We start from the raw sequence: 47,357 nt of genomic DNA on the forward strand, positions 1-47,357 counted from the left end.
CGCACCACTTCCTGCTCCATGGCAGCGGGGGTCTTCGAGGGACTGCTGGCAGGGCGCCGCGATTGATCGGATAGCGCGTTCTCGCCGCGCCTGAGCCACTTGTAGCCGGTCTGCCGGCTGATGTTAAAGCGCTGGCACAGTTCGGTCATCGTCAGCGTGTCCTGACTGGCCAGATGAACAAATTCCTGTCGGAGGCTCATGGTGTCTCTTGCGTTCCAGGGCATGGTCGGGACCGGGCGTTTTAATACCCGGAAGTGTCAACCATGTCCCCGCACACCTGTCAGCTATGTCTCCGGTCTATACACGGCGGCAAAGAAAGTAAGTGCCGCCCCGCACAGGGGCAACACTAATAAACCAATATCAATTCAAGGAAAGGCCAAAAAACCAGGGCAAGGAGAGGCCAAAGAAGCAAACACCGCCCGACGCAGGCGGCAAAACTAATAAACCACTAACGCAATTAATGCAGAAAACAAATAAGCCAAAAAAATCCAAAACCCCAATAAAACCAAAAAAACAAAAATAGGAAGAAAACAAAAAAAACCTTCAAACCCCAAGCCCCGCAGGGCCCAATCACATTCCTCCACACAACGCCAAAAAAATCCAACTCAAAAGCCATCAGCATGAAATGCAAAAAAACAGCACATTTCCACACTTAACAACAACATCAAAAAAACCAAACCCAACCCGCACTACCAATAAAAACGATTTCAGCTATAGTCGCCATTTTCCAGTCGCCAGCCGGGCAAAAAAGAGCACCAATAAGCCCGCCACCAGGAGTTAAAAAAATGAACGCCCGCGAACCCGCATTTATCCCGGTTTCCCGTAGCGCACGCCTGCGCCAGATGCTCGTCAGCAACGAACTCGAATTCATGATGGAGGCCCACAACGGTCTCTCCGCCCGTATCGTCCGCGAAGCCGGTTTCAAGGCGATCTGGGGTTCGGGCCTCGCGATTTCCGCCCAATTCGGCGTGCGCGACAATAACGAAGCGAGCTGGACGCAAGTCGTCGATAACCTCGAATTCATGGCCGATGCCAGCGATCTGCCCATCCTTCTCGATGGCGATACCGGCTACGGTAATTTCAACAATGTGCGCCGCCTCGTGCGCAAACTCGAACAACGCGGCATTGCCGGCGTCTGTATCGAAGACAAGCAATTCCCGAAAACGAATAGCTTCATCAACGGCGAAGCCCAGCCGCTCGCCGATATGGACGAGTTCTGCGGCAAGATCAAAGCCGGTAAAGACTCGCAGTCGGATGAAAACTTCTCGATCGTCGCGCGCGTCGAAGCACTGATCGCCGGCTGGGGCATGGACGAAGCGCTGCGTCGCGCGGAAGCCTATCGGCAAGCCGGTGCCGATGCGATCCTGATTCACAGCAAGCTCTCGCGTCCCGACGAAATCCTCGAGTTCGCGCGCGAATGGGCCGGCCGCGGTCCGCTCGTCATCGTGCCGACCAAGTACTACAGCACGCCCACCGAAGTGTTCCGCGAAGCCGGCATCAGCACGGTCATCTGGGCGAATCATCTGATCCGCGCCGCGACCTCGGCCATGCAGGCGGTCGCCAAGGAAATTCACTCGAGCGAAACGCTCGTCAACGTCGAAGACAGCATCGCTGCCGTCAACGAAATCTTTCGCCTGCAAGACGCTGACGAATACTCGGAAGCGGAAGACCGTTATCTGTCGAGCGGCCGCGCGGCCGGTTCTGCCGTCGTGCTCGCGGCAAGCCGCGGCAAAGGGCTCGAAGCCGTCACCGAAGATCGTCCGAAAGTCATGCTGCCGATCGCGGGCAAGCCGCTCCTGCGCTGGCTCGTCGATGCATTCAAGAAGCAGAGCGTCAATGACATCACCGTGGTCGGCGGTTATCGCGCCGATGCGATCGATACGGCCGGTATCAAGCTGGTCGTCAATGAACGTCACGCGCAAACCGGCGAACTGGCGTCGCTCGCCTGCGCAGCCGACAAACTCGCGGGCGACACGGTCATCTCGTACGGCGATCTGCTGTTCCGTAGCTACATCCTGCGCGATCTGGTCGAGAGCGAAGCCGCGTTCAGCGTGGTGGTCGATTCGTCGCTGACCGATGCGGAAAACGCCAGCGTGCGCGACTTCGCATGGTGCTCGGCGGGCGACGACCGCGGTCTGTTCGGCAGCAAGGTCACATTGCGCCACGTGTCGAGTGGGCAGGACGCAACCTCCGCCATCGCTTCGCAAACACCGCACGGCCGCTGGGTCGGTCTCCTGAATGTACGCGGCGAGGGTCGTGAGCGTCTGCAAACGGTGCTCGGCAAACTGCAGGCGCGCCCGGATTTCGATTCGCTGGATATGCCCGCGCTGCTCAATGCGCTGATCGAAGCAGGTGAAGCGATCGAAGTGCAATACGTGCACGGTCACTGGCGCGGTGTGAACGACCTCGAAGACTTCCGTCGCGCCGGCGATTTCGCGCACGCGCAAGCGCCGTTCGCGGCAACGGCCGGCGGCAAGACGAACGAAGCCAGCGGAGCCGCGCAATGATCGAAGCGGCACAGTTTGTCGAGGCGGCGCGCGAGCGTGGCTTCGACTGGTACGCAGGCGTGCCGTGCTCGTATCTGACGCCGTTCATCAACTACGTGTTGCAGGATGAATCGCTGCATTACGTCTCGGCAGCCAATGAAGGTGATGCGGTTGCGTTGATCGCCGGCGTCACGCTTGGTGCGCAGAACGGCCGGCGCGGCATCACCATGATGCAGAACTCCGGCCTCGGCAACGCGGTGAGCCCGTTGACCTCGCTCACGTGGACCTTCCGTCTGCCGCAATTGCTGATCGTGACGTGGCGCGGCCAACCCGGCGTCGCGGACGAACCGCAGCACGCGCTGATGGGGCCCGTCACGCCCGCGATGCTCGATACGATGGAGATTCCGTGGGAGACCTTCCCGACCGAGGCCGATGCGATCGGCCCGGCGCTGGATCGCGCCATTGCCCACATGGATGAAACCGGCCGTCCGTATGCGCTCGTCATGCAAAAGGGCAGCGTGGCGCCGTACGAGTTGAAAGAGGGCGCCGCCGGCGCTCGCCGCGTGCCGGCCGCGCCGCGTTCACAGTTCAGAAACGTCGCGGCGAATGAACTGGCTTCGCGTCACGACGCGCTGCAGAAAGTCATCGCGCACACGCCGCTCGACTCGACGGTGGTGCTCGCGTCGACCGGTTTTTGCGGGCGCGAACTCTATGCCATCGACGACCGTCCGAACCAGTTGTACATGGTCGGTTCGATGGGTTGCGTGACGCCGTTCGCCTTGGGTCTGGCACTCGCACGTCCGGATCTGCACGTGGTCGCGCTCGACGGCGACGGCGCCGCGCTGATGCGCATGGGCGCATTCGCGACGCTCGGCGCGTACGGCCCGTCGAACCTCACGCACGTGCTGCTCGATAACGGCGCACACGACTCGACCGGTGGCCAGGCAACGGTGTCCTCGCAGGTGTCGTTCGCGGGCGTCGCCGCGGCGTGCGGTTACGCATCCGCGGTTGAAAGCGATGACGTCGATGTGATCGACACGCTGTTCGAAACAGCGCCGTCACCCCATGGCCCGCGCTTTGCGCGACTGGCGATTCGCCGCGGCACGCCCGATGGCCTGCCGCGTCCCACTATCACCCCGCCCGATGTGAAGACGCGCCTGATGCGCCACATCGGCGCCGCTTAAGGAGTCCGCTCATGCTGCTGCTCAATCCCGGCCCGGTGACGCTCACCGAACGCGTCCGCAATAGCCTGTTGCAAACCGATCTGTGCCACCGTGAAAGCGAGTTTTTCGACTTGCAGGAAGAGGCGCGCACACGTCTGGTCGAGCTGTACGGTCTCGACGCAAGCGAATGGCAAGCGGTCTTGATGACCGGTTCCGGCACGGCTGCTGTCGAAAGCATGACCGCCGCACTGGTGCCGCAAAACGGCAAGCTGCTGGTCGTGGAAAACGGCGTGTACGGCGAGCGTATTTCGCAGATCGCCACGCAGTATGGCATCGCGCATGAGTCGCTGAAGCACGACTGGATGCAGGCGCCGGATCTCGCGAAGATCGCCGAACGCCTCGACGCTGACAAAGCGTTCACGCACGTCGCGGTGATTCATCACGAAACAACCACGGGCCGTTTGAACGATCTGCAGGCGCTCGGCGCGCTGTGCCGCGAACGCGGTTTGCGTTTGCTGGTGGATGGCGTGAGCAGCTTCGGCGCGGAAGCGATCGATTTTGCCGACGCCAGTCTCGATGCCGTGGCGGCGACCGCGAACAAATGTCTGCATGGCGTGCCGGGCGCGTCGTTCGTGCTGGTGCGGCGCGCGGCGCTGGAGCAGGCGGCGAGCCGCACGTATTACCTCGACCTTGGGCGCCTCGCGCGCTTGCAGGATCAGCGCAACACGCCGTTTACGCCGTCGGTCCATGCGTACTACGCGCTGGTCGAAGCGCTGCGCGAACTCGCCGACGAAGGCGGCTGGCGTGCGCGTCACGCGCGTTACGCGGCACTCGCGGAGCAGGCGCGCGCGGGCCTGGCTGAGCGGGGTATCGGCAGTGTGTTGCCGCCGGAGCAGTCGTCGGTGGTGCTGCGCGCGTATCGCTTGCCGAACGGCGTGTCGTATCCGCAACTGCACGACGCGCTGAAGGCACGTGGTTTCGTCATCTATGCGGGCCAGGGCGGCCTGTCGGCCGAGCTGTTCCGTATCTCGACGATGGGCAACATTCACGCCGCCGACATCGACCGTCTCCTGCAAGGCTTTTCCGAACTGACGCGTTAAGGCGCGCGCTCACTTACTCGCTTACTCACGCCTTTACCCGCGGCTTTTACCCACGCGTGCGGTAACAAACCTCGCGATAAACCATCGCTGTCGTCACACCGGATCCTTGTCCGGCGGTCCATCGGGCCGCTGCGGCTCCTCGGTGTGATGACCCGGCGACGGCGGCACGAGCGGATCGGCTTCCGGGTCACGATTCGGATCGGCGTTCGGATCGGGAATCGGGCTGGTATGCATGTCGTAGCTCATTGCATTACCTCTTTGTGTCTAAGCTCTTTGTGTCAGGAAGAGGGCGGATAAGCGGGCCAGAAAAGCACCGAACCGGCAAGCGGGCCTGAAAAATGGCTCGAGGCGCACGGGCGCTATGCCCGTCCGAATGCGCGCAAACGCCGGCCGTTTCCTTCTAGCGTAGGCGATCCAGCACGCCGCGCCCGCTACTTTTTCCTGCGGCGGCCCGCGCTCAATTGCCAGTAGCGTTCGGCGGCGAACACGTCGTCGTAGTTGCCCGCGCCGAAAGCGCGCAGCTGGCTTTCGTAAGCGTTGACCGCTTCGCGTTTGAGCTGGATGCGGCGCGGCAAATCGATCGTGTGGCTCGCGTTCGGATAGGCGGGTGTGGCGACGATGCCGCGTTGCGCGAGGTCGGCAAGGCGTGCCTGCACGACACCCGGTGTGCGGCGGTGAATCGCGTCCTCATAGGCGAACCATGTGAGGTGCGACAGGCGCGGCAGGATTTCGCAACAGGCTTCGAATACGAGCACGTGATCCTCGTGACTCAGGCCGAGCGGCATGAGCAGCGTATTCGCGGTGGTGCGATAGATCGTCTCTTCGAGCGCCGCCGCCAATCGGGCGATCGACGGCGAGTCCATGTATTGGCCGTCGCAAAACGGCATGCGTAGCGGAATCGCGTCGAGCACCTCGAGCGCAAGGTTGTCTTCGCGTGTGCGGGCGTGGATGGCCTGATGGGCACTCGTGAAGCCGGACTTTTCATCCCATTCGGTATGCATTTCCTGCTGGGGTGGTGCCGCGAACACCGTGCAGACGGCGGCGTCGGGATGGGCGGCGAGTAATGCGCCGCAACTGAAGACGGCGTCGTCGAAATGGGGCGAGACGATGAAAAGGCGCGGGTTGGTTTCGCTCATGGAATGTGTGGAGATTGCCAGACGTGCGGGGCCGCATTCGAAGCTTTGATATTGCGCAAGACAAACTTGCCGGATCGGCGGCGTCACATCAGCTTAGGCGGAATTGGCGCGGCGTGTGTAACCGTCGTGATCGCTGCAAACCGCGTGCCTGGCCGGGCCGATTCTGCCGTGGCTTCCAGCGCGGTTTCCCGTAGAAGCTCACCCTTGTGTCTCCGGCCTGTCCCGAATCTGCTCACCTTAAGCGGGCGCGCTGCCGTCCGCCAGCGCCGCTGCGCGGCTGAACGCCGCCGCGATGGTCGCCACGATGTCGCCGCGCAAGGTGGCGTCGGCCATTCCTAATGCATACGACGGATGCCAGGTCGGCACGATCAGACGCCCCTCGTGGGCGATGGTTTGGCCGAGGTATTCGGACAGGTTGACGTGCGCGCCGGTCAGCGTTTGCAATGCCGTCGCGCCGAGTGCGACGACGACGCGCGGCGCGACCCGCGCGAGTTCTTTTTCCAGCCAGTACTGGCAAGCCTCGAGTTCGCGCCACACGGGTGTGCGATGGATGCGCTGCTGGTCGAGCGTTTCCCATTTGTAATGCTTGACGGCGTACGTCAGATACAGCGCCTCGCGTTTCAGTCCGGCGTGCGCCAGCACGGTGTCCAGCAGTTGGCCGGCCGGGCCGGTGAAGGGCTCGCCGTGCTGGTTCTCGTCCTCGCCCGGTTGTTCGCCGATCACCATGATCGCGGCAGGCGCGGGCCCGACGCCCGCAACCGCCTGTTTCGCGTTGCGCCACAACGCGCAGCGCCGGCAGGTGGCGAGCGGGCCAGTGGGTTCCCGCAAGGGGGGCGTTACGGCCGAATACTCGACCGGTGGCATGGACGGCACGGTGACAGCCGCGCTTTGCGCGCCGAGACGGCTGCGCTCGCGCGCGAGGCGTGCGGGCAGCGGTGGGCCTGCGGGCGGCATTTTCCAGTAGCGCAGCGGCACCGGCGACGGCTGCGCATTGAAGGCGCTGCTGTAGTACGCGAGCCAGAGCGCTTCCGTGGGCGCGCTGGTGATGGCTTCGCCGGTCATGGCGTTGGCCGCTAGGGCTGGCGCGGCTTGCTCGCATTCCGTCATGAGCGGCCGGTCGATGCGCAGCAGCATGCCGTTCCAGAATACCGCGCCGTGCGGCGTGGCCAGCATCCACGTGGAATCGCCCATGCGCTCGGCGAACCGCCCGGCGACGTGCTCCAGCAAGTCGTGATTCGGTTCGTACCAGCCGACGAATTCGGGCGGTTCCATCGACGGATCGCGCCGTCTGAACAAGGTGAGTATCAGCAGATCCTCGGTTTCGCGCTCGATGCTGCGGATGCGTTGATCCAGCAGCGCGCCGTCGGGGTCGTCGAGATCGAGGACGTTGCGCTCGCCGCGCGTCCAGCGCCACAGGACGCGGTACAGCAGCGCCCAGCGGTCCGGCGCGCGGAAGCACGCCGCCGTTTTCAGCCAGGCGAGCAGTTCGCGGGGAATCGCGGGCGTGGCGGGGACTGCGGCAGGGCCGGCGATTTCTGTGCCGGAGCTGCCCGGAATGGCGAAGGCGGACTCAGTGGTTAGCGCGCCTTGCGCTCCGGCTTCACCTGCGGACTCAAACCACTCGACCTGCGATGGCTCGACACTTTGCCGCAGCAGCGCCCGCGCGGCGCGCCGCCATACGGCGAAAGACGGTTCGATTGGAATGCGTTTCATGCTGACGCGCCGTGGATGCGCGCATCGTGATGCGTGTATCTATGCGGCAAAAATACTGTATGGATATACAGTATGCGCTAGAACGCCGGCCTGGATCAAGTCAGCCGGATCGGGCCTACGCAACCGGCGCGTGCCATTGCAGCTGGGGCAGAGACAGGGGGGCAAAAAGAGGGACCAGAGACAGGCCAGCAATCAGACAGCCATTTCCGTTAAATGGCCCGTCACCAGGGAACGACCCGTCCGAGATAGTCAAGGTAATGCAGTCCGGCGCGCCCTTCATAAGCCTCGATCGTATTGACCAGGTTCGGAATGCTTTCTTCAATGGTCAGGCGCGCCGTGGGACCACCCATATCCGTCTGGACCCAGCCAGGCGCCATCAGCAGAAGGCTGCGCGGATACTCGGCGCTGCGCGCCGCGAAGGTACGCATGAACATGTTCAGTGCGGCCTTGCTGCCCCGGTAGACTTCGTAGTTCGCATTGGTGGCGTTCGTGATACTGCCTTGCCCCGAAGACATGACTCCGATCGTTCCAGCCGGCGGGACAAGGTCTTGAAACGCATCGATGACTCTCATCGGACTCAGCGAGTTCGTTACCATCACCCGCACAAATTCCTCGGTCGAGACGTCCGGGAGCGTTTCGCCATCGTCGTTCTTGACGCCGGCGTTCACAAAGAGCACATCGATACGCCGATCCGTGAGGCGGGCGCGTAGAGCCGCGATCTGCTCCGGAATCGTGATATCGACGGTTTCTACTTCGAGCGCGCCAGTGAAGGTTTGCGCGAGCTGCCGAAGCTTGCCGGTCGAGCCTGTTCGCCCGGTAGCGATGACCTGGTAGCCGCGCTTCAAGTACTCTTCGACCATCGCGAATCCAAGGCCGCGGGAGGCGCCGACAAGGAGAACGGTTTTCTGTGAGCGTACGTTTTGCATGGATATTCCCGGTAAGCGAAGCCGCACTCGAACCTGAATCCAAGGCGCGCGATCTTCTTGAGTAAATCGGTCAGGCCAATATAGCGATACGCACGGAATGGCGGAAGCCGCGCTGAATGCAACTAATATCTGCATCAGACGCCTCATCTCATCTCTGCCTCACCTCTGCCGACTACGATAAAAAATGTCTGAACCGGACCTGAATCTCCTTTTCGCGCTCGCTGCGTTGCTTGCCGAGAAAAACGTGACGCGCGCTGCCCGGTCGTTGCATTTGAGTGCGTCGGCAATGAGCCGCACGCTGACCCGCCTGCGTGCCGCGACCGGCGATCCATTGCTGGTGCGGGCCGGCCGCCAGATGGTGCTGACGCCGTATGCCGAGGAGATTCGTGAGCGAACACAGAATATCGTTCAGGAGGCGCGTTCCTTGCTGCGGCCGTCGCCTGCGGCACCCGATTTTTCAACCTTGCGCAGAACCCTCACGATTCGTGTGAATGAGGCGTTCGTCGAAGCCTTCGGCGCACCCTTGATTGCTGAAGTGACTGCACTGGCGCCGTTTGTGCGTTTGCACTTTTCGTCCAAGCAGGAAAAGAGCGCGGAATATCTGCGCAATGGCTCCGCCGATCTGGAGATTGGCGTTCTGGAGGACATGGGGCCTGAAATACGCGTCCAGGCATTGTTTCGCGACCGCTTTCTCGGTGTGGTCAGAAAGGGGCATCCCCTCGACCTGAAACAGAGCGTGACGATCGGGCAATACGCAGCGTTTGGCCACGTTGTCGCTCCGCACGGCCGCCAGGTCATCGACGCGCTTGACGCTGCGATTGCCCTGCTGGGTCTGGAGCGAACGACCGTAGCCGTTGTGCCAAGTTTTCCGGCCGCGCTGGCAGTGGCGCGGGCGTCAGATCTTGTCGCGCTCCTGCCGGAATCTTTTGTGAACACTCAGCCCGGTGCGGCCGCCGGCGTCTACGCGTTTGAACTTCCTGTGGCGACTGAGGGTTTTACGGTTTCCCAGATGTGGCATCCCCGTTCGGAGAACGACCCGGTTCATCGCTGGCTTCGGCAGCTCGTTCTCAGAATGTGCCGTCAGCAGGTGTCAGCAGGATTGTGACTAGCCTGGACGTTCGGTCGTGACCATTCATTCAATTCGCGGCCGGTTTGTCCGTGGCGCTGTCGCGTTCGAGCTAAACGTTGCGCAGATCTTCCGGCGTATCGACGTCCCGCAGAATCCCGGGATCGTCGAAATCCAGCCGCATCACCTGCTGAGAGGTCAACAGCGCGCGTGCGCCGGTGTCGCCGTCGAGCGCCATCAGGGCGTCCCGATGCTCGATGCCGAAGCCGACCGGGTGGCCACGTTGTCCCTGATAGAACGGCGCGACGATCGAAGCGCCGCCGTCGAGCGCGCGTGCCACCGCTTCGATCGTCGGGGTGGCGATGCGCGGCATATCGGCGAGCGCGACGATCCAGCCCTCGGCGTCGTCGCTGGCTTCGATGCCGGCGGCAAGGCTTGCGCCCATGCCGCGTTTGGCGCCCGGCGCGAACACCACGTCGCAGCCGGCGTCGTTCAGGAGGCGCGCGAGCGCATCCGAACCCGGCCGCACCACGGCCAGCACGCGCGCGACGACCCGCAGCAGCCGGTGCGCGGCTTCGTGCGCGACGGGCGTGCCGTCGGGCATCTGCGCGAGGAGTTTATTGTGCAGGCCGTCCGGGTCGAAGCGGGAGCCGAAGCCGGCGGCGAGCAACACGCCAGTAGCGAGCGAGGCGTAGGCCATGGACGGGCACCGATAGAAAGGATGTGCCCGATTGTGCGATGCAACGCATCGGCAGGCAAGCGCCAATGTATGGGCCGCTATGCGCGCATCGTCCCCATCACCTTGTCGAGTGTCACCGGCAGATCGCGCACGCGCACGCCGGTCGCGTGATACACGGCGTTCGCGATGGCCGCCGGTACGCCGGTAATGCCGATCTCGCCGATGCCGCGCACGCCGAGCGAATTGACGTACGGGTCGGGCCGGTCGATGAACGTGATGTCGAGCGAACCGATGTCGGCATTCACCGGCACGTGGTACTCGGCGAGATTCGCGTTGGTGAAGCGCCCATAGCGCGTATCGAGCAAGGTGTCTTCCTGGAGGGCCGCGCCCACGCCCCATACGATGCCGCCCAGCATCTGGCTGCGCGCGGTTTTCTGGTTCAGCACGCGCCCCACGTCGTACACGCCGACCACGCGCGCCACGCGAATCGTGCCGAGCTCCGCATCGACATGGACTTCGGCGAACACGGCGCCAAACGAATGTAGCGAGTACTTCTGTCTCTCATCGCCGGGTTTGACCGTGGCGGTGGCTTCGATCGGTTTGCCGCCCGAGCGCGCGATGATCGCCGCCGCCGGATCGCGTTTCGCCGGCTGCGAGCGGCTCACGACCCAGCCGTTTTCCACCGTGATGTCGTCGAGCGCGATGCCGTGCACCGGCGAGGCCTCGTCGGCGAGCGCCAGGGCGATCAACTGGCTGCGTGCCTCGTTGGCGGCCTCGCGTACCGCGGGCGAAACGCTCGCCGCCGATTGCGAACCGCCCGACCCCGGCGCTTTCGGCAGAGACGAATCGCCGAGCGCGAAGTGGATGTTCTCCGGCGCGAAACCGAGAGCGTCGGCGGCCACCTGGGTCATCACCGTGTAGGTGCCGGTGCCCAGGTCCTGGGTGCCGGAGGCGACCATGGCGCTGCCGTCCGGCAGAATCCGCGCGATCGCCGCGGCCTGGCTGCGATTGGCCGGATAGGTGGCGGTGGCCATGCCCATGCCGATCAGCGTGTTGCCGTCGCGCATCGAACGCGGTGCGCCGGTGCGCCGCGACCAGCCGAATTTTTCGGCACCGATCTGATAGCACTCGCGCAAGGACTTGCCGGACCACGGCTTGTTTTCCTGCGGATCGGCTTCGGCGTAATTCTTCAGGCGCAGTGCAAGCGGGTCCATCTTCAACGCCACCGCGAGTTCGTCCATCGCCGATTCGAGCGCGAACGAACCGGTCGTCTCGCCGGGCGCGCGCATGAAGGTCGGCGTGCCGAGATTCATCGGCACGATCCGGTGGGTCGTGATCTGGTTGGGCACCGCGTACAGCATGCGCGTGACCATGCAGCAGGTCTCGGTCCAGTCCTCGAACATCGAGGTGTTCGAGGTACTGTCGTGGCGCATCGCCGTCAGCGTGCCATCGTGCCGCGCGGCAAGCGTGAAATGCTGCTCGGTACGCGGCCGCGCGCCGACCGACCCGAACATCTGCGGGCGCTCGAGCACGAGACGCACCGGACGCCCGGTCTGTTTCGCCGCCATCGCGCACAACGATACGTGCGACCACGACGATCCCTTGCCACCGAAGCCACCGCCGATAAACGGCGAAATCACGCGCACATCGTCCGCCGGCATGCCGAAGGTTTTGGCGACGGCCTGCGCCGCATTGCTCACGCCTTGCGTCGAATCGTAGAGCGTGAGTTGCGGGCCGTCCCAGCGCGCCATCGTGGCGTGCGGTTCCATCGGGTTGTGATGCTCGATCGGCGTCGTGTAGACAGCCTCGATGTGAACCGCGCCGCTGCGCAACCCGTCCTCGAAGCTGCCGCGTTGCGTGTCGGTGGTGCGGCCTTGCGGTTTGTCGGGCGCATGTCCGTTCGGCTTTGCTTGCGCGAAATCGAGTACCGCGGCGCTGCTCTGATACGTGATGCGCAGTTGACGCGCGGCGTCGGTGGCATGTTCGAGCGTATCGGCGACCACCACCGCGACCGGTTCGTTGTTGTAGTGAACCTGGTTGTCCTGCAGCAACGACAGTCGCCTGCCTGCCGGCGGCGCTAGCGCGGGCTTGCCGCCATTCGGCAGGCGTGGTGCGTTCTGATACGTCATCACCAGCAGCACACCGGGCAACGCTTGCGCGCGGCTCGCGTCGATCGACGCAATCGTGCCGCTGGCAATCGTGCTGGTGACCAGCACCGCATGCGCGAGCCGCGCTTCGGGGAACTCGGCGGCGTAGCGTGCTTCGCCGGTGACTTTCAGCAGACCGTCGATGCGGTCGAGCGGTTGACCGATCAGATTCATGCGACACCTCCGCTGCGGCCCGCGGCCAGATTCACTGCACGCACGATCGCGCGTTGCGCGAGCTGCACCTTGAACGCATTGTCGCGCTGCGGTCTCGCATCGCGTAACGCGGCAGCCGCGGCGTCATGCAATCTCGCCTGCGTGAGCGGCTGGCCGTTGAGCATCTGCTCGGCGGCGCTCGCGCGCCACGGTTTGTGCGCGACGCCGCCTAACGCGATGCGTGCGGTTCGCACGTGGTCGCCGTCCATCTGCAACGCGGCGCCCACCGAGACCAGCGCGAATGCGTAACTGGCCCGGTCACGCACTTTCAGATAGTGCGAGTTCGCGCTGAAGAGCGGCGCTGGCAAATCGACGGCGGTAATCAGCTCGCCAGGCTGCAATGTCGTATCGACATCGGGCCGCTCGCCGGGAAGCCGGTGAAAGTCCGCAAACGCAATCGTCCGCTCGCCGGCGGGGCCGGTGACACGCACGACGGCGTCGAGCGCGGCGAGCGCCACGCTCATATCCGACGGGTTCACGGCGATGCATTGCGGACTCGCACCGAGAATCGCCTGCGTGCGATTGTGGCCTTCGAGCGCCGCGCAACCGCTGCCTGGCAGGCGCTTATTGCACTGCGTGAAGGCGGTGTCGTAAAAGTAGGCGCAACGGGTGCGCTGCATCAGATTGCCGCCCACGGTCGCCATATTGCGCAGTTGCGACGAGGCGCCCGCCAGAAATGCTTGCGACAGCAACGGATATTGTTCGCGCACCAGCGCGTGATTGGCCGCATCGCTATTGCGCACCAGCGCGCCGAGGCGGATGCCGCCATCCGGCAGCGTAGTGACCGTATCGAGCCCGCCGATATGCGTGATATCGATGAGCCGCAGCGGCCGCGCCACGCCGCCCTTCATTAGATCGAGCAGATTGGTGCCGCCGCCGATGAATACCGTCCCTGGCTGCTGCGCCGCGCGCACGGCGCCGGCGACGTCGCCGGCGCGTTCGTAAGAGATCGCATCCATGCTGGTCGCTCCGTCAGGCGTTGCTGTCGTGATGGCCGCTGTCGCTGCCGGCGCTGTTCTGCGCGCCGCCCTCATGCACGGCACGCACCGCCGCGACGATATTGGCGTACGCGCCGCAGCGGCAAATGTTGCCGCTCATGCGTTCGCGGATTTCGTCGTCGGAAAGTTGGGGCGGGCGGGTGCGCACATCAGTGCTCACGGCACTGGCCGTGCCGTTACGGAATTCGTTCAGCAGGGCAGTCGCGGAACACAACTGCCCGGGCGTACAGTAGCCGCACTGGAAGGCATCGTGTTCGATGAAGGCCCGTTGCAACGGGCTCAGCACGCCGTTGCTGGCGAGTCCTTCGACCGTCGTGATGTTTTCTCCTTCATGCATCACGGCGAGCGTCAGGCACGAATTGATGCGACGCCCGTCGGCGATCACCGTGCATGCGCCGCATTGCCCGCGGTCGCAGCCCTTTTTCGTACCCATGAGGCCTGCGTACTCGCGCAGCGCATCGAGCAAGGTCACGCGCGGTTCGAGTTGCAGCGTGTAAGCACGGCCGTTGACGGTCAGCGTGACCGGGCGGGGCGGCACCGGTGCACGCACCTCCGCGGGAGGCGCGGCTGGGGTCTGAGTTTGCGCGCGCAGATGCGGCGCTACGCCGACAGTGGCGGCCGCGGCAGCCGATTGCAGAAAGCGGCGGCGCGAAGGTTGGGGTGGCGTGGTGGCGGCTGCGTCGCCCGAATCCTGAGGTTCGTTCTTTGTGGACATGACGGTCTGCTGGCTCCATTGAAAGGTCAATGCAGGCTGGCGACATGCGGGTAACCGAGTGTCAACTACTCACGTTGCGCTTAACGAACAGGAAAGTAAATATGCGCAGGCGCCTTCTTTCTGGATGCAAAAAGAAAGACTGTTTTGCGTGGGACGAGGAGTCCGCCTGATCAGGCGTCAGCCCAGCGGCGCAGCAGGTTGTGATAAATGCCGGTGAGACTGACCACGGTGGGATCGTTCGAACCTTTTTCCGCGGCGAGACGCTGCACATCGTTGTCGAGTTGAAACAGCATGGCGCGTTCGCCGTCGTCGCGCACCATGCTCTGGATCCAGAAGAACGACGCGATCCGCACGCCGCGCGTCACCGGACTCACGTGATGCAGGCTCGAAGCGGGGTAGAGCACCATGTCGCCGGCCGGCAGCTTTGCGCGATGCACGCCGTAAGTGTCTTCGATGCAGAGTTCGCCGCCGTCGTAGGTCTCAGGCTCGGCAAGAAAGAGCGTAGCCGACAGATCGCTGCGGATGCGAAAGTCAGTGCCGCGCAACTGGCGGATCGCGTTGTCCACATGTGTGCCGAAGCCGTCGCCGCCTGCATAGCGGTTAAACAGCGGCGGAAAGACTTTCAGCGGCAACGCTGCGGAAAAGAACCGCGGGTTACGCCCGAGCGCGTCCTGAATCGCATCGCCCACCGCGCGCGCGGCCGGCGAACCTTCGGGCAATTGCTGGTTGCGCTTGGCTTGCGCCGACTGTTCGCCGGACGTCGCATTGCCGTCGACCCATTGCGCCGCGTCGAGGACTTCGCGGCATTGCGCGACCTGCTGCTTGCTGAGCACGCCTTGCAGATGCAGCATCATGCGCGTGCCTCTTCGTTGATGTCTTTATTGATGTTTTCAGCCAGCGCACGAAACGCGGCCACTGGGGAAGCGGCCAGCCACGCCCGCATTTTCTCGACGAATACCGCTGTCGCCGTTGCCGGCACGCGCCGCAGCCACGCCAGCGCGGCGTCGATTTCGCCGCGTGCAGCCAGCAGCCGCGCATAGTTGAACTGGCCGCGAAAATCGCCGCCCACCGCGGCACGCCGGTAATAGTCGAGCGCGATGCTTGCGTCGGCGTCGACCGCCCAGCCGTCTTCGTAAAAACTGCCGATGTAGTTGAGCGACTTCACGTGACCCATGTCGGCGGCGCGCCGGAACCACTGCAGCGCCTGCGTTCGGTCGCACTCCGTACCATTGCCGAGCGCCAGCGCCGACGCATAGTTGTACATGCCCCAGTCGAGTCCCGCCTGCGCCGCGAGCCGGTACCAGTAGACAGCCACTGGCGCGCACGCGGCCGTTCCCCAGCCGTGTTCGTAGCAGCGGCCCAGCATGTTCATCGCCATCGGATGATCCTGCCGGGCCGCATGCTTGAACCACGTCAACGCTTCTTCGGCATTGCGCTCCACGCCGTGGCCGTCGAGCAGATACTGGCCATACACCGCCTGCGCTTCGACGATGCCGTTGTGCGCGGCTGCCGCCACCCACGCGGCGGCGTGGGCGGGCGGCCCGCGGAGGATTGCGGCGAGCTCGTCGTGCGACACGCTCGCCAGCGCCTTCAGCGTCACCTGTTCCATTGCGCGATGCCTAGTAGTGCGCGTTGAGCGTCAGGAAGGCGGAGCGGCCGGCCGCGATCGACGCATAGTGCGCCGGGTACGCCTGGTCGTAATACGTGCGGTTGAAGATGTTCTGCACGTTCAGCTGCAGATCGACCTTCTTGTTGATCCGGTACGTCGCCATGCCGTCGAAGCGCCAGTACGAAGGCACCGCTCGCAGATTCGCCGTGTCGCCGTACACCTGCGACATGTAGAACGCGCCGCCGCCGATCGTGAACTTCGGCAGTACGTCGTAGTTGGTCCACAGGCTGATGCTGTTCTTCGGCGTGTTCGGGAACTGATGGCCGTTATCCGACGTGGTCTTGCCGTTGTCGCGCAACTGGCTCTTCATGTACGTGTAACCGCCGAACACCTGCCACTTGTTGGTCAACTTGCCGGCCAGGCCGAATTCGAAGCCTTGCACGCGCTTGTTGCCGACCATCGCGTATTCGTTGTTAGGCAGCGTGACGCGTGCATTGGTCGTATCGATCTGGAACAGCGCGCCCGTCAGCGAGAGCTGGTTGTTCAGCACATTCCACTTGGTGCCGAGTTCGATGCTGCGGTTCTTTTCCGGTGCGAGTTGGTCCGCGTTGGCACCGACACCGCCGCGGCCCGGCGTCAGCGATTGCGTTTCGCTGCCCTGGCCGAGCAGAGCGCCGGCCGGCGTTGACGAAGTCGCGATCGACGCATACACACTGCCGTTCGAAGCCGGCTTGAAGACGAGGCCGAACTGGTAGTTGAACAGCGTGTCGTCGCGCGAGGTGCGCTTGCCGCCGTTGGCAACGGTGTTGCGGAAATCGGTCGAATAATCGTCGACGCGCAAGCCCACGTTCGCCTGCCAGCGTTTGGTGAGTTCGATCGTATCGAACGCGTACAGCGATTTGGTGGTGGTGCGCTGCTCACTCGGATCGTTCGTCTGCTTGACCGAACCGGCCCACGGATCGTTCGGATTCGGCGACCACAGGCTCGTGCAGTTATAGCCCGACGCCGCGCCGATACCCTTGGTCTTGCAGATCGCGCCAGTGGCGGTAGCCACGGTGTACGAGTCGTTCACGCTGGTTTCACGCGACAGTTCGAGGCCGGTCGTGACGCTATGCTTCAGGAAGCCGGTCTTGAACTCGCCGAACAGCTCGGTCTGGTTCGCGAGGCTGTAGACGTCGCTGGCACGCGTATTCGCGCGGCGCCACACCATGCCGTTGACGACGTTTCCCTGACTGTCGTCCGGCTGCGTCCAGATGTAGTCCTGAGTGGACTTCGTATAGCGCGTGGTGTTGCGGATCGTCAGGTTGCTGTTGATGTCGTGTTCGATGCGCACCGTGCCGACGTCCGAGGTCGTCTTGCGGAAGTCGCGATCGATCAGGCCGTAAAAGTTGTGACGGTCCACGTTCGCCGGATAGATCGTGTCGACGTTGGCCGGCTTGTTGGTGGTTGTGTAGAAGTACGGAATACCGCTGTCGGGCAGGTCGTCGGTCGAGAGATGGTAGTAGCTCGCCGTGACGCGGGTCGGCGTGCCGAGGCCGTAGGTGAACGACGGCGCGATACCCCAGCGCTCGTTGTTCACCGCGTCGCGGCCGGCCACGTCGTTGTTGTGGCTCATCACGTTCAGGCGGAAGGCCGCATGATCGGCCATTTGCCAGTTGCCGTCCGCGGTGAAGCGGCGGTAGCGGTCGGTGCCGAGACCCGCGCTGCCGTCGACGGAATTGCCCAGATGCGGGGTCTTGGTGATCAGGTTGATGCTGCCGCCCGCGCCGCCGCGGCCACCGTAGGCGCCGTCCGAACCCTTGGTCACTTCGACGCTTTCGATGTTGAACACTTCACGGGTGGTCGCGCCGATGTCGCGCATACCGTCGACGAAGGTGCTGCCCTGCGCGTCGTAGCCGCGAATGAAGGGCCGGTCGCCAAGCGGGTTGCCGCCTTCGCCGGCGCCGAAAGTGATGCCCGGCACCGTGCGCAGCGCTTCGGTCAAGGTCGAGGCGCCCGTGCTCCTGATCAGCTCCTGCGGAATCACGGTCACCGACTTGGGCGTATCCACCAGCGGCGCCGTGAATTTGACCGACGCCGAGTGATCGGTCTTGAAGCCGTCATCCAGTTGACCCTGCACGGCAATTGGTGCGAACTGGTTTTCCTTGTCGGGCGGTGTGGTGCCGGGCGTGCCCTGCGCGAGGGCAGGGCCGGCTGCCAACATGCCGCACAGCGTCGTGCTGATTTTGCCGAGCTTCGGTTCGTCGGACCGCAACTTCATTTTTATCCCCGTTGTTGAGTGCTGATCGCCGGGTAGATCACGCGTTCCTTACCCGGACATGTCATGTTTATTACAAAGTGTTTTCGGCGTGCATTCTATGCAATATGCCTGTAATTGAGAAGCGTTCTCAACATAAAAACTCGGGACGCGGGGGTGAATGCGTGGGCCGCCGGACAGAATTGGCGTATTGATCGGCGAAGATGGGTGGATAAAGCGTGGATTTGGCGACTGCAGAGGGGTGGCTTTACGTCTGTTGCGCAAGCGGCACGTGCGGCGCGCGATACGCCCCTTCCTGTCGAAGGGGACGCATCTGTTCGGCCTGTTATCTATCGTGCAGCCAGTTCGGCCAGTGTTTCCCGCAGCCACACGAGCGCCGGATCGGCCTGGTTGCGCGGATGCCACCCTGCGTACAAAGTAAAGCCGCGGGCGTCGAACGGCAGTGCAAAGATATCGAGCAGGTCGACGTAGCGTGCTGCGAAGCGCGACGGCAGCGTCGAAACGTAGTCGGTTTTGGACAGCAGCTCCGGCACCAGCGCGAAGTGCTGGAGCGACAGCGCGACGCGCCGTTCGCGGCCGAGTTCGTCGAGATGCTCGTCCATGAAGCCGTGAAAACTGCCGCCGCTGGTGGACACCAGCACGTGATCGAGCGCGCAGTAGGTGTCGAGATCGAGTGGGGCGTCGCCGCGCGGGTGGCCCTTGCGCTGCACGAACACAAAATGCTCGTCGTAAAGCTTGCGGGCTTTCATCGACGGCGGAATCATCCGGTCGGAACCGAGCAGCAGGTCGATCTCGCCGTTTTCGAGCCGCGACGCAGCGGTGGGCTGGTCGCCGATCACGAACGCCACGCGCACACCCGGTCCCGCCACTGTGGGCAGGCGCTCCATCAGACGCATGCCGAGTACGGCGGTGGCGTTGTCGTGTGCGGCGATCACGAAGCGCCGCGTGTCGCTCAGCGGGTCGAAGGCAGACTGATGACGCACTACCGCTTCGAGATTTTTCAGCGCGGCATGCAGCGGCGTCATCAACTCCAGCGCCCGCGCCGTGCGCGTCATGCCGCGGCCGGTTTCGGCGGGCAGCAGCAGCGGATCGCCAAAGATCTGCCGCAAGCGCGCGAGTTGCGTGGAGACTGCCGGTTGCGTCAGACGCAGGCGCTCTGCCGCTCGCGTGACATTCGACTCGGCCAGCAGCGCGTCGAGCGAAACCAGCAGGTTCAAATCGATGCCGCGTAGATCAATCATATTGATAGGTCGCATACAAGTAATTGATTTCAAGAATACGTGCCACGCTTCTACAGTTCAAGCACCGAAACGAACTGAAGGAAGCTCAACATGAAAGCCTGGATGCTCGACCAACCCGGCCAGCCGCTGGCCTTGCGCGACGTGACCCAGCCGCAACCGCGCCGTAACGCCGTGCTGGTGCGGATGGAGGCGGTGCCCTTACTCAGTTACACGCGTGAATACGTCGAAGGGACATTGCCCTACGCGTATCCGCCGACACCGTTTTCGCCCGGCACCAATGGGGTTGGCCGGATCGTCGCGGTCGGCGAGGGTGTGGTGGCCTTTCGCGCCGGTCAACGGGTTGCCGTGAATCCCTACTGGATTGCCGACGAAACGGTGCGTGAACCGGCGCAGGCGCTACTGGGACTCACCGCCATCAGCGCCGACAGTGGCGCGTTGCTGGCGGAGTTTCCGCACGGCACGTTGCGCGAAGTGGCCGAATTTCCGGCCTCGACGCTGATCGCCCTGGACGGTCTGGACGGGATCGATGCCGCGCGTCTCGCGGTGCTGGGTAAATTCTCCGTGCCGTTCGGGGGGCTGCGGCGCGGCCGTCTGTCGGCGGGCGAAACGGTGTTGGTTAACGGCGCGGGCGGTTACTTCGGTTCAGCGGCCGTCCTCGTGGCGCTGGCACTGGGCGCGAGCAAGGTCGTGGCACTCGGCCGGCGTCCCGAACCGCTGCAGGCGCTGGTCGAGCAAGGCCGCGGGCGGGTGGTGCCCGTCGTGCTGAGCGGCGACGCCGCGCAGGACACAGCGGCGATTCGTGCCGCAAGCGGTGGCGGCGTGGATCTCGCGTTCGACATGGTCGGCCAGGCTACCGACGCGAACGCGACGCTCGCTGCGTTACGCAGCTTGCGCCGCGGCGGCCGGCTCGTGCTGATGGGCAGCATGCAGGTGGATTTGCCAATTGCGTACCAGGAGATGTTGCTGAACAACTGGGAATTGATCGGCCACTTTATGTACACGCGCGCCGACTATCTCGCGCTGGTTTCGCTGGTGGCGTCCGGACAGATTCCGCTCGAGGCGGTCGAGTTGAAGTCCTATCCGTTCGCCGGGCTCGAAGCGGCTATCGACGCTGCAGGCCGCATGTCGGGCCTGCAATGCACGATCGTGGAAGGGCAGTCTCCACACGCGTGGAGTTGATAAAACAGCGCGCCGGGATCTCAGTCGTGAGTCCGTTCCGGATGACGAAGACGCGAATGATTTCGGCCGTAGATCCCATAGAAGGCCAGCCCGATCACAAGCCAGACCACGAGCCGTAACCACGTGACGAGCGGCAGCCCGACCATGAGCAGCAGGCAAAACAGAATCCCGAGAATCGGGATCACCGGCACGCCCGGCGCGCGGAACGGCCTCGAGGCCCCCGCGTCGCTGCGGCGCAGATAGATCACGGCGCCGCAGACGAGAATGAACGCGAACAGGGTGCCGATGCTGACCATTTCGCCTAACACATCGATCGGCGTGAACGCTGCGACGATCGCGACGATGGTGCCGATCATCATCTGGCTCAGATGAGGCGTTTGCAGACGCGGGTGGACGCGCGCGAACAGGTGTGGCAGCAGGCCGTCCTGTGACATCGTGAAGAAAATGCGGCTCTGGCCATACAGCAGCACGAGTATCACGGTAGTCAAACCGGTTAGTGCGCCGATCTTGATGAGCACGGAAAACCAGGTGACGCCGATCACGTCGACACCTTTCGCGATCGGATCCGGGACGTTGAGTTCTGCGTACGGAACGAGTCCGGTCAGCACGCCGGCGACTGCAATGTAGAGCACCGTGCAGATCACCAGCGAGCCCAGAATACCGATCGGCATGTCGATCTGCGGCTTGCGTGCCTCCTGGGCCGCGGTGGACACGGCATCGAAACCAATGAAAGCGAAGAAGACGACGGCCGATCCGCGGAGAATGCCGCTCGCGCCGAAGTTGCCGAATTGGCCCGTATTCTGCGGAATGAACGGATGCCAGTTGGCCGGATGCACGAAGAAGGCGCCGATGACGATGAAGGCCAGCACCACCGTCAATTTGATCGCCACCATGATGTTGTTGAGCCGCGCCGATTCCTTGGTGCCGAGCACAAGCATGATGGTCAGCGCGGCGATAATGAAGATCGCCGGCAGATTAACGATCCCGGCCACCGTGCTGCCATCGGCGAGCGTCACCGTGGTGCCGGGCGCAGCCGCCAGGGTGGGTGGAATGCTGATCCCGATGTTATGCAACAGGCTCACAATGTAGCCCGACCAGCCGACCGCAACGGTCGCCGCGCCCATCGCATATTCGAGGATCAAATCCCAGCCGATGATCCACGCGAATAGTTCGCCGAGCGTCGCATAGGTGTAGGTATAACTGCTGCCGCAGACCGGCAGCATGGCGGCCAGTTCGGAGTAGCAAAGTCCGACAAAAGCGCAGGCAATCCCGCCGAGCACAAACGAAAGAATGATGCTCGGCCCCGCATAGTGCGCCGCGGCCGTGCCGGTCAGAACGAAGATGCCGGCGCCGATAATCGCGCCGATGCCCATCGCCGTAATGCTGAGTGCGCCGAGCGACTTCGACAGATGATGTTCACCGCCCTCCGCGCTTGCAACAATATCCGCGACGGATTTGCGCGCCGTATAACTTGTGTCTGCCATGATGAGTCGTCCAGTTCGTATGTTGGTGAATCCGAAATCGAATCGATCCGTGACGCACTGCAATAAGCGACTGCTTTTAAGGCGACTGACACTGTTGATATTGCGGTTGAGGAAGCTGCTGACGAATTCAGTCTAGTCTGGATTTAATCGGGTGTGTACTGAAGATCAGTACTGCGCATGTTAAAACGGCCTTGCGGGTGAGCCGCAAGGCCGTCTTTCAATTCAATCGTGGAATCCTGATCAATCGATGCCGTGAAACACCGCGTCGTCCGGGCCGAGATACACGGGCGGGCGCCATGCGGCGTCGCGCATCGAATGCTGGACCAGTTTTTCGACCCCCAGCAGCACCGCGAAAATCGCCATCCGCACCGGAATGCCGTTGTCGGTTTGCCGGAAAATCGCGAGACGCGAATCGTGATTCAGATCCACGCTCAGATCGTTCGCACCCGGCCGGCTGTCGCGCGGCAGCGGGTGCATGATCAGCGTGTCGGCGCCGCATACGCTGTCCATCAATGCCTGATTGATCTGGAAATCGGGCGTGTAGCCTTCGAACGATTCGTCGGTGAAGCGCTCTTTCTGGATGCGTGTGGCGTACACCACGTCGGCGCCGCGCAGGCCGGCGGGAAGGTCGTGAGTTTGCTCGATCACGTGGTCGTTGCGCGAGATCTGCTCGATGATGTAGCTCGGCATTTCGAGCATGGGCGGCGAGATCAGCGTGAATTTGATGCCGCGATACAGCGCCAGCAGCTTGACCAGCGAATGCACCGTGCGGCCGTATTTCAAGTCGCCGACCAGGGCGATATGCGCCCCGTCGACGATCTTGCCGAGCCGCGAGAACTCGCGCTGGATCGTGTACAGATCGAGCAGCGCCTGGCTCGGATGTTCGCCCGGGCCGTCGCCGCCGTTGATCACCGGCACGTTGGTGGCGCGCGCGAATTCGGCGACCGAGCCTTGCTCCGGATGACGAATGACCAGCGCATCCACATAGCCGCTCATCACGCGGCTGGTGTCGTAGATCGACTCGCCCTTGGCCATCGACGAAAACGTGAAACCCGTGGTGTCGCACACCGAGCCGCCGAGCCGGCAGAATGCCGCGCCGAAGCTCACGCGCGTTCGCGTGCTGGCCTCGAAGAACAGATTGCCGAGCACCGCGCCTTCGAGCACGCGGGAGATTTTCCGGCGCCGCGCGATCGGCTGCATGATGTCGGCGACGCGAAACAGCGCCTCGACCGAGTCGCGCGAGAACTGATCGACCGACAGCAGTTGCGGTTTGCCCTCGAACAGCATCTGGCTGGCAAGCGACTGCGAGTCTACGCTTTGCGTATGCTTTTCACCCGGCTCGCCATGCACCACGATTTCCGACACGAAACGTTCCACGATCTCCGGCATGGCGCGCGATTCCTGCGAATCGTCGGGCAGCAGCCAGGTGTCGAGCGCGCGGCGCGATACGCCGATGCGGCTCGCGAACGTGTCGCGGGTCATGTTCATGCGACGCATCGCGTCGCGCAGGAAGGCTTGTTGTGGGACGCTCATGCGGGCACCTGTCGGGAAAGGGGCTGCGTACCGGGTATGTACGCGGTGCGTATATTAGTTTCCCTGTCACAGAAGTCAAGCAATTTTGCGAGCGCTGGGGCAACCCGTTTGCTCAACCCGCCTGATCAACCCGCTTTGCCAACTCCTGCCGGACCCGGTTACACTGCGTGTCATGCATTCCGGCCAAACGCTCCGACTCCGCCCGTCAACCATCGCACGTCTCGCTTTTGCGAGCGTCGTGGCTGCACGCGCGCATGCCGTCGATGTCGCGAGCTTTAGCGCCAAAGCCAAAAAACAGCCGCTCATCTGACCGGAGCCGCTGTTCCGTCAGATGTTGCGACGGAACAGCCGGTCAACGCCCACCTGCGGCATTCCCTGTTTTTCCTCCCTCGCACCGCTGATCGGAATCGATACGGTCGTCATCGAGGTAAAAACATGTCTATTTTTTCGGGTATCTGGGTTCCGCTCATCACGCCATTCGCCGACGGCGAGGTGGATCACACCGCACTGCGCGCGTTAGTGCGCCGTTATGCCGACGCGGGCATTGCCGGACTGGTCGCGCTCGGCACGACCGGCGAGCCGTCCGCGCTCGACGCCGCCGAGCAGGACGCCGTGCTGGCGACGATTCTCGACGAAGCGCAGGCCGTGCGCCGCGGGGATGCGCAAGCGCTGCCGGTGCTGGTCGGTGTGTCGGGCAATCACACGGCGAGCATGGCGGCGCGCATCGGCCAATTGAACGCACTGCCGATAGCCGGCGTGCTGATGTCCGCGCCGTATTACGTCCGGCCTTCGCAGGCGGGTATCGTCGGGCATTTCATGACGCTTGCCGATGCGAGCGACAAGCCTGTCGTGCTGTACGACATTCCCTATCGAACCGGTGTGCGGCTCGAACTCGACACGCTCCTGACGCTCGCCGCGCATCCGCGAATCCAGGCGGTGAAGGATTGCGCCGGTTCGCTCGACACCACGCTCGCGCTGATCCGCGACGGCCGCTTGCAGGTGCTGACCGGCGAGGACATCAATATTTTCAACAGCCTGTGTCTGGGCGGGAGCGGGGCGATCGCGGCCTCGGCGCATCTGCGCCCGGAACGGTTCGTCGCGCTGTATCGTGCCTTGGCAGCGGGCCGGCTCGACGAAGGGCGGCGCATTTTTCACGAGCTCGCGCCGTTGATCCAGGCGCTGTTTGCCGAACCGAACCCGGCGCCGGTGAAGGCGCTGCTGGCCGCGCAAGGTCTGATCCGCGACGGCTTGCGCATGCCGATGATGCGTGCCGGCGACGCGCTGGTCGCGCGGCTCGTGGAACTGGAAAAACTTGATCCGGGAGCGCCGCGCGCGATGACAGTGTGAGCGTGCGCGCGGATGCACCTGCTGAGTTTTGTATTTGAGATGTTGCGTCACAATGCCAGGCGATAATCGGCACCCTTTGTCCACTATCGCCACCGGTATGTTGTCCGGTTGATGCCACATGCAGTTAGTCCTGTCCGCCGATTTCCGGTCCTGCTTCACTACGCTCAGCTCGCCCGGCGTGTCCAACACGCTGAATGTGCCGAATGTGCATTGCACCACCGCTCGCGCGCGGCTTTGCGCGCGCCCGGTGGCGCCGGCCGGGAGCCGCTGATGTCCTCCGTGTTTCGCGCGGGCAGCCGGCTTTCCAGCGGCTCGGTCAGCTTCGTGACGCGCCGCACCGCGCTGACCATTGCGGTTGCCGCGGCGTTCGGCGCGGCAGCGCTGGCGCTCGCCGCCGGCGTCGCGATCGGCATGCATTGGCCGGCGCACGACGGCGGCAGCTCCGGCGTTCAGGCGGCGAATCGTGTCGAGCACGACTATGCAATCGATCAACTCGGCAAGCTGAACGCGTCCGTGGCGCAGATCGAACCGCGCATCGCGCGTCTGACGATGCAGGTCGGCGCGTTGCGCGATTTCGAAGCACGTCTGAACACGCCGCGGTCGGCGCCGCGCGCACCGGCCATGTCAGCGACGCCGGCCAATCCGGCTGCGCCGGGCGCCGCCTCTGAACCCGACCTGTCCGCTACCGATGGCGAAGGCGGCCCGTCTTTACCGCCGCGCCGTTGCACGGATGTCATGCCGCAACCGGCCGGTCATGCCGACGCGGGACGGACCCGGCAACAGCTGGATTGCATCGCCGCGACGCTGTCCGCGCTCGAGCAACAAACCGCCGACCACGCAATCGCCTACGCCGCCTTCCCGGGCCGCATGCCCACCGACGGCGCGCGCTTCGGCTCGCCGTTCGGCAACCGCACCGATCCGTTCACTCACCGTTTGAGTTTTCATCCGGGCCTCGACCTGGTCGCCAAAACCGGTACGCCGATTCTGGCGGCGGCGGGCGGCCGGGTGATCTTCGCGGGCGAGAAGTCGGGCTATGGCAACTGCGTCGAAATCGATCACGGCAACGGCCTTGTGACCCGTTATGGCCACGCGTCGCGCATCGTCGTCCATGTCGGCGATCTGGTGCTGCCGCGTCAGTATGTCGCCGATGTCGGCTCGACTGGCCGCTCCACCGGACCGCACCTGCATTTCGAAGTGCTGGTCAACGGCGCGGCGGTCGACCCGGCTGCCTACCTCGCGCTATTCGCGGCCACGCCCCATGGCTGAGCAGCGTTTTTCCCGCAATGCGGGCAATCTGACCCAGCGGCCTTATACGTTGCAGCCCGCGCGGCCGCTTGCACTTCGCGCGGCCCTGTGGGTTCTGGCGTGCGCGCTCAGCGCGGCAGGCGGCGCGGCGGCCGTTGCGGCATGGCACGCTGAGCGCGCCGGCGTACCGGTTGTTCAATGCACGGCGGCGCCCGTGGATGAAAGCAACGAGCAGCGGGAACTCGCCCGCGCGCGGCTTGCGCTGGCGCAGGAATCGGCGGCGCGCGCCGCGGTGCAGAAAGCCGCGGATGGCGCGGCCGCCGACGTCGCGCGCCTGAACACCGAGCTGCAGTTTCTGCGCGGCCAGAGCAAAGCGAAGCCGCCGGAGCCGCGCCGCTGACTGCCTTCAATGCTTTTGATTGCCGCGGATGCAGCAACCACCCCGCAATCCTGCAAGAACAACGCTGCAACACCAGTCCGGATCGTCGCCCGGATGGCATCACGCGACGAACATTTTCATTTTCACGAGGTATTTATGTTCAGCAAGAAAAAGCACGCGGGCATCCAGCAGACCAAGCTCGCCACACTCATCGCACATGATGTGCGGATCACGGGCGACGTCCTGTTCAGCGACGGTTTGCGCATGGATGGTCACGTAAAGGGCAATGTCAGCGGCGAGACGGGCGCGCAGACGCTGCTGGTATTGAGCGACCGCGGCTCGATCGAGGGCAATGTGCACGGCTATGACGTGGTGGTCAACGGGCGGATCGTCGGCGACGTGATCGCCGATCACTTCGTCGAACTGCAAAGCAATGCGCATGTGACCGGCAACATCTACTACCAGCAGTTGCGGATGGATTGCGGCGCCTCGGTGGACGGCAAGCTGGCCAAACGCGAAGCCGCACAGCCGGTGACGCCGATGCTCGTCGCGGTGGCCGATACCGCAAGCGAGGAGCGCAGGGCCGGCTAGGCAGCAAAGAAGCGGCCAGCCGGTCCGTCTAACCCGCCGCGAGCCGCGTCAAATCGCTCCCGGCAGCGTCTGGCGTTGCGTGGACGTGTCGTGGCCGAGCACATCACTGCGCGGCGAGCGCGAATCGCGCAGCGCGCGCAATTCTCGTGCGCCTGCAAGATGTTCGAGCGCGCCGCGGTCGAGTGTGGCGAGCATGTCGCGTTCGGTGACCAACTGGCGCAAGGCCAGTGCGATCAGGCCGACCATCAGCAGCAGATCACCTGCAAACACGACGGCGTAAAGCGCCGAGGTGGTGCGAGGATTGCCGTAGAGCAGCGTCATGTTGGCCCGGTCGAGCAGGACGAGCAGGAGCGGCACGATGGCATTGAGCGTCGCGATAATGCTGCCCATCGCCACCAGGATACGTGCCGGTCCGAGATGCGGACGGCGCCGGCGGCACACTTCATACAGCGTCGCCGCGCGGCAAGGCACAAAAAACAGAGCCAGCAAGGTGGCGCGCATGCCCAGCGGGGCATCCAGTGCCAGCATGCTCCCGTGCAGCACGCCGAACACGGCAGTCACCACGAGGCCGGCGCGCCAGGGCGCCGGTGCGCCGAACAGGTCGCGCGTGCCTGCCCAGATCAGAATGCGGCTTTGCAACGCCAGCATCGCGGTGGCCAGCAACAGCAGGTCGTTGGGCCAGATCTTATGCAACGCGAAGCAGGCGGTCGCCGTGGCCAGCAGATAAAAGGCGATGGCCCAGAAGCGGAAGGCGCTGACTTGTGCAAACATGCGCGAAAGCGCCGTGGTGATGAGGGCACTGCACAAAAACATGATCAGCCACACCGTTTGGAACGTCGCTACGTCAATTTTCATGAAATCTCCAGCCGCCAATCTGTCTGTTCCTGCTTATCGGTAAAACGGGGCCGCGCAGCGGGGCGCGCCACGACGGACACCTTCGCGGCGCAGCCCTACGCGTTTCGAACGGATCCGGATGCTCATGTAGCCATCATCCTCTCACGAAGCAATTCGCCGAAGTCGTCGGCGCTAAGCGGCTTGCCCAGCAGGAAGCCTTGCATCTCGTCGCACATCATCGATTTGAGCATGTCGAGCTGTGATTCAGTTTCCACGCCTTCGGCCACCACGTCCATCTCCAGCGAGTGCGCGAGCGCAATGATCGCAGAAACGATCGCGCTGCCTTCCGGTCCGTGTTCATCGAGCCCGTTGGTGAAGAAGCGGTCGATCTTCAACTGCTTGACGCGAAAACGTTGCAGATAGGCGAGGCTGGAATAGCCGGTGCCGAAATCGTCGATGGCGATTTCAAAGCCGCTTGCCTGGAACTCGCGGATCATTTCGATGGTTTTCGGCGCGTCCTGCATCGCGACGGTTTCGGTGATCTCGAACATGATCTGTTTGCACGACACGCCTTCTGTCCTGACGATCTCGATCATCGTTTTGACGAGGTTCGGTTGTGACAACTGGCGCGGCGACAGATTGATCGCCACTTTCATCGACGGCAGGCCTTGCGCGACCCAGCGGCGAATCTGCCGGCAGGTTTCGCGCAGGACCCAATAGCCGATCTGTACGATCTGGCCTGAGCGCTCGGCAATCGGCACGAATTCGAGCGGCGCCAGCGTGCCAAGCTGCGGATGATGCAAACGGATCAGCGCTTCGGCACCCGCCAGCGAGTCGCCGCTGCCGTGGAACTTCGGCTGGAAATGCAGCGAGAAATGGCCGGCAATGAGCGCTTCATGCAGCGCACTCTGAATTTGCAGCGTGCGCGTCGCGGCTTCATTCATGCTTTGTTCGAAGAAACGGTAGGTACTGCGGCCCGCGCGCTTGGCTTCATACATGGCCGCGTCGGCATGTTTGAGCAGTGTGTCGACGGTGTCGCCGTCGTGGGGATACAGTGCGATGCCGATGCTCGGCATCACCTGCAGCGGCTGCGAATCGGTCCAGATGCCATGGCGCATGCGGTCGAGCACGCCTTCGGCGATCGTGCCCGCATCTTCGCGTGAATCCAGGTTCTCGGACAGCACGACGAATTCGTCGCCGCCGAGACGCGCGACGGTGTCGTTCTCACGCACGCACAGCAGAAGGCGCTGGGCGAACGCGGACAGCACTTCGTCGCCGGCCGAGTGGCCAAGCGAATCGTTGATGGTCTTGAAGCCGTCGAGATCCATGAACAGGATGGCGAACAGCGAGCGCTGGCGGCGCGCGCCATGGATCGCGCGTTCGATGCGCTCGGTGAGCGTGCTGCGGTTGGGCAGGCCGGTCAGCGTGTCGAGCGTGGCGAGCCGCACGATCTGACCGTTCAGATTCGACACCGAGCCGATCAGAAAGCTGGTGCGCGCATCGAAACGCGACAGCATCAGCGTGACGATCAGAATCGCAAACGTGAACAGGATCACCGAGGTTGCCAGCCATTCGGCGTTCACGCCCTTGGCCGCCCCGCACACGGCGCCGGGCAGAAACTCGGCGGCCGCCATGCCGGTGTAATGCATGCCGCTGATCGCTACGCCCATTACCAGTGCGGCGACTAAACGTTTGCGCACCACATGGCGTTCGTCGTCGTTACTGAGTGCGCGCGCCATCCACAGCGCGGCACCCGACGCGCCGATCGCGATCGCCAGCGAGCCGGCGAACCAGGCTGGCCGGTAGTGGATACCCGGGTCCATTTGCATCGCCGCCATGCCGGTGTAGTGCATGCCGGCAATGCCGCAGCCCATCAGCACGCCGCCGGCCGCGAGCCGCAGCGGAGTGAAGCGGGTGTCGGTCGTCACGACGAGCGCCAGATAGGACACGCCGATCGCGAGTCCAAGCGACAAGGCGGTCGTCGCAAAGTCGTAGCCGAGCGGGATCGGCAGCGAGAAGGCGAGCATCGCGATGAAGTGCATCGACCAGATTCCGACGCCGAGCGCCGCCGCGCCGCCGAGGCGCCAGGCGTGCCGCAGACGTGCCGACGACAGCAGGAAGATGCGGCCGGTCAGATCAAGCGCCGTGTAGGACGCTAGCGCCGCGACGAGGAACGAGATTGCAACCAGCCAAAAATTGTATGAGCTCTGCATGTTAAGTCCAACCGCGAAAGGGAAGCGGCTCAACTTGTTATCGACAGTTCGCGGCGTTTATTTAATTGATTTTCAATATGTTAGTGATCGGATTTGGGTATCCCGCGTCTGGGCGCGGCCAGACGGTGATCTGGCCGTGATCTAGCCGTGATTTGACCGTAGTTCAAGCCGAGGTTAACCCTTCGTCGAGCCAGCCGGTGACGCCGCCGATCATCAATTCGGCGGGTCGTCCCAGTTGCGCGAGACGCGGTGCGCCGCGCCCCGGCCAGCCTGCTTATCGCAAGACATCAGTTGGTTTCGGTTCGATACCCTTAACCGATTCACCGATCCCATTTGCACCAGAGCCGTCCGGGCCGATACACGTAAGTTATCCTTATCATATTGTGATGGCGCGACTCAACGGTCATACCGTGGCGGAACCGTGGTTTTCGGCCGAACCTTGGGTCAGCCTCAGGGGCTTATTCCACAAAATCTACTGGAGCGACTCTATTGACAGTGCTGTCGCTGCCTCGAGAAGCATTGAAGTGACCTCGTCCAGCGACGGCGCAACATCCCGGTCGACGCGGCGTAGAACGGGCGTGGTCAGTACCGCGATAGCTTCACTCGACGGACCAGAGACCGGAAACGTTACGTCAGTCACGCCCCAGCCTGCGCGCGCTCCCTGTGCAAGCGGCCTTTCTCGAGTACATCCGCAGTCACCGTTCAGCGAAGCGGCTGTCTGGTAACGATTTCATCGGCACGGCAAATTTTGCTGGCGACAGCGCGCCCGGGAAACCACCTACCAATCTTCGCTTGACCGACGATATCTCACATATGAATAATTAGTTCATTAGCGATTTTTGCGTGAGTCAGTGGATCGCACTATACCCGGGCTCGATACGATCAATCGATGTCGCACAAGTGAAGCCAATTCACTGGAAGCGGATGCCTCGGCCAACCCTGACAACGCGCTACCTGGATACCGTCAGCCCGGGATTCAGGCGAGGATTCGGCACGCGGTTTTTCCGAAGTGCAAGTTCTTTACGGTGCTGTAAGAGTTGAGTAATGAATCTGACAAATATATAGGATTACTAACATTGATGGGGGAAAAACTTTTCGGCCGATGGATGGGCGCCTCCGCCGGTTTCCGTCGGCCCCTTGACAATCATGCGAATTGGCTGATGTAGTCAAATATGGATTTGGTACAACTAAATTTATTGAAGTAGTTCATCGGTTGAATTCGAATCCTGGTTTCCGCATTGTCATGATCGAAACAGCTTTCCCATATTTGTAGTTGTCCGAACATTCAGAATTCGATGATGCGGAGAAACATCCGCACGCGAAGGTAGTCCGACACCGTCGGCCCAACGTCCTTGCACCTGGACGGTCCGGCCGGCAGGCACCGAGCGGACAACAAGGTGGAGCGCCATGCCGGTTTTCAAACGTATCGAAGCGTGGCGATCGTCATCAGCATTTTCATATCAATACTTGGAGACCAGGGTGAGAATTCTTTCAAGGAACGTGGTGTACCGCGCGGCAGTGAGTATTTTGACATTGTCAGGCATTGCCCTGGCGCTCAGCGCTTGTGACGGAAGCTCCGGCACGGATGCGCAGGCCAGCGCCAAATCGATGAATGCCAGCATGAAGGCCAGTATCCCGGGCGCAGTGGTTCTCTATGCGGGTCCATCAGGATCGGGATCGATCTGTTCTCAGGGTGCGCCTTGTTCGTTGAGTGGAGCGCAGCAAGCGGTGCGGAATCAATTGTCCGCAGGTGCAACCGATGTGCAGGTTCAACTCGAGGATGGCGTCTACAGGCTGCCGGCCACGTGGCAATTCGAAGCCGCGGATTCTGGAGCGCCGGGGCATCCGGTGGTGTGGACGGCCATGCCGAATGCACATCCGATAATCTCGGGCGCGGTTCAGGTCACGGGTTGGACGGCAACGGCGACGAATGGCGTATGGTCAGCTTCGGTCCAGGCACAGAGCAGTACGCGGCAGTTGTACGTAGGTGGGGCCGCTGCACCAGTGGCTCAACAGTCCGTGTCACAGCTTGGTTTTAAAGGATGGATAGGTTCGGCAACCGGATATGACATCAGCAGCGATAGCGCTGCCATGGCTTGGTTCTCCAGGTTGAGTCCAAATCAGGTCGCGGGTGTCGAGTTTGTTTATCCTGGTGGCAATGGGGGTTGGACTGAATCGCGATGCAGAGTGGCAAACTATGCGCAAGGCAAGTTGACGATGGCTCAGCCCTGCTGGGGCAACGTCACCAATAGGGCAACATTTTCTCAGAGCAGCGGCAGTTTGCCGTCAATGAGTTCAAGCACGATGCCGTCGTTGGTGCAGAATGCTCTCGCGCTGATTGGGCAGGGGCAGTGGTTTCTTGATTCGGCGTCGAACACGCTTTATTACGCGCCGGCATCCGGTCAGCAGATGGCTGCGCTGGATGTGGAGCTTCCCCAGCTGGAACGCCTTCTTCAGGGGGCGGGTTCGCTCACCGCACCGCTGCACGATGTGACCTTTTCCGGCCTGCAGTTTTCTTATGCGACCTGGAACGACCCATCCACCGCCGCCGGGTTTGCCGACGTGCAGAGCAATTTGCGGATGACCATGGCCGGTGGTAATCAGGGCATGTGCACTTTCTCGTCACCAGCCGGTTCGTGTCCGTGGGGCTCACTGACGCAGCCGCTGGCGAATGTCAGCTTCAGCGCGTCGAACAATATCACGCTCAGCGGCAACCGCTTCGTCAATTTAGGCGGCGCCGGCCTCGCATTTATGTACGGCGCCTCAAACAATCTTATTCAGGGGAACGAATTCACGTCGATCGCTTCGACCGGGATTCTGTTGGGTTGTACGTATGATCCAACTCCGACGACTTCAGCCGACGCAGCGGCCATCAAGCAAAACTGCACCCCGGATCCGACGGTGGTGGCAAACGATACTGTTGGCGTGAATGAGATCATGACTGGTAATACGGTCATCAATAACGTCATTCACAATATCGGCACAGATTATCCGTCCGCCTGCGGCATCACATTACTGTTCAGCCAGAAAACCACGATTACCCATAATCTGATTTACGATGTACCTTATACGGCCATTACTGCCGGTGTGGTGCAAGGCCACGTCGATCTTGCTTCGCATCCGGAAGAAGCGGTAAATATTAATTCCGACAATGTGATCAGCAACAACCTGTTGCACGATTACATGGAAACACTCAAGGACGGTGCTGCGATTTATATCGAAGGACATCAGGCGCAGTATGTCGGTAATCCCGTCGATCCGGTTGCAACGCTGAGTCACGGTATGCAGGTGACCGGTAATCTGGCCTATAATGGCCACAATACAAATTATACATTTTATGACGATGCAGGTTCGGAGTGGATAAATTGGCAAGGCAATGCGGCGTACAATTCCAGTAAAAAGAGTCAAGGTGGTTGTAATCCCACTGGGCATTTCTGGATCACCGGGAACTATATCGACGGGAAAGTGAATGACTACTCGGAATGCTGGAGCCAACCTGTAGATGTTCATGCGACAGGCAATGTCACTATTTCAGGGCTCGGCGACGTTCCTCCCAGTATTCTCAGTAATGCCGGACTGACTATCGGCGCTTCTGGCCGCATCAATGACGATTCGAAGCAGATCTCGTATCTTGGCTCATGGATTTATGCCACGAACCGGTCGTCCGAAGGCGATTACCAGAACGATGTTCATTACACGACTGCTAATAACGACACCATGATGATGGCATTTACCGGTACCGCCATTCAGATCTTCGGCGAGCAGTCTGCCGATCAGGGAAATATCGGGGTGAAGATTGACGGCGGTCCGCAGCAGATCGTCAACACGCAGTCCTCCACCGGGCGGCATTCAAATGTAGCTGTCTTTACATCGCCGACCTTATCCAGCGGACAGCACGTTGTTATCGTTACCAAGCTATCGGGCACTTATGCCACGATGGACGGGGTCAATATCTCGCCGTGATTGGCGGTGGAATATTGCAGGCAGGCATTGCCACGTGAACGGGTGCGATAAGTGGATGAAGGAGACGAAATCCGCTTATGGTGGTCGCCGTTCCGTGGCAGTTGTCGTCGATATGCGGTGCGCTGGCATGTCGCCTATGGATCAGCGTGCGAATGCGGGGCCTGTTGACAATCAACAGGTCCAGCCAAAACAGCGGAATTGGGGCGGTTGGGGGCGCACGGGTCGCAACCGCGCCACCCACAGGCTGTGTCTGTGTGGCCGATTCAAGGTGCCTGGCGAGAGCGATGCGTCTTGATGCGGTTGCATCACGGCTCAGTTGGGCTAAGGATCATCGATCCCGCCGGTCCTCAATGACGACAGGAATTTCTTGCCTCTTCAGCCTGCTCATCGCAGGACAGCGGTTCGTCCCGGCCTGGCACCTTTAGCCGGTTCGCCGATCCCGTTTGCGCCAAAACCAATTCCAGAAAAAATTGTGATTTCCACTGAGAGAGGGATTTCAAGTAATCCAATCACAAGGCGGATCGATTTTTGCGTTCGAAAAATTATATTCAAACGGATCATTTGACTGATTTTTTTGAATAATGATTCTGGTGCGGGTGAGGGCGGCATGGGGTGTTCGAATAATTTTTAATGAGAATGTTGGCGGTTAACGGCGCCAATCGAAGTAACTGAATGGTATTTTGATTAAGGATTGGCTGAAATTGGTGTAGGCATATTCTTCGAGTTGGCGAAGATGTGTAATGACCGGGTTTAACGAAACTGGGTCAACTCCGCGGGTGGTCGGGAGGTGGTATGGACATCATCAGCAGGCATTGTGATCCACCCAGACACTCTAAAACCCCGGTGGGCAGGGCGTTCAACGAAACGCCGGACTGTTGAATATTGCCAGTCAGGATTTCCCGAATCGCAGGTGATCGAATCTCGTTTCAGTATAAAAACTTTCTAATTGCTTTCCATTAACTTTCGAATTTAATAATGCGGAAATGGTAAGAAGTTAACCAGCCATGTCACGAAAGTTGAATATTTACGGTTGATACTCCGTCACGCCAGATAAGGGCAAAAAGCTCATGCCGCGCGAGTCGCATATATTGCGATATATCCGCATGGGGAAATTGATTTTATCGAAGGAGGCGTAAACGCCTGCTAATAAAAACATGCTATCGCTCAAGTGGCGCTGGCACTTTTGGGGAATAAGAAATGACCTTCAGATCAAAAAATCTGCGAAGAATTGGATTGGGGATGTCTGTCCTTGCCATAGCTCAGATGCTTGCGGCTTGTGGCAGTGGCGTGTCTTCCAGTTCTGGCAGCACGGCGACGACGACGGGGCCGACGACCGCGGCATACCTGCCGAAAACGCCGATCCAGCACGTGATTGTGATCATTGGTGAAAATCATAGCTTCGATAACGTGTTCGGTACCTATCAGCCTCGTAGCGGACAATCTGTCAGAAACCTCTTGTCCCAACAGATCGTCAATCAGGATGGCACGCCTGGCCCGAACTTCAGCCAGGCGAATCAGGCAGCCGCGACCGACGGCTCGTCCGATGCGTTCCTGCTGAGTCCGCCCCAATCGCAGATGCCGGGCGGCGTGCTGCCGGCACCGCTGACTGGCGGTCCGAAGGCCAGCTATTTCCCGAGCGGCACCACCCTGGCGGTCGCACAGCAGACCGAAAGTGGCCTGGACCCCGCGTACTATCAATACCTGCTTACTGGCGGTACGGGCCAGGCCAACAAGGTGCCCGATGCCCGTATCCCCAACGTCAATGCGTTGCCGGCGGGCCCGTACCAGTTGACCAGCTCTACGCTGAGCTACGACTCTTATTCGGCTAGTCCGGTTCACCGTTTTTATCAGATGTGGCAGCAACTGGATTGCAACATCAGCCACGCCACGCCGGCCAATCCGTCAGGTTGTGACGGCGCTCTGTTCTCGTGGGTTGAAGTCACGGTGGGCGCTGGCGCGAACGGCGCGGCTCAGCCTGCGAACTTCAGCACGCAGTATTCGGCGTCCGCGACTACCACGGGTGAAGGCTCTGCGGCATTGGGCTTCTATAACATGTCCAACGGCGATGTTCCTTACTTTAAGGAACTGGCCGATACGTACGCAATCAGCGACAACTTCCACCAGTCCGTCAACGGCGGGACGGGCGCGAACCACATCATGCTGGGCCACGGCGACATGATCTGGTTCAGTGATGGCAACGGCAATGCACAGGTGCCTCCGCACAATGTGGCCGTGGCTTCGGGCACGGCCAATGCCGGTATCGTCGACGAAATCGAGAATCCGAACGCAATGGCGGGTACCAATAACTGGTATTCACAAGATGGCTATGGCGGTGGCAGTTACGGGTCGGCGTCTTCGGGTGGTGGTTCGTATTCCAACTGCGCCGATACGACTCAGCCGGGTGTGGCGCCGATTGTGAACTACCTGAATTCGCTGCCGAAGCCGGTTGCTTCGAATTGCGTGGCGGGTCACTACTATCTGCTGAACAACTACAACCCCGGCTATTTCGGTAACGGCAAGAACGCGTACACCGACACCAATTCGAACAATACGGTGTTCACGATTCCGCCGTCCTCGGTGCCGAGCATTGGCGATAGCCTGAACAAGGCCAATGTGAGCTGGAAGTACTACGGCGACCAGTGGAACAATTACGTCAACGATCCGTATCAGCTGAACTGGGGCGTTCCCGGCGCGAATAGTGACGAGTATTGCAACATCTGCAACCCGTTCCAATACGACACCTCCATCATGGCCAATCCGGCGATGGTTGCGGCGCACATCCAGGACACCACGAATCTGTACGCGGACATCAGCAGCGGTAACTTGCCTGCCGTGTCCTTCGTCAAGCCTAGCGGCTGGGTCGATGGCCATCCGAATTCGTCGAAACTGGATCTGTTTGAAGGCTTCTCGAAGAAGATCGTCAATGCCGTTCAAGCCAATCCGGCGCTGTGGGCCAATACCGCCATCTTCATTACTTTCGACGAAGGCGGTGGCTACTACGATTCGGGCTACGTGCAGGCACTGGACTACTTTGGTGACGGTACCCGTATCCCGTTCATGCTGGTTTCCAAATACGCGATCCCCGGTTACGTGTCGCACAGCTATACCGATCACGTGTCGATGCTGAAGTTCATCGAGCGGAACTGGGGCCTGCCAACGATCAGCAATCGCAGCCGGGATAACTTGCCGAATCCGGTGCCGTCAAGTTCGAATGCTTACGTACCAACGAATGGACCATCGATCAACGATCTGTTCGACATGTTCAACTTTGGTTCGTCTTCCTGACGTTTTGATTATTGACTGAACCGAAGGCCGGCCTGCGAGGCTGAGTAAATGGAAATGGGGGGAGGGCCGAAAGGCCCGAACCCCGTTTTTCCGATCAGACTCACTTGCATGCCTTGCTGTTAGCTGTAGCTCGACAGGCTGTAATCATCGGAGCGTGACGCGCCTTCACCGGTTTGAGTGGGTCTGCGATAACCACACCGGATAAGGTGCGTTCGTGCGGATGATTGGTGGCCTTGTTGTGGCTTTCTCTGGAAAGTCGACTTATCCGGTCGGCTCGCTCATAAAGGAAAGGAAGTTGATCAATATCAGTACCATACTTGGAAGCCTGGTCGTGCTGTTGGCGCTGGCAGCGTGTTCCCAGAACGATGTGGACAAGACGGCTGGAGCGGGCAGAGTGAACGATGCCAAAGGGCCGGTTGCCGTGACGGTCAATGGCTCGCCCATTAGCCAGCGTGAAGTGGATATGCTGTTACGTCAGCAACCGCCACAGCACGACGAACCAACGGCGCGCCAGCGGGTTCTCGACAACATCACCCTGCAAGTGATCGTTTCGCAGGAAGCTGTGAAGAAAGGATTGGACAAGTCGCCCGATGTTATGGACCAGTTCGAAATGGCGAGAACTTCTATTCTGGCCCAGTCGTACGTGAAGGATTACTTCAAGAATCATAAAGTAAGCGACGCGGAACTGAATGCCGCTTACGACAAGCTGAAGGCTGATGCGAACGGCAAGCAATACAGGGCACGTCATATCCTGGTGAAGACGAAGGAAGACGGCGAGGCCATCATTGCCAGGCTGAAGAAAGATCCTGATTCGTTTAGTGAGCTTGCCACTGCGCAGTCTCTTGATCCTGTTACCAAACCCAAGGGAGGTGACCTGGGCTGGTTCGACACGAAGCGTATGGACCCCGACTTTGCCGCGGCGATCGCCAACCTGCAGAAGGGAAAGTTCACCGAGGAGCCTGTGAAGTCTCAATTCGGCTACCACGTGATCATGCTGGATGACGTGCGTTCCAATGTGGAAACGGTGCCACCGCTGGAGCAGGTGAAAGACGGGCTGACTGATCAGTTGCGCCAGCAGGACCTGCGAAAGATGCTGGACACGCTGAAGGCGAATGCCAAGGTCGAAGTCTCCCCGCCTGCAAAGGCATCCTGATCAATCTGACGAGATAGCGTGGGCCGCTATCCTCAGCGGCCCAGGTGTTTTTCCAGGCAAAGCATGTCCACAAAACTCTTGCGAATTGCGACCCGGCTCATGGCATGCCTGGTGCTGGTCGGCCTGTGTTCTTTTATCGGGTGGCAGGCGGCTTCCCAGCCTGTTCTTGCCCAGGGCTGGCCGATGGACCCCTGTTCCCGGCCGGCCGTGGGAAGTGTCGTGCCTGAACCCCCTGACTTACGCAGCCATAACGGTGTGTTGAAGCTGGACCTGGCGATTCGCAACGTTCGTCAAAAGGACGGCACGTCCCACTATTGCTACCTCTTGCCCGACGGCCGTCAATCGCCGACTCTGCGCGTGCGTCCCGGCGACCGCCTCGTTCTCCATCTCAAGAATGAGTTGACTGCAGACCAGCCAGGTTCCACCGGCCTGCAACCGCTCCTCAATAAAAGTATCTGTACTGCCAAACCCGCAAAAGAAAGCAATCCATGCGACAGCGGCGTGATGTCCGCCACGTCCACCAATATCCATTTCCATGGGTTGACCGTGCCGCCTGTGTGTCATCAGGACGATGTTCTCAAGACGTCGATACAGCCCGGCGATAAGGCCTTCGAATACAGTTTTCAGATACCTAGGGACGAGCCCCCGGGCCTGTATTGGTACCACCCGCATATGCACGGCTTTAGCAGCGAGCAAGTGCAGGGCGGCGCTTCCGGTGCGCTCATCGTCGAAGGTATCGAACATGCCATGCCAGAGGTTGCAGGCTTGCCCGAGCGGGTGCTGGTAATCCGTGACCAGGAGCTTCTGAACCCGAAGGCCATGCCCGCCAGATCGGAACCCGTGATGTCCAGGTCGCTGGTCGAAAGCGACGGCGATGCGGTCAACAACGGTACCGGCTTTGGTAAGCCGTCGAAGGATCTGTCGGTCAATTTCGTCCCGGTGGCCTATCCGGACTACAAGCCGGCCGTGATCAGGATGAAGCCGGATGAGCGCCAGTTGTGGCGCGTGCTGAATGCATCATCCGTCACCTACCTGAATCTGGCGCTGCTGGTCCAGCGCCAACCTCAGAAGCTGGGCATCGTGGCCGTTGACGGCGTTCCCGAATTGAGCGACGGCAAGTCCCAGCCGAGTGCGCTCTGGGTCGATCAGGTCGGCATCCCGCCTGGCGCCAGGGTCGAGTTCATCATGAATGGGCCGCCCTCCGGAAAGGCGGGGCTCCTTGTGACTCGAACGGTAGATACGGGTCCTGTCGGCGAGAACGATCCCAACCGCGCGCTCGCCATGGTCGTTGCCGATGCGGGCGCCACGGCGCCGGCATCGATCCTGCCGAAGGCGCATGAGGTGCTTTCGGCCGTCAGTCTTCCGCCGCTGCGACAGGTAACGCCGGTGCGTACCAGAAGGCTTTTTTTCTCGGAGAAGCCGTCCGACCCGAACGATCCGAATAGCCCGACCGAGTTCTACCTCACGGTGGATGGCCAGAAGCCCAAGGTCTTTGATCCCCATGACGGCATGCCGAATATCGAGGTGAAGCAGGGTGATGTGGAGGACTGGATCATCGAGAACAGGTCGAGCGAATTGCATGCTTTCCACATCCATCAGATCCATTTTCTGGTCATGGACGTGTCGGGTAGGCCGATTGCCGAGCCGTTCATGAGGGACACCGTCAACGTACCGTACTTTAAGCAACAGATGTTGAGCTACCCCAGCGTGCGTCTGCGCATGGACTTCCGGGATCCGAACACGGTGGGGACATTCGTCTATCACTGCCACCTGCTGGAGCACGAGGACGGCGGCATGATGGGAACGATACGGGTTTTGCCACGTCATGCTAAGTCACAACGATCCCCAACGGGATCAAACGCAACGCCGGGTTGATACTGATTCAGACGTCATTTTGATCGGGAGAACTCGCTATTCCAATGTAATCGGGCAGGACCGTCACCACGGTTTACCTGCGCGATCAATCGGATTAAGGATTTCCCTATTCTGTTGTAGGCGTCCGTCCCGTAAACGTTTTTGCTTACCTGGTCTCTCATTTTTACTTTAAAATTCGCACAGAGAATCTAGAGAGCTATGTTGATACATGGCATTCAGATAATGTGGTTCAGGAAAGAACAATTAAGTTTCATCATTCATAAATATTGATTAATTATACTGGTGAAATTGTATTTGCAATATTCGGGGTGATCGATATCGCACTGGCGTACTGTTGGGGCTGAGTTGCTCAAACAGTTTTCTGCAATGGCGCTGGCGAGGATTCGATCTGAAATAAGCGCTCTCAGATTCTGGCATAGCAGTCCTCTAACCAGAATCTTCTCAGCGTCGTGCTCGCACGGCGCTTTTTTTTCTTCGAATACTCGCATGCGGATCACTACGAAGTGCGGGCCGATTCCGGCATGTAGCGAGGCATGCCTGGAAAAAGACTCTGTTCCTGGCAGTGGTAATAACGGTTGGCAAGCATGCTCCATCCCGGCTAACGCCCCCGCTACAACATGTAGAGCACAACTATGCGAATCGTGACCCGATTGGCCTTAACGTTTTCTATCTTTGCCGCGGCGCTGGTCGCTTCCGGAGCCTACGGACTATGGCAGCTAGGTCAGTCACAGTCCCGCTTCGAGAACTTCTATACGAAAATACTTCCAGCCATAGAAGGCATGAATGGTGTTGCAGCGAACATTGCGGATATCCGGATACTTCTCTATCGCCACGCAATGACCTCCGATCTCTCTGGAAAAACTGACATCGAGGCGGCCGTTGCAGAAGGAAAGAAGAGTCTTGAGGATCTGATCGCAAGATATTCGAGGAACGACGTATTGGATGAAGTAGAGCGGAAGCTCACTGAGGACGATAAGGAAAATCTGGCGGCCTATGAAGCGGCCACATCGAAATTCATGGAAACCTCCCGTTCCGGCGACATGGAAGTCGCAAGAAAGGCACTCTTTGGAGGCGGTCCACTGGATATCGCAAGCAGGAAATTGCGTGCTGGCCTGGCTGCTCATGTTAATTACGACATGAAGCTCGCAAGTGAATTTCGCAGCGGCAATGAGTCAGCGTATAGAGCGTCCGTTCTCGCTTTCGTGATCGGAATACTCTCGATTTTACTCGCCGCCGGATTCATGGCACTACGATCGCTCGACCATATCCGCCTGAGTCTGCGTGGCTTGCAAACGGCCCTGCAAGATACGAGCGACTCCTTGAATCTCAGCCGGCGTGCGCCGGTGAACCGCATGGATGAACTTGGACAGACGGTGACCGCCTTCAACACACTTATGACGCGGGTTTCAGAAGCACTGGGATCAGTTCGAGTCTCGACCGAGTCAGTTGCTGTGGCGTCGCGCGAAATCGCGAGCGGCAACACCGACCTGTCGGCGCGCACCGAAGAGCAGGCTGCTTCCCTTGAAGAAACGGCGGCAAGCATGACTCAACTGACCGAGACGGTAAAACAGAATGCCGACAATGCTCGCCAGGCCAATGCGATGGCGACGCAAGCCACCGGTATGGCCGATAGCGGTAACGAAGCGGTTCAGGCCATGATCTGGACGATGGGGAAGATCACCCAGAGCTCGAGCAAGATTTCCGAAATTACCAGTGTGATTGAAGGCATAGCTTTCCAGACGAACATTCTCGCGCTGAATGCAGCCGTTGAAGCAGCTCGTGCTGGTGGACAAGGGCGAGGATTCGCGGTGGTAGCCAGCGAGGTACGCAGTCTGGCTCAACGCTCGTCGACCGCCGCAAAGGAGATCAAGGGGCTGATTGAGTCATCAGTCGCTACGGTGAAGGATGGTGCGAAGCAGGCTGTGGAGGTCGGCGAGACGATGGATGACGTCAAGCGGGCCATCAAACGTGTGTCGGATATCGTCGGGGAAATCGCCGCGGCCTCCGAAGAACAAAGCCATGGCATTGAACAGATCAATCAGGCGGTGGGCCAGATGGATGAGGTGACGCAGCAGAACGCGGAGCTCGTAGAACAGGCTGCGGCTGCCACTCAATCGCTCGAAGAACAGGCAACCAGTCTGAAAGAAGCGATCTCGGTGTTCAAACTCGCCGATACAGGATCGCACACGCAGGGCCACTCGATTGCAAAGAGTTCAGCCCAGGTGTTGCCGCGAGCAACAATGGCGGAAAAGGCAGTGCCCGTGAAACCCAGGACCATCGTTAATGCTCAACCAGTCATCTACGCCGGATCGGATGCTGTCGGTGCAGACGGTCAAACTTTCTGAGAGGATGTGAAAAATGAGCAATGTCGACGAGCTTCTTGATCTCGCGAAAAAATTGGCAGTTCAAAACACCAATACAATATCCGTGGTTGGGGCACGATCAATTGTCCTCACTAAATTTCTTGACGCCGTTTTGCCTTACCTGACGTCTTCTCAGAGTGCCTTGGTTAGTCATTCATTTCGACAAGGCATGGACGAAGTGCTGTCGTTGATGGACGAGTATCCTGTGCCGCCGGAACATCTGACTGCCTTGCTAAAAATGACCAACAGCATACTGGAGGCCTTGAATGGGAAGTAACGTCACGTGCAACCATCACGGTTTCGAAACGACCTCCCCAAGATCTGCCTAGACCTCACTGAGTTTGAACATCCTGACAACTTGCCCCAGATTGCGGGCTTGGTCTTGCATAGAAGTGGCCGCAGCGGCTGCCTCTTCTACCAAAGCAGCATTTTGTTGTGTGGTCTGCTCCATCTGAGAAATCGCTTGATTGACTTGTTCAATGCCCGCGGACTGGCTCTGACTTGCGGCAGTAATTTCAGCCATGATGTCGGTCACGCTCCTGACACTTTCCATGATCTCCTGCATGGTAGCGCCGGCCTGGTCGACCAGTTTGGCACCGGCATCGATTCGCTGCACGGAATCGACAATCAAGGATTTAATTTCCCTGGCCGCGGCAGCTGAACGTTGTGCCAGATTGCGCACTTCTGCCGCCACTACCGCAAAGCCGCGCCCCTGTTCGCCGGCGCGGGCCGCTTCTACCGCTGCGTTCAGGGCCAGGATATTGGTCTGAAACGCAATGCCGTCGATCACGCCGATGATGTCGACAATTTTCCTCGATGATTCATTGATAGAGCCCATGGTTTGGACTACTTGCGACACCACCGCACCGCCCTTGACAGCATCTTCGGAGGCAGAGACCGCCAGGCCGTTGGCCCGGCGCGCATGATCGGCATTCTGCTTGACGGTATTGGTGAGTTCCTCCATTGATGTCGCCGTTTCTTCCAGTGCACTGGCTTGCGCTTCGGTACGCGAGGACAGATCCAGATTGCCGGTGGCGATCTGGTTCGATGCGGTAACGATGGAATCAGTGCTGGTTCGCACTTCGTTGACGACCGTCAGCAAGCTGCCGTTCATGTCCTTCAACATCTGCATCAGTTGCCCTGTTTCGTCGTTGGATCTTATCTCTATCGCAGCGCTGAGGTCGCGGTTGGCCACGCGTCGGGTCACGGTCAAGGCATACGCGATTGGCCCGGTAATGCTACGAGTCAAAGACCATGCAAACAGCCCGCCCAGGGTAACGAACAAGGCAATCAGCGACAAGACAAGCGTCTTGCTGCTTTCGGCGATGCCTTCAACATCCTTGCTTAAATCGTTTACAGTTCCCTTTTGATAATCAAGGAAATCAAGTTCTGCTTTTTTATAGGCTTCCGACAAAGGCGTGAATTGTTCAAACAATTTTGCCACGTCGTCATTTCGTCCTTCTTTCTTGGCCGCCATCAGAAGGTCGCGGTTATTAAGGTATCGCTTGCGAGCCGCGCTGGCCGCCTGAAATAGCGCTGTCTCTCGTTCTGTCATGAGGTGCGCTTCAATATACTTTTGAATAACATCAATTCTGGCGCTAGACGCCTTGGCATCCGCTGCAAAAAAATCCACTAGTGCCGGATCGTTACTTTTTGCGATTGCCAGCTGACGCTTTAGTCCGGCAAAGGTAATGTGATACCACTCTTCTGCCATCCGCTCCTTCGTTAGCGGTTCCTGCATCATTGCTCGCGTTTTCGCGGCAACTTCGGTCAGGCGCCACAGCCCGATGCTGGAAGAAATTGTCGCAAAAAATAATACAATGACAAGGCCGAGTCCAAGACGTATGCCGATTGGCAGATCTTTAATTTTCATGGTTATTCCTCACAGCAACTATCGTCAATCATAAAAAATCAGCCTGGATTCCAGCCGTTTATTTTGTGAAAATTCGATCCGGTTGACGCGACGGGCCGGCTATCGAAGCGCGTTCAGGTAACGGTTGACTTCGGTCAAGAGAGCCGCGTGGTATTTTTCGTGTAAGCACCGGTCGTCACCCAGGGACATCAGATTTTCAATCCTGTCGCGGAACGACTTGACAATATCTGCCCGCATCGTGTCCGGCAGGTGTGTCAATACGGAAACCAGCAACTCGCTCATCACGGCAAGGCGCGCACCGTGCTGGACCACACCCATGCCGTTTGCTTTTGACAGGATGGCGACCAGATCGAGCAACATATCGTCGCTCAGCTGTTCAGCTTGAGCGGTCAGGCCGGGTGGTGCTTGCACTGGCGGAGCTGGTTGGGGCGCACTCGCTGGGCGACCGGCCCACATTTTGAATATCCTGAACATCGTGCATTCCTCAATCAGAAAACTTGCTGGTCTGCATTCGCTGTATCACGCTGCGGCGTCTGATCTGTCAGCAAGAGGGGGTAAATCACGCTTGATCCTCTCGGCGATCTTGTGCTTGCCGTCGCTGGATAGGCCGTCCGGATAGCGGTCTTTATGGATGTGCTCCTGGTCACGATGTATTGAGTCCACCGCGGAGTTTGATTTTCCTTGATCGTGAAACAACGACATGCGTTTCAACTGGAGGCTAATGTTCGCAATGTCCCTCGCGAAACTCCGATCGTTCGGTGAGCAGGATTGCGTTGCCGGTATACGCATCGATGACGTGCGAACTGGGTGTGGACAACCCAGATTTATCAAACGCACCGAGTGAAGTCATGAGCGTGACACATGCACTGAACGTGGGGTTGATCTTGAAACTGGCGGTTTGTGCAAAAGAGGCCATGTCGATTCGGTCGAAGAACGGGTGTCGAGTAGAGTTCTGGCTGTAAAACGCTCAAAGCCACGGGCTAGTATGCAAAAAAGCTAACGAGCTATATGGGTATACGGCCGCGTGCTTCGATTTCTGCAAGGAGATTAGAGGCAGGGTTGGCTGAATTTACTGTAGGGATATGCTTACCGATTGAAGATAAGAAGGTTTTGGGCAAGGTGACGACAGACGATCAAGTACTTAGCAGTACATTGCATTAGGTTTGTGTGGAAACCGAACTGAGATTCCCTGCGCCCCAAGTCCGTCGGCCTGTGCGATCACGTGCAGATTGCCGGGTTGTACACCGCAAGGTGACACGACTGCTCTGCTGAGTCGGTAAAGCGCTGCATTGCCGGAAGCGCGTCTGTATCGAGCGGCGCCAGGGAAAGTCCCGCCAGTTGTTCTCCGTTATGTCACTTGACTTAGCGTTGTTCATATAAGAATAATATGTTCACGGGTAAACTTAATCCCGTGTCCGGTAGTCGTCACGTCCCGTTCCGATCGCCGGAACAGATCAAACAGGCAGATAACCAGGAGACCAGATCAATGACGTTCATCAAGGGGCTAGCCACGGCCCGTCGTTTCGTGCGCCACACCATTTCCATCGCGAGCCTCGCTGCCTTCAGTCTGGGCGCGGGCTTCGGTACACCTGCCCACGCGGACGAAGCGGGCCGGATCGGGCTGGATCTGCCGCTGCTCACGTCGCCGTTCTGGCAGTCGTACAACAACTACCTGCCCACGTATGCGAAAGAGATGGGGCTTGCCATCCTGGCGCCGGTGAACTCGAACGGCGACCCGGCCCAGCAGATCACCGACATGAACAGCCTGCTGAACCTGGGGGCCAAGGGCATCGTCGTCGGTCCGCTGGATTCGGCGGCGATCAGCCGCGCGCTGGACGCGGCCGCTGCGAAGAACGTGCCGGTGGTCGCGGTGGACGTGGCGCCGACCCAGGGCAAGGTGGCGATGGTCGTGCGTGCGGACAATCGCGCATACGGCTCAAAGGCGTGCGACTACATCGGCGCCCATGTGAAATCGGGCAAGGTCGTGCAGATCATGGGCGATCTGGCGTCGGTGAACGGGCGCGACCGGTCCGAAGCATTTCGCGCCTGCCTGAAGAAATATCCGGGGCTGTCGCTGCTCGAGATTCCGGCGGGCTGGAAGGGCGATGTGGCGGCGACCGCGCTCGATACGCTGCTGACCGCGAACCCTGACGTGAAGGCGATCTATATGCAGGCGGGGGGTGTGTACCTGGCACCGACGCTGCAGACGCTGCGTCGCAAACAGATGCTCTTCAGCGCGGGCGATCCGAAGCACATTGTGATCGTCAGCAACGACGGCATTCCTCAGGAGTTCGATGCAATCCGCCGCGGCGATATCGACGCAACCATGTCCCAGCCGGCGGACCTGTATGCGAAGTACGGCCTGTACTACATCAAGGCGGCGCTTGCGGGGCAGACCTTCAAGCCCGGTGCGACGGATCACGGCAGCAACATCATCCAGCTGTCGCCCGGCATTCTCGAAGACCAGCTGCCCGCACCTCTCGTGACGAAGTCGAACGTGGACGACACGTCGCTGTGGGGCAATACGATCAAGTGAGCACAAGGATAAGCATGACGATGAGTACCGGAAACATCCCGGTCGTCGAAGCGCG

At 60.6% G+C, this 47,357-nt stretch carries 36 protein-coding genes and 1 pseudogene; 16 read left to right on the plus strand and 21 right to left on the minus strand.

Annotated elements, in window-relative coordinates; genetic code table 11:
- Nucleotides 1-200 (minus strand): helix-turn-helix domain-containing protein (locus BCY88_RS30930; RefSeq protein ID WP_183081495.1); only part of this gene is annotated, 200 nt, incomplete at its 3' end.
- Nucleotides 201-785: 585 nt separating this feature from the next.
- Between BCY88_RS30930 and aepX the strand changes: the two genes are divergently transcribed.
- From aepX to BCY88_RS30945, 3 genes are read left to right on the plus strand one after another with little or no spacing between them, the layout of a single operon-like run.
- Nucleotides 786-2,507 (plus strand): phosphoenolpyruvate mutase, encoded by a 1,722-nt coding sequence (aepX, locus tag BCY88_RS30935; RefSeq protein ID WP_120347956.1) that lies wholly within the window; start codon nt 786-788, stop codon nt 2,505-2,507.
- Entirely contained in the window at nt 2,504-3,670 is a 1,167-nt protein-coding gene (aepY, locus tag BCY88_RS30940; RefSeq protein ID WP_120347957.1) for a phosphonopyruvate decarboxylase, read from the plus strand. Before aepX ends, aepY begins: the two co-directional genes overlap by 4 nt.
- Before the next feature lie 11 nt (nt 3,671-3,681).
- Complete coding sequence (locus BCY88_RS30945; protein ID WP_120347958.1) at nt 3,682-4,749, plus strand: 2-aminoethylphosphonate aminotransferase; 1,068 nt, start codon at nt 3,682-3,684, stop codon at nt 4,747-4,749.
- Nucleotides 4,750-4,842: 93 nt separating this feature from the next.
- Here BCY88_RS30945 and BCY88_RS39980 read toward each other — a convergent pair whose 3' ends face one another.
- The 4 genes from BCY88_RS39980 to BCY88_RS30960 form a co-directional block, all read right to left on the minus strand.
- Nucleotides 4,843-4,995, minus strand: coding sequence for a hypothetical protein (locus tag BCY88_RS39980; protein WP_165614491.1), 153 nt, complete (start codon nt 4,993-4,995; stop codon nt 4,843-4,845).
- A gap of 185 nt (nt 4,996-5,180) precedes the next feature.
- Entirely contained in the window at nt 5,181-5,885 is a 705-nt protein-coding gene (locus BCY88_RS30950; RefSeq protein ID WP_120347959.1) for a PIG-L deacetylase family protein, read from the minus strand.
- A 237-nt stretch (nt 5,886-6,122) separates the two neighbouring features.
- Nucleotides 6,123-7,598 carry a UdgX family uracil-DNA binding protein gene (locus BCY88_RS30955; RefSeq protein WP_120347960.1) on the minus strand — a complete coding sequence of 492 codons (1,476 nt, stop codon included), beginning with the start codon at nt 7,596-7,598 and terminating at the stop codon, nt 6,123-6,125.
- Between the two features lie 221 nt (nt 7,599-7,819).
- Complete coding sequence (locus BCY88_RS30960) at nt 7,820-8,524, minus strand: SDR family NAD(P)-dependent oxidoreductase (RefSeq protein WP_120347961.1); 705 nt, start codon at nt 8,522-8,524, stop codon at nt 7,820-7,822.
- A gap of 184 nt (nt 8,525-8,708) precedes the next feature.
- On the opposite strand from BCY88_RS30960, the gene BCY88_RS30965 reads away from it, so the two are divergent.
- Nucleotides 8,709-9,629 carry a LysR family transcriptional regulator gene (locus tag BCY88_RS30965; protein WP_120347962.1) on the plus strand — a complete coding sequence of 307 codons (921 nt, stop codon included), beginning with the start codon at nt 8,709-8,711 and terminating at the stop codon, nt 9,627-9,629.
- 73 nt (nt 9,630-9,702) lie between these two features.
- Here BCY88_RS30965 and BCY88_RS30970 read toward each other — a convergent pair whose 3' ends face one another.
- The 8 genes from BCY88_RS30970 to BCY88_RS31005 form a co-directional block, all read right to left on the minus strand.
- Complete coding sequence (locus tag BCY88_RS30970; protein ID WP_120347963.1) at nt 9,703-10,290, minus strand: nucleotidyltransferase family protein; 588 nt, start codon at nt 10,288-10,290, stop codon at nt 9,703-9,705.
- Between the two features lie 77 nt (nt 10,291-10,367).
- A complete protein-coding gene (locus BCY88_RS30975) occupies nt 10,368-12,590 on the minus strand; it encodes a xanthine dehydrogenase family protein molybdopterin-binding subunit (protein WP_120347964.1) in 2,223 nt (740 codons plus the stop codon).
- Nucleotides 12,587-13,588 carry an FAD binding domain-containing protein gene (locus BCY88_RS30980; protein ID WP_120347965.1) on the minus strand — a complete coding sequence of 334 codons (1,002 nt, stop codon included), beginning with the start codon at nt 13,586-13,588 and terminating at the stop codon, nt 12,587-12,589. Before BCY88_RS30980 ends, BCY88_RS30975 begins: the two co-directional genes overlap by 4 nt.
- A gap of 13 nt (nt 13,589-13,601) precedes the next feature.
- Nucleotides 13,602-14,342, minus strand: a complete 741-nt coding sequence (locus tag BCY88_RS30985) for a 2Fe-2S iron-sulfur cluster-binding protein (RefSeq protein WP_120347966.1) — start codon at nt 14,340-14,342, stop codon at nt 13,602-13,604.
- 170 nt (nt 14,343-14,512) lie between these two features.
- Nucleotides 14,513-15,196, minus strand: a complete 684-nt coding sequence (locus BCY88_RS30990; protein WP_120347967.1) for a Fe2+-dependent dioxygenase — start codon at nt 15,194-15,196, stop codon at nt 14,513-14,515.
- Nucleotides 15,193-15,951 (minus strand): tetratricopeptide repeat protein, encoded by a 759-nt coding sequence (locus tag BCY88_RS30995; RefSeq protein ID WP_120347968.1) that lies wholly within the window; start codon nt 15,949-15,951, stop codon nt 15,193-15,195. Before BCY88_RS30995 ends, BCY88_RS30990 begins: the two co-directional genes overlap by 4 nt.
- 10 nt (nt 15,952-15,961) lie before the next feature.
- Nucleotides 15,962-18,211 carry a TonB-dependent receptor gene (locus BCY88_RS31000; RefSeq protein WP_120347969.1) on the minus strand — a complete coding sequence of 750 codons (2,250 nt, stop codon included), beginning with the start codon at nt 18,209-18,211 and terminating at the stop codon, nt 15,962-15,964.
- Nucleotides 18,212-18,537: 326 nt separating this feature from the next.
- Nucleotides 18,538-19,449 (minus strand): LysR family transcriptional regulator, encoded by a 912-nt coding sequence (locus BCY88_RS31005; protein WP_120347970.1) that lies wholly within the window; start codon nt 19,447-19,449, stop codon nt 18,538-18,540.
- A gap of 90 nt (nt 19,450-19,539) precedes the next feature.
- Between BCY88_RS31005 and BCY88_RS31010 the strand changes: the two genes are divergently transcribed.
- Entirely contained in the window at nt 19,540-20,628 is a 1,089-nt protein-coding gene (locus BCY88_RS31010; RefSeq protein WP_120347971.1) for a zinc-binding dehydrogenase, read from the plus strand.
- Between the two features lie 20 nt (nt 20,629-20,648).
- Here the strand turns inward: BCY88_RS31010 and BCY88_RS31015 are convergent, their stop codons facing one another.
- Together BCY88_RS31015 and BCY88_RS31020 are read right to left on the minus strand one after the other, a co-directional pair.
- Nucleotides 20,649-22,112, minus strand: a complete 1,464-nt coding sequence (locus tag BCY88_RS31015) for an amino acid permease (protein ID WP_120347972.1) — start codon at nt 22,110-22,112, stop codon at nt 20,649-20,651.
- Between the two features lie 240 nt (nt 22,113-22,352).
- Entirely contained in the window at nt 22,353-23,645 is a 1,293-nt protein-coding gene (locus BCY88_RS31020) for an aspartate carbamoyltransferase (RefSeq protein WP_120347973.1), read from the minus strand.
- A gap of 435 nt (nt 23,646-24,080) precedes the next feature.
- Here BCY88_RS31020 and dapA point away from each other — a divergent pair, with 435 nt between their 5' ends.
- From dapA to BCY88_RS31040, 4 genes are all read left to right on the plus strand, one after another.
- On the plus strand, nt 24,081-24,992 hold the full coding sequence (gene dapA, locus BCY88_RS31025; RefSeq protein ID WP_120347974.1) for a 4-hydroxy-tetrahydrodipicolinate synthase: 912 nt from the start codon (nt 24,081-24,083) through the stop codon (nt 24,990-24,992).
- Between the two features lie 270 nt (nt 24,993-25,262).
- Nucleotides 25,263-26,258: a M23 family metallopeptidase gene (locus BCY88_RS31030; protein ID WP_120347989.1), complete on the plus strand. Its 996-nt coding sequence runs from the start codon at nt 25,263-25,265 to the stop codon at nt 26,256-26,258.
- Nucleotides 26,251-26,637, plus strand: a complete 387-nt coding sequence (locus tag BCY88_RS31035) for a hypothetical protein (RefSeq protein ID WP_120347975.1) — start codon at nt 26,251-26,253, stop codon at nt 26,635-26,637. Before BCY88_RS31030 ends, BCY88_RS31035 begins: the two co-directional genes overlap by 8 nt.
- Nucleotides 26,638-26,772: 135 nt before the next feature.
- Nucleotides 26,773-27,207 carry a bactofilin family protein gene (locus tag BCY88_RS31040; RefSeq protein WP_120347990.1) on the plus strand — a complete coding sequence of 145 codons (435 nt, stop codon included), beginning with the start codon at nt 26,773-26,775 and terminating at the stop codon, nt 27,205-27,207.
- A 48-nt stretch (nt 27,208-27,255) separates the two neighbouring features.
- On the opposite strand, the gene BCY88_RS31045 is transcribed toward BCY88_RS31040, so the two are convergent.
- The 3 genes and pseudogenes from BCY88_RS31045 to BCY88_RS40500 all read right to left on the minus strand — a co-directional run.
- The gene (locus tag BCY88_RS31045; RefSeq protein ID WP_120347976.1) at nt 27,256-28,062 is read right to left on the minus strand and encodes a hypothetical protein; all 807 of its coding nucleotides are present in this window, start codon (nt 28,060-28,062) and stop codon (nt 27,256-27,258) included.
- A gap of 122 nt (nt 28,063-28,184) precedes the next feature.
- Nucleotides 28,185-30,254 carry a putative bifunctional diguanylate cyclase/phosphodiesterase gene (locus tag BCY88_RS31050; RefSeq protein WP_120347977.1) on the minus strand — a complete coding sequence of 690 codons (2,070 nt, stop codon included), beginning with the start codon at nt 30,252-30,254 and terminating at the stop codon, nt 28,185-28,187.
- Nucleotides 30,255-30,417: 163 nt separating this feature from the next.
- Nucleotides 30,418-30,513, minus strand: a pseudogene (locus BCY88_RS40500) (rhodanese-like domain-containing protein); the annotation flags it as partial.
- A 1,148-nt stretch (nt 30,514-31,661) separates the two neighbouring features.
- On the opposite strand from BCY88_RS40500, the gene BCY88_RS39655 reads away from it, so the two are divergent.
- Nucleotides 31,662-34,217, plus strand: coding sequence for a right-handed parallel beta-helix repeat-containing protein (locus tag BCY88_RS39655; RefSeq protein ID WP_147408577.1), 2,556 nt, complete (start codon nt 31,662-31,664; stop codon nt 34,215-34,217).
- 384 nt (nt 34,218-34,601) lie between these two features.
- Here BCY88_RS39655 and BCY88_RS39660 read toward each other — a convergent pair whose 3' ends face one another.
- Nucleotides 34,602-34,826, minus strand: a complete 225-nt coding sequence (locus tag BCY88_RS39660) for a hypothetical protein (RefSeq protein WP_147408578.1) — start codon at nt 34,824-34,826, stop codon at nt 34,602-34,604.
- A 654-nt stretch (nt 34,827-35,480) separates the two neighbouring features.
- Here BCY88_RS39660 and BCY88_RS31065 point away from each other — a divergent pair.
- The 5 genes from BCY88_RS31065 to BCY88_RS31085 all read left to right on the plus strand — a co-directional run bounded on the left by BCY88_RS31065 (nt 35,481) and on the right by BCY88_RS31085 (nt 43,170).
- Nucleotides 35,481-37,502 carry an alkaline phosphatase family protein gene (locus tag BCY88_RS31065; RefSeq protein WP_404935751.1) on the plus strand — a complete coding sequence of 674 codons (2,022 nt, stop codon included), beginning with the start codon at nt 35,481-35,483 and terminating at the stop codon, nt 37,500-37,502.
- A gap of 220 nt (nt 37,503-37,722) precedes the next feature.
- A complete protein-coding gene (locus tag BCY88_RS31070; RefSeq protein ID WP_120347980.1) occupies nt 37,723-38,655 on the plus strand; it encodes a peptidylprolyl isomerase in 933 nt (310 codons plus the stop codon).
- Between the two features lie 63 nt (nt 38,656-38,718).
- On the plus strand, nt 38,719-40,530 hold the full coding sequence (locus tag BCY88_RS31075) for a multicopper oxidase family protein (protein WP_120347981.1): 1,812 nt from the start codon (nt 38,719-38,721) through the stop codon (nt 40,528-40,530).
- 632 nt (nt 40,531-41,162) lie between these two features.
- Complete coding sequence (locus BCY88_RS31080; protein WP_120347982.1) at nt 41,163-42,875, plus strand: methyl-accepting chemotaxis protein; 1,713 nt, start codon at nt 41,163-41,165, stop codon at nt 42,873-42,875.
- Between the two features lie 13 nt (nt 42,876-42,888).
- The gene (locus BCY88_RS31085; protein ID WP_120347983.1) at nt 42,889-43,170 is read left to right on the plus strand and encodes a hypothetical protein; all 282 of its coding nucleotides are present in this window, start codon (nt 42,889-42,891) and stop codon (nt 43,168-43,170) included.
- A 48-nt stretch (nt 43,171-43,218) separates the two neighbouring features.
- Here BCY88_RS31085 and BCY88_RS40735 read toward each other — a convergent pair whose 3' ends face one another.
- A complete protein-coding gene (locus BCY88_RS40735; RefSeq protein ID WP_120347984.1) occupies nt 43,219-44,766 on the minus strand; it encodes a methyl-accepting chemotaxis protein in 1,548 nt (515 codons plus the stop codon).
- A gap of 99 nt (nt 44,767-44,865) precedes the next feature.
- Nucleotides 44,866-45,177 (minus strand): hypothetical protein, encoded by a 312-nt coding sequence (locus BCY88_RS31095; RefSeq protein WP_147408580.1) that lies wholly within the window; start codon nt 45,175-45,177, stop codon nt 44,866-44,868.
- Nucleotides 45,178-46,252: 1,075 nt separating this feature from the next.
- On the opposite strand from BCY88_RS31095, the gene BCY88_RS31115 reads away from it, so the two are divergent.
- Nucleotides 46,253-47,302, plus strand: coding sequence for a sugar ABC transporter substrate-binding protein (locus tag BCY88_RS31115; RefSeq protein ID WP_120347988.1), 1,050 nt, complete (start codon nt 46,253-46,255; stop codon nt 47,300-47,302).
- The last annotated feature ends 55 nt before the right edge of the window (nt 47,303-47,357 follow it).

The organism is Paraburkholderia fungorum, from assembly GCF_003610895.1.
GTDB classification, from domain to species: Bacteria; Pseudomonadota; Gammaproteobacteria; order Burkholderiales; family Burkholderiaceae; genus Paraburkholderia; species Paraburkholderia fungorum_B.

Bases quoted from the DNA above. Each gene is read 5' to 3' on its own strand.
- BCY88_RS30975 (WP_120347964.1), bottom strand. From the start codon at position 12,590: ATGAATCTGATCGGTCAACCGCTCGACCGCATCGACGGTCTGCTGAAA.
- BCY88_RS31000 (WP_120347969.1), bottom strand. From the start codon at position 18,211: ATGAAGTTGCGGTCCGACGAACCGAAGCTCGGCAAAATCAGCACGACG.
- BCY88_RS30950 (WP_120347959.1), bottom strand. From the start codon at position 5,885: ATGAGCGAAACCAACCCGCGCCTTTTCATCGTCTCGCCCCATTTCGAC.
- BCY88_RS31010 (WP_120347971.1), top strand. From the start codon at position 19,540: ATGAAAGCCTGGATGCTCGACCAACCCGGCCAGCCGCTGGCCTTGCGC.
- BCY88_RS31115 (WP_120347988.1), top strand. From the start codon at position 46,253: ATGACGTTCATCAAGGGGCTAGCCACGGCCCGTCGTTTCGTGCGCCAC.
- BCY88_RS30990 (WP_120347967.1), bottom strand. From the start codon at position 15,196: ATGATGCTGCATCTGCAAGGCGTGCTCAGCAAGCAGCAGGTCGCGCAA.
- BCY88_RS31085 (WP_120347983.1), top strand. From the start codon at position 42,889: ATGAGCAATGTCGACGAGCTTCTTGATCTCGCGAAAAAATTGGCAGTT.
- BCY88_RS40735 (WP_120347984.1), bottom strand. From the start codon at position 44,766: ATGAAAATTAAAGATCTGCCAATCGGCATACGTCTTGGACTCGGCCTT.
- BCY88_RS30980 (WP_120347965.1), bottom strand. From the start codon at position 13,588: ATGGATGCGATCTCTTACGAACGCGCCGGCGACGTCGCCGGCGCCGTG.
- BCY88_RS31035 (WP_120347975.1), top strand. From the start codon at position 26,251: ATGGCTGAGCAGCGTTTTTCCCGCAATGCGGGCAATCTGACCCAGCGG.
- BCY88_RS31045 (WP_120347976.1), bottom strand. From the start codon at position 28,062: ATGAAAATTGACGTAGCGACGTTCCAAACGGTGTGGCTGATCATGTTT.
- BCY88_RS39655 (WP_147408577.1), top strand. From the start codon at position 31,662: ATGCCGGTTTTCAAACGTATCGAAGCGTGGCGATCGTCATCAGCATTT.
- BCY88_RS30965 (WP_120347962.1), top strand. From the start codon at position 8,709: ATGTCTGAACCGGACCTGAATCTCCTTTTCGCGCTCGCTGCGTTGCTT.
- BCY88_RS31030 (WP_120347989.1), top strand. From the start codon at position 25,263: ATGTCCTCCGTGTTTCGCGCGGGCAGCCGGCTTTCCAGCGGCTCGGTC.
- BCY88_RS30945 (WP_120347958.1), top strand. From the start codon at position 3,682: ATGCTGCTGCTCAATCCCGGCCCGGTGACGCTCACCGAACGCGTCCGC.
- BCY88_RS31040 (WP_120347990.1), top strand. From the start codon at position 26,773: ATGTTCAGCAAGAAAAAGCACGCGGGCATCCAGCAGACCAAGCTCGCC.
- dapA (WP_120347974.1), top strand. From the start codon at position 24,081: ATGTCTATTTTTTCGGGTATCTGGGTTCCGCTCATCACGCCATTCGCC.
- BCY88_RS31005 (WP_120347970.1), bottom strand. From the start codon at position 19,449: ATGATTGATCTACGCGGCATCGATTTGAACCTGCTGGTTTCGCTCGAC.
- BCY88_RS31020 (WP_120347973.1), bottom strand. From the start codon at position 23,645: ATGAGCGTCCCACAACAAGCCTTCCTGCGCGACGCGATGCGTCGCATG.
- BCY88_RS31080 (WP_120347982.1), top strand. From the start codon at position 41,163: ATGCGAATCGTGACCCGATTGGCCTTAACGTTTTCTATCTTTGCCGCG.
- aepX (WP_120347956.1), top strand. From the start codon at position 786: ATGAACGCCCGCGAACCCGCATTTATCCCGGTTTCCCGTAGCGCACGC.
- BCY88_RS30955 (WP_120347960.1), bottom strand. From the start codon at position 7,598: ATGAAACGCATTCCAATCGAACCGTCTTTCGCCGTATGGCGGCGCGCC.
- BCY88_RS31065 (WP_404935751.1), top strand. From the start codon at position 35,481: ATGCTTGCGGCTTGTGGCAGTGGCGTGTCTTCCAGTTCTGGCAGCACG.
- BCY88_RS31015 (WP_120347972.1), bottom strand. From the start codon at position 22,112: ATGGCAGACACAAGTTATACGGCGCGCAAATCCGTCGCGGATATTGTT.
- BCY88_RS30985 (WP_120347966.1), bottom strand. From the start codon at position 14,342: ATGTCCACAAAGAACGAACCTCAGGATTCGGGCGACGCAGCCGCCACC.
- BCY88_RS30970 (WP_120347963.1), bottom strand. From the start codon at position 10,290: ATGGCCTACGCCTCGCTCGCTACTGGCGTGTTGCTCGCCGCCGGCTTC.
- BCY88_RS31070 (WP_120347980.1), top strand. From the start codon at position 37,723: ATGATTGGTGGCCTTGTTGTGGCTTTCTCTGGAAAGTCGACTTATCCG.
- BCY88_RS31050 (WP_120347977.1), bottom strand. From the start codon at position 30,254: ATGCAGAGCTCATACAATTTTTGGCTGGTTGCAATCTCGTTCCTCGTC.
- BCY88_RS30960 (WP_120347961.1), bottom strand. From the start codon at position 8,524: ATGCAAAACGTACGCTCACAGAAAACCGTTCTCCTTGTCGGCGCCTCC.
- BCY88_RS39660 (WP_147408578.1), bottom strand. From the start codon at position 34,826: ATGCCGCCCTCACCCGCACCAGAATCATTATTCAAAAAAATCAGTCAA.
- aepY (WP_120347957.1), top strand. From the start codon at position 2,504: ATGATCGAAGCGGCACAGTTTGTCGAGGCGGCGCGCGAGCGTGGCTTC.
- BCY88_RS39980 (WP_165614491.1), bottom strand. From the start codon at position 4,995: ATGAGCTACGACATGCATACCAGCCCGATTCCCGATCCGAACGCCGAT.
- BCY88_RS30995 (WP_120347968.1), bottom strand. From the start codon at position 15,951: ATGGAACAGGTGACGCTGAAGGCGCTGGCGAGCGTGTCGCACGACGAG.
- BCY88_RS31075 (WP_120347981.1), top strand. From the start codon at position 38,719: ATGTCCACAAAACTCTTGCGAATTGCGACCCGGCTCATGGCATGCCTG.